The sequence below is a fragment of the Segatella copri genome (genome assembly GCF_002224675.1).
In the GTDB taxonomy this organism is placed as follows: domain Bacteria; phylum Bacteroidota; class Bacteroidia; order Bacteroidales; family Bacteroidaceae; genus Prevotella; species Prevotella copri_U.
On record NZ_NMPZ01000009.1, the window covers coordinates 1 to 57,671 of the forward strand.

Below are 57,671 nucleotides of genomic sequence, written 5' to 3' on the forward strand. Positions count from 1 at the left end.
AGAGAGTCGCCCTGAAAGGGCAAAAGCTTTCAATTTCAAAGCTTTTGCCCTTTCAGGGCGACTCTCTTTGTCTATTACCACTTGTTGATATCAGCTTTTGCCTCTATCTTTTTCTCGATGTTATCAGGAAGTTTGGAGAAGAAATCGTAGCCGGTGATACGCTCCACCTCATCTACCGAGTTGACAAAGTCCTTCTTCTGCAAACCGGTAGCTCCCTGGTTGCGACAGATAAAGCCGATGGCTTGCGGATTCTTGCCGGTGCGGAGGATAACCTTGAAGAAAGCATCAGGCACCACCACCTTGTTCTTACCCAGTTTGCGATGCTGCTTATTCAGGAATATCGGACCGCAGACGATATAGACCTTACCATATTTCTTAGCCCAGGTACGGCATTGCTGTTCTATGCTATTCCAGATTCCCGCATTCAGAGCATGGGTCTGAGGACACATATTGGTCATCAGGAAGCACTCGTCCATAGCCTTCTGATTCCACTTGTTATCACCAGCCGGACAGAGATGACCTCTATCATAACCGCTGTTATAGTAATCAGCCTTCGTTCCCTTAGGTGATGGCATATCCATATCATCCTCAAAGTCGCCACGCTTCAACTTACCCGAAGCATGAGCACGGGTCAAGGTCCATGCCACCCAGTTAGGCTGACGGGTATCATGATTATATGAAACGGTATAGGCAAAACGCTTTCTGATGGTTTGCGATACCTTTTTCTTTGAAACCGGGATTTCCATTCCCGGTGCATCCCCCTGTGCAGCTGGCAACATAGAGGACGACAAGCCCAAAGTAGAGAGCAAAGCGATGGCGCCAGCTATCACCCATCCTCTCATTTTCTTATTGAATTGAATCATCTTTATTCTATATGAAGAGATTATATATATTCAAGTTTCACTTAGTGAGGGTATTGAGACGTATCCTATTCTGCAGGATTGATCTTTTCCAGCATGATTTCTATCAGCCTCGGAACCCCATAGTCTTCTATCTCACTTTCCTTGATCCAGATGTAATCATCTGGGAGTGGAGGACGGTTTTCTGTTTCCAGGAGATAGAAATCGGCAAGAAGGATGCGATGAGTCAGTACGTGCTTGACATCTTTTGCCAGCAAAATCGGATTCTTCACGAAAGAAGGCAGTTCCTTGACATCCGAAACATTATAAGGCTCCCATAATCCCTGCCAGATATCACCTTCTCCACGGCGATGGATGGCAACCATCGGTTCAGGAATTCCTGAATCATCCGCCACCGAAGATTTACACCTTATATATATATAGGAGAGATGGCGAGTCTTCACCTTCACAGTCTTGTTCTTGACGGGCAGTTCCTCCACCCTGCCACAACGCAAAGCCTCGCAGGTTTCTGCAAGCGGACAGAGCAGACACTTCGGAGACTGGGGGGTGCATTGAATCGCACCGAAATCCATCATTCCCTGATTATAGGATGCCGCATCGGAGGCAGGCAAGAGCGATTGAGCCAAAGCAGCAAACTCCTTTTTCCCCTGAGTTGAGTTGATGGGAGTATCGATGCCGAAATATCGGGAAAGCACCCGATAGACATTGCCATCAACCACAGCTGCCGGAATATCGAAAGCGAAAGAGCCGATGGCAGCAGCGGTATAATCACCTACTCCCTTCAGGGATTTGATGCCGTCGAGGGTGTTGGGAAAGTCACCGAGAGCCACAATCTGCTTGGCAGCAGTATGAAGATTGCGGGCACGGGAGTAATACCCCAAGCCCTGCCAGAGTTTCAAGACATCATCCTCGCTGGCTGCTGCCAGATCTTCTACTTTGGGATAGGCCTGCACGAACCGTTCCCAATATTCCCAACCTTGGGCAATGCGGGTTTGCTGAAGGATGATTTCGCTCAGCCAGATAGCATAAGGATCCCTGGTTTCGCGCCAAGGCAGGTCTCTGCCGTTCTCACGAAACCAACGGAGTATTTCTGTTGAAAAAAAAGAGTTATTGATCATTATTATGCTTTTCTTCCCTACTGCTCCGGATATTGCTCGTAAATTTTCAGACCGAATTCATTGGCAAGCGCATAGGCATGCTCCATGATGTCGGCAAGGATATGCTCGTAATTAACCCATACCTTATCCTTGATGAAGAAATAGAACTCGATAGGAAGACCACACTGGGTAGCTTCCATGTGGCGCACCATCAAGGTAAGTTCCGTATTTACCTCAGGGCGTTGACGCAGATATTTCTCCATGAATCTACGATAAAGCTGGAGATTGGTTGGAGCCAAAGCAGCAGGATTCTTCAAGTCCTCAATATCCTTTCCTTCCTGAATATCCTTTTCTATAGCCTTCTGAAGAGATTCCTTCAACTTGAAAGAATCCTCTGTGGCGAAATGCTTGGCAAGCAAGGTCTGCTTCAAGGTCTCATCTACCAATCGGATGCTACGGAAATCAAAATAAACGATTCGCTTCACTCTTCTTCCCCCACTCTTCTGCATGCCAATCCAGTTCTGGAACGAACCGTTCACCAGGGTAGCTGGCGAGATAGTAACGATGGTATTATCAAAATTACGCACCTTTACGGTAGTAAGTGACATATCCTCCACAATACCATTGGCATCTACCGACTTCACGGTAATCCAATCACCCTTGTGCAACATATCATTGCTGGTGAGTCGCACACCGGCAGCCAGACCGAGGATGGTATCCTTGAAAACCAACATCAAGACTGCCGAAGTAGCACCCAAGCCGGCAAACAAGGTCATCGGACTCTTACCCAACAGGATGGCAACCACTACCACTCCAGCCACAAAGAGCATCAATACCCTGAGCACACCGCAGAAGGTATGGAAATACTGCTGAGCCGAAGAGCGGCGCTCTCCGCTATTCTCCAATCCCTTGAAGGAACCGATGAACACCAATACCGTACGTACCGACATCACCACGATATAGATACCCGTAGCACGCTCCAGAATCTCCTTGAATATAGGATATTCCAGATAGATAAGCGGCATGAGCGACCATATTACCACTGCTGGCACGATATGGCAGGCAGAAGTGAGCACCTTCTTATTCAGCAACACATCATCCCAGGAAGCCTCCGTCTTTTCCGTAATCTTCGAGATCAACGGAACTACAATCTTACGACACAGAAAATCGCTCAGCATCGCCAGCAAGATAGCGGTGATGGTGAGCAGGATATGACGAAGCATAGGCACGTAATCGCCGGTGATACCTGCCCATGTTATCATTTCATCTACAAATCTACGAATTTCTTCCATAAACTACAAACAGTAAACTATCAATTCTTAACTATCAACTCCCTATCATGGTTGGCAAAGCAGGTTACAAACCTTGTCTGCAAAATGTCTGGCATTGCTGCCGTGCATGATTCCATTATTGATGATAGAGAAGCAAAGCTCATGTCCATTGGCTGCCGTACAATAGCCAGCCAGCGAGATGATACCGGTCAGGGTACCCGTCTTTGCCTTGACATTGCCGTGGACACTGCCGCTTTTCATACGCTTCTTCAGGGTTCCATCCACACCTGCTATAGGCAAGGAATGAATCAGATGCTGCTTGATGTTGTCGTTGCGGAAAGCATAACGGAGCATCATCACCTCCAGCTCGGCACTGAGATAGTTGTAGAGCGACAAGCCCGAACCATCTGCCAGTCTGTAGCGGGAAGCATCCAGTCCCAGCTTATTGATCAACTGCCGTTCCACGTTGCGGGCACTCTTGGCACTTGCCGGACGGTTGCCCGTAGAAGCCGCAATCTGGTAATACATGCACTCGGCATAGAGATTGTCACTCTCCTTCATCATCTTATGCAGTACCTGGTCCATGGTATGGAAACGGGTACAGATGGTAAAGGCATTGGCAGGACAGGTCTTGGAAGAGGCATACATCTCCTCATATTCGATGCCTGCATCCTTCAACTTAGCCAGGAAACGGTCCATGAAGATGTCCTTGCGGGAAAAAACCAATGGCGAAAGTACCGGATTATCATCATCCCAGCACCAGCCTTCGCCCAGCAATGACGCATCCTTCATCGAACGGTCGGCATATACATTACCCCGAATGGTATCCACACCCATATCCTTGAGACTGTTGACAAATGCCGTCAGGTCATCACTGTTGAAACGGGGATCCATACCTCCCACACAGTAAACATCACCCGTCAGCACACCGTCCTCGATGGTTCCGGTATATTTCAACTGAGTCTTGAACTGATAGGAACCGCCCAACTTGTCAAGTGCGGTGATGGCTGTCAAGAGCTTCATCGTACTTGCCGGGCGCATCAGCTGTCGTTCGTTGTGCTTGTAGATGCAGGAATCAGCATCCATATCCCAGACCATGATCCCCACCTGCGATGTCTCAAACATCTTACTTTCCAAGAGTTTGCCGATACCTACCTGCACCGATTCGGGCCAAGGCAGCTTCAATGTATCAGCAGCCAGGGAATCCAACATTGTGGAGTCGGTCACTTCCGTGTCGTCCTGCGGCTCCACCACTTCTCCTTCAATCACATCCTGAGCCTGCACCGGCATCGCCATGAGCGTAGCCATGATGAAGCTCATCATCATATATATAATCTTTTTCATTGTCTTTTACTAATTTCTTTCTCGAAAGCCTCTTCATTATCGGGCTGCACCGTTACCATATTATGATGTCCGTATTCTATCACCAGACAATGATCCAATCCCAGAAAGGTCTTGGCGGTATGCACGCTGATGATGTCGCATACCGGCACATTTCTGTTGGAAGAGAACCTGCCTTCGTTGATGATGAGATATTCCATCTCGTCATCTCGGTCGATAGGTTTCACCTTCTTGAATGTATAGGTGGTATTCAGAATACGCTCGATCATGCCCACAATGATGATGGCAACGAAAATGCCAATAATCGCCATCTTGACCCAGAAGAAATATCCTGCCAGGAGGGCGAAAACCACCACTCCAACACGAGCCGTCGTATTGAAGCGCTTATGAAAAGTTCTATCTGCCATATCTCGTTCTTTTATCTTTAAAATAGCGTTTTCAGCTACTATTTGATAGTCTAAAAGACTATATTACCTTAAAATTCGCTGCAAAATTACAAAAAATCCCTCTCTTATTACTCTTTTTAAAGAGAAATTAGTACTTTTGCAAACAATTAAGCATTATTAGAATAAACTCACATGGTTTATAAGTATGATTTTCTGATTATCGGCTCAGGAGTTGCCGGTATGAGTTACGCTCTGAAAGTAGCCAGAGCGCATAAAGGTAAAGTGTGTATGATCTGCAAAACCTCACTCGATGAGGCAAACACTTCATTTGCACAAGGTGGTGTGGCGTCAGTTACCAACTTGGAAGTAGATAACTTCGATAAGCACATACAGGATACAATGATCGCTGGTGATTACATCAGCGACTATCAGGCTGTGAAGCAGGTTGTCACCATGGCACCAGAGCAGATCAAGGAGCTCGTGCAGTGGGGTGTCAATTTCGACAAGCAGCAGGATGGCAAGTTCGATCTTCATCGTGAGGGCGGACACAGCGAGTTCCGCATTCTTCATCACGCAGATGATACAGGTGCTGAAATCCAGCGCGGTCTGATGGAAGCTGTGCGTAACTGCCCAGACATCGATATCAAGGAAAATCATTTCGCTGTAGAAATCATCACTCAGCACCACTTGGGTGCTCGTGTTACCCGCCGTACACCTTATATTAACTGTTACGGAGCCTACGTTCTGAATCCTGATACCCAGAAGGTGGATACCTATCTGAGCAAGGTTACCGTGATGTGTACCGGTGGATGTGGTGCCGTTTATCAGACTACCACCAACCCAGTCATCGCTACCGGTGATGGCGAGGCGATGGTTTACCGTGCCAAGGGTACCGTAGCCGATATGGAGTTCGTACAGTTCCACCCTACAGCCCTCTATCATCCTGGAGAGACCCACCCTGCATTCCTCATCACCGAGGCAATGCGTGGATACGGCGGCATCTTGCGTCTGCCTAACGGCGAGAGCTTCATGGAGAAATATGATGAGCGCCTGAGTTTGGCTCCTCGCGACATCGTGGCCCGTGCCATCGATAAGGAGATGAAGATTCACGGATTGGATCATGTCTGCCTGGATGTTACCCATAAGAATCCGGAGGAGACCAAGCGTCACTTCCCTAACATCTATGCCAAGTGTCTCAGCATCGGCATCGATATCACCAAGGATTACATCCCGGTTCGTCCTGCCGCTCACTACATGTGTGGTGGTATCAAGGTAGATTTGAACGGCTGTTCAAGCATCAACCGCCTCTATGCCTTGGGCGAGTGCTCTTGCACCGGTCTGCATGGTGGCAACCGTCTTGCCAGCAACTCTCTCATCGAAGCTGTGGTTTATGCAGAGACAGCTGCCAAGCACAGTCTGGAGCATGTGGATGAATACGATTTCAATGAGAAGGTTCCTGCCTGGAACGACGAGGGTACCTTGACCAACGAGGAGAAGGTATTGATTACCCAGAGCGTCAAGGAGGTGGGCGAATGCATGAGCAACTACGTGGGCATCGTGCGCAGCGACCTTCGCCTGAAGCGTGCCTGGGACCGTCTCGACCTTCTTTACGAAGAGACCGAGAATCTCTTCAAGCGTGTGAAGGTAAGCAAGGAGCTCTGCGAGCTCCGCAACATGATCAATGTAGGTTATCTCATTACCCGTATGGCTATCGAGCGCAAGGAGAGCCGTGGTCTTCACTATACCATCGACTACCCTGTTCACGCTTACGACAAGAAATAAAGTTTTTTTCAAGCTACCATATAAAGTCGCCAGGATATTCTCACACGATATCCTAGCGGCTTTTTCTTTGCTTATATGAAAGCTCAAATACTTAATGACACTAATGACGCGCCCTTATTTGTTAGTTTTTAACAGGAAGCCAACTTTCGGGATTGTTTCTAATTTAATACTCTCATCAACCGATAAGATTTTTCTTAGTTGCGAAATGTAGTTATCTAAACTGGGATCAGAATAGTTGCCATCAGGCCATAGTTGACATTTCAAAGTTTGACGAGTCGTAATCTTCCCTAGATTTTGTGCCAATATACTAAGCACCTCAAACTGTTTCTGTGAAAGATGAATTTGATCGTTATTTTTAGTATATAGAGCATGGAATTGCATATGCAAGTTTAGACAGCCTATTTGGATATCGGTCACTATCCCTAACTTTTCATCAGTTTTTGCAAAACGCTGGATGTATGCGCCAAGTTCATCTATCTCAAATGGTTTCTTCAAGAAATGAAAAGCCCCGTTCTCCAATGCTTTTGAGATGTAATCCATCTGAATATGTGAGGACATAATGATAACAGGTATGTTGATGGCATGAAGCTTCAATTCTTTTAGTATCTCGATGCCATTTCCCATGCCTACCTCAACGTCTAGTACCAATATATTAGGTTGGACCTCAAAAATTTTATCCAAAAGTCCATCCAATGAGTCTAGATAGTAAGGTTTCATACTTAACTCTTCTAAGCCCAGTACCAGTGTAGTGCCTAGCAACTTATCGTCATCCACAATGATTACTTTCAATTTTTCCATTTTTCTTGCCATTTTATTGTGCCTTAGGAAGACTGAAGGTAAAACAGCTTCCCTTTCCTAATTCACTATTTACGCGTATTCTTCCATGATGTGCTTCCACCACATATTTCACCACAGCCAATCCGATACCATATCCCTTAACCTGTTTATGCTGCCGCACACGGTAGAACTGTCTGAAAATCAACTTCTGGTCCTTGGGTGTAATGCCCCATCCATCATCGGTTACGCTAACCTCGATATTTTCGTCTATATTTCTGATTAACACTTGAACATTCACTCCGTCATCAGAATATTTCAGTGCATTCTCCACCAGATTTCTCATCACATTACGGATATATAATTCGTCGGCATATGCCATGTTATCTCCATGCGTCTCATCGGAAATTACGATGTTATGCGGCTTCTTCTTATATAATATGTCCATATCTGTCTTAACGATATTTGTTAATTCTAGAAGACTGACCTTCTTCAAATTGAGTAATATTCTATCATTGCCACCCTTGGCTGCAAGCAATATAGATTCTATATCGCTCTCCAGCAACTTAGCCTTGTCACTTGCTTGTGAAATTACATCCAACAATATCTTATCTTCCTTTACCTTTACTTTTAGCAAACTCAATACAGAGATAACGCTATTGATAGGAGCCTTAAGATCGTGGATGATACCATTAACGCCTAGTTCTCGATTTCTTAGAAGCTGCTCTTTTCTCTTTATCACTAAGAGGTGATAACCGATGCAAACTACAGCTATCAGTACAAATAGTACAGACAGAGCCAATGTCCATATAGAGTGTGCTATAAACTTAGAAGGTGGAACAGGCATAGCAACTCTTACAAATCGGAGATTGGCTAAATTTACTGCTACATCTTTTGAGCAAACCCACGAGGAAGGGACTTTCTTAACTCCTTCTGTCTTTATTATCTTTTTATTTTTGTCGAGTAAGAATATGGAGCGCTCTATCTTGTCTTCCATTCTTCTGCTAACTATTTCATTCAGATTAGCTAAATTTAGAGGCTTTCCTTCTTGCTCCAACATATCTTGTGACAGCAATATGACGGCATCCCCATAATTACTCAATATTCCTTGTTTTTTTAGGGAACCAATATCTAAAGTTTGCAAATCTAAGCCAGGTTCTTTTATTTTTTTCTCTTGAATTTTGTCAGTTGCATTGAATACTTTATATCGAATATGGTGTTCTCCATTTTTATCAGGATTATTTTTGCTTTTTGCTCTATTATGGTATTCCTCGTCAACTGATTGTACCAGCATATCATTAATCTCATCAATACATTTTAACTTGTATTTTTGATACTGCAAGTGTACATTATATCCTTGCAGGCATACTATCATTATGATAGCTAACAATGCTATAGAATATACTTTCTTCATAATCCTTACTATTTAAACACTGCAAAAGTACAAAAAAAAATCGAACTTGGAACAAATAATATCTGCTTATTAGAAAAATATTAGATTTTTGTTAGAATTTATAAGGAAAACATTGATTACCTTTGCAACCGATTAAAATAATTATAAAGACATGGTCACATTAACTAAATTTTTAAAAGAGAAAATTATGAAGAAAAAGATATTATTGCCATTTCTGTGCATAGCAACTATGCCTGCCATGGCTCAACACATCACTGGAAAAATTATCAATGAGCAGGGCGAAGCCTTGCCTTATGCGAATGTATTCTTGCTTAACCAGCAGGACTCCACATTTATAAAAGGCACTGTAAGCGACGAGAATGGTGCATTCTCACTGAATGGATACCAAAATGGCGATATTCTCAAAGTATCTACCATGGGATATAAGACAAACTATCTTATTTGCCATAATGAATCTATTGGTAATATCACCCTGCAGGATGACGCCAAGCTGTTAGGTGAAGTCGTTGTGAAGGGACATCGCAACTACGTGAAGTCTAACAATATGGGATTAACCGTCTCTATGATAGGTAACCCTTTGTCTAAGTTGGGTTCTGCCTTGGATGCCATCAAGCAGATGCCATTAATTGATGGCATAGGCAATAATATTTCGGTATTGGGCAAAGGAACTCCAGAGATTTACATCAACCAGCGAAAGGTAAGAGACAATTCTGAACTGCAACAACTCTCCTCTCAGAATATCGAAAGAGTAGAAATCATCACCAATCCTGGAGCTAAATATGAGGCAGATGTGAAGTCGGTCATTATCATCCATACCAAAAAGCAGGATACAGGATGGGCAGGCTTAGCAAAAGCCGGTGCTACACTTTCTGATGTTTCATACGGGAGAACGGGCCTGGACTTGTCTTGGACTGGCAGCAATAGACTTGGAGTGTATGCCGGAGCCAATTATGCCGGGGACGGAGAAAAGCAAACAGGCTACTATCTGGAAAAGTTTGGCAATAATGAGTATGAAACAAAAACAAATACTACCTATAAGAATCGTGCGCATAAGTTAAACGCCAATATAGGTGCTAGTTACGACTTTGGAGCCAATTCTCTGGGCATCCGTTATGAATTTAGCAGAAAACCTAAGGGAAAATACTCTTCAACAAATGACATCCAGACAAATGTAGAGCCAGAGAATGCACAGCTTGAGTCAACGAGTGAACAGTCAAAGCAAAATACACGCCATTATCTCAACTCTTATGCTATATTGAAATTCGGTGAAAAGAAGAACTATCAGTTGGCGGCAGATGTGGACTATCTTTACAACTACTCCAATGAACTCTCTGATGTCAACGAGCAAGGTGAGAACTATGCGAATCATATTGGTACAGTAAGTCATAGCAACAATCACCTGGTAGCGGGCAAGGCTAATTTCACTGCTTCATGGAAGGCTGTAACTCTAGACTTAGGCACCCAATATTCGTATACCAAGACTCGCCAATCTTTTGTGGGAAGCACCTCTCATGACGAGGCTCTCTTTGATGCTTCTCATGATGAGGAACGCCAGCATCTGACAGCAGGATACATTACGGCAAATTGGCAGCTTAGCCCTTCATGGAGCGCAAGAACAGAACTGCGTGTAGAGAACACCGACTTTGCTTATATACTTAATGGTGAGAAGGTTGCTGAACAATCTAAGAGTTTTACGGATTGGCTTCCATACGTAAGCATTGATTATCAGAACGACAATCTGAGTTTGGGATTATCTTACAGCTCTTCAGTTGACCGTCCTAGCTATAGTATGCTGAGCAATACTTATTCTTATGCCTCGCATACATCATGGATGCTTGGAAATCCTTTGCTGAAATCATCACTAGAAAGAGAGCTAAGTTTGGATGTGAGTTATCTTAAGATGAGCTTGAGCCTCTCTTATGTACATAGCATGAGAGAACTTGCCACAACTTATTCATATATGGAAAACAAGAAGGTAAATATCATCAAAAATGTAAACTTACCTAGCTATGATTATTTTCAGATGGTGGCAGGGCAAAGATTGGACATAGGCATCTGGCATCCTACGCTATACGGTGTGCTGAGATTGCAGAAGTTGGAATATGGTAATCCCGAAAAGTCATACAACAAGCCGTTGTTTAATATGACTATGCGCAACCGCTTTGACTTACCTTGGGGAATCTATGCTTATTTCGATGGAATATGGGTTAGCAAAGGATATTCTGCCACTAACTATACCAAGGGATATGTTCTCCTTGACATGGGACTTAACAAGAGCTTGGGCAATTGGGCATTTACCATCTACTGGAATGATTGCTTCAAGCTTTGGCGTCAAAAGAACTTGATTGAGACCAATGGAGTGTCTTTCTATCAAAACCTCAAGGGCGGTGTTCACAATGTATCTCTCAATGTAACATATTCTTTCAACAAGAAGAAGAGTTATCGAGGCAAGGGCGCAGCTCGGGAGGAAATAAACCGATTGTAAAACAGAAATCAGTTGGAGCTGGGAAGCTAAGCAAAAAGCCGCCAGGATATTCTCACACGATATCCTAGCGGCTTACAGGAAAATTCAAATCCTTAATAACACTAAAGATTTTGGTAAAACGACATATTTTCACTAAAAAGATTTTGGTAAAACGACATATTTTCGCCAAAAAGATTTTGGTAAAACATATTTTTTATGTAACTTTGCACCCATAAGACATTGAAAATATGGAGAATATGATATTTAAGAGAAAAATATATAGCCAAATGGCTAAATGGAAGGAAATTTCCAAGGGAAGTACAGCCCTCCTTGTAGAGGGTGCTCGCCGTATTGGAAAGTCAACTATCGTAGAAGAATTTGCCAAGAATGAATACGAATCATACATTTTGATAGATTTCAATGAGGCTTCCAAGGAAGTGAAAGCACTCTTTGATGATCTTATGAATATAGATTTCATTTTTCTTTTCCTGCAGAATGCTTACAATAAAACATTGCATGAGCGAAAGTCGGTTATCATCTTCGATGAGGTACAACAATGTCCGAAAGCCCGACAAGCCATCAAGTATTTGGTAAAAGACGGTAGATATGACTATATAGAGACTGGCTCACTTATCAGCATACATAAGAGCACTAAGGACATTAGTATCCCTAGCGAAGAACATCGTATCGAGATGTTTCCGATGGATTACGAAGAGTTCAGATGGGCCATGGGGGACACGGCTAGCGTGCCTCTGCTGCGTCAAGTTTTCGATAAGAAAATATCTCTAGGCGAGGGAGTCAACAGATTGAAGATGAGAGAACTACGCCTATATATGTTGGTAGGAGGAATGCCACAAGCTGTCAATGTTTATCTTAACACTAACAATCTACAGCAAGTAGATACCGTTAAGCGACAGATTCTCCAACTATATGCTGATGATTTCAGAAAGATAGACCCATCGGGCAAAATATCCAAACTATTCATGTCTATCCCAGCCCAATTGAGCAAGAACCAGCTCCGCTATCAGCCTACTTCTGCTGTAGGAAGAATGGCAGCTGAGAAAATAGATGAGTTGATACTCAACTTAGAAGACAGCAAGACGGTTAACATTGCGTACCACACGGATGATCCGAATGTAGGTATGCCACTGACAGCCAACATCAACAAGTACAAACTGTACATAGGCGATACGGGACTATTCGTAACTTTGGCTTTCTGGGACAAGGATTATACGGAGAACATCATCTACCAGAAACTGTTGAGCGACAAGCTATCCACCAATATGGGATACGTATTTGAGAATCTGGTTGCCCAAATGCTGAGAGCCTCAGGCAACAGACTCTTTTACTATACTTTTCCAAAGGATGCCACGCATTCTTACGAAATCGACTTCTTGTTGTCACGCGGCAATAAGTTGTGCCCAGTAGAGGTCAAGTCGTCTGGTTACAAAACGCATGCCTCGCTTGATGCTTTCTGTCAAAAATTCTCCGACAGGATAGTACATCCATACTTGGTTTACACCAAAGATCTACAGAAAGATGGGCAAACACTCTTGATTCCGATTTACATGACCCCATTCTTATAAAGTAAGAATGCGCTGGGAGCGCAGGTTTGTTACCTACCCTCCCAGCGACAACCTTGCAAAACACAATGTCTTTTTTTATTGTACCTTTGCACCGCAGTTGGGCGATAAAAAACATCATCTCGTCAGCGAGAACTTGATGCTCAGACCGAAATCCTGCGTGGTCGTCGGATAACTGCTGCTCGACAAGAGCGGGGTATTGGTCTGGCGATCATAGTAGAAACTCATGGTGAGCATCTTGCTCAAGGTATAATCAGCCGTGAAGCTCAGCTTCAGGGCATTGTTGCCGCTACTGGCGCTGCTTGTCATCGTGGCTATATCACGGACGATGGCTGCCTGCTTGCGGAAACTGAAGTCGAGACGCAGGTTCAGGTCGTGATTAGGACCGTAGTTCTGGGTCTGATTCTTGCCCTTGCTTCCGTTTCTGCTGTTCTGCTGGGCACTCGTTCTTCCCTTCACCTTGTGTGCCTTTGGAGCACCGAAGAGATTGAAGTTGTTGATGCGATAGCCCATACCTACCACCCAGTCTTTGCTCAGCGCCTCGTTCACCTGTACACTCGTCATACTGAGGTTCAGCACTCGGGTCTGGCGATACTCACCCTTGATAGTCATATTGTTGTTCAGCGTAACATCCATACCGAGCAATGGCGAAAATGCCTCGTTGATGCTCACCTGAGAAACATTGAACATGCTGCTAGGCGATGGATTGCCCGTAGAGGCATCCGTCACGAAGCCCAGACCATTCATATACTCCTGATAGGTACTGTAGCTGCTATAGCTGCCCACGGCAAAGATGCTCTTGTAGGCGTGGTTGATGTTCACACTCTTGAAATGCTCACGGAACCAAGGCAACTTGCCCAAGCCGCTATAGCGGACGGTCCAGTTTGGCAAGAGTCGGCTCAATGCCGGGAAAATGGAGAGCGAACTGCCGCCCATCGAGGTATAGGCATTGAGGAATGCAGGAATCATCACATCACCACTATACGGATTAACCGGTGTGCGGGAAGCATCATACTTGCCTCCACCCAAGGTAGAACCCACAGGATATACCGTTCCGGCATACTGCGACTCCACCCGCTGGCGGAAACCATCGAGCGAGTTGACAAACTTCTCGAAAGTCCTGCTGCGATAACCACTGTTGGCATTTCCGATGCCCTCGAAAGCCGAACTCAGCGAGATGGTAGTCATCTGGAAAGTTCCGCTCTGGGTGGTCGGTGTACCTTCATACATATATTGTATGCTCTTCTGCGTGGTCATGGTGCGGGTGGCAGAAAGATCTATCTTGAAATCCCTGACAGGTTCCAGGGTGGCACGCAGCTGCAGATTCTCGGTCTTGCTGGTAGTAGCCGGCGTAGCAATCGAGTCGTTGCAGAGCAGCCAGTCGTTGTCTCTTGCCTTTCCGATATAGCTGTCATCCACCAGTCCGAAGGCGAAATCCAGTCCCGGCGCCATCGTTCCCACTTTCTTCTGTCCGAAGGCATCCCCCACATGAGGAGTAAAGCCCGGCAGAAGCATCTGATAGTTGTTGCGGTAGGTGAAGCTCACCTTGCGCAGCATCATTGCCAGTCGGGCTACCGTCTGGGCTGTCCGATACCATCTTTCGTTATCGAGCGGCTCTTTCGGCATCACCGTAATCTTCAGCTTCATCATGCTATCCACCTTCGACTTGATACGAATCTGGTTGTTATCCACCTTTTTATATTTCAGATGATACACCTTTCCATCCTCCGTCTTAGCAGAAATGATGAGTCGCTTGCTGTTCTTGCCATGTCTGATGAGCAGGGTAGTATCCGGCAGGAGGGTGATTTCCTTCTCGAAAGCCTTCCTGTTTTTCGGAAGCGCCTTTGCCAGATCTACCTGATTCTTCTGCATATCGTTCTTCTGCTGGGCATTCTTCTGCAAAGCCTGCTTCCGCCTGGCTTCCTTCTCCTTCTTCTTCCTCTCTATCTCACTCCTGCTTATCGAGCGGTTGAATCGGTCATTCGCCTTCTTGAGGAATGGGATGTGGTTGTAGAGGCGCACCAGGTCGAAGCTTCCGTTAATCGTCAGCTCGCGCTGGGTGTTGATGGTGTTGCCATACGAGTTGCCGTTCTCATCCTCCGTACCTCGCTCCCAAGTATAGTTGGCGTTGTAGGAGGCATCGGTATTCACCCAGTCGAAGACAGGCAGCAGATGGATAGGCAACTTATAGGATGCCGTGAAGTTCTGACTGTAGTCGAGCGGCGTACCCCAGCTCTTCACACTCTGCCATACCGAACTCCGATACACCGAATCCTTCCAGGCATGATACTGGTCGGCATAGAGATCGGCATTCACATCCGGATAAGGCACATCTACCTGTGCATGGGTGGCACTCTGGAAGTTCATGTGCAGGTTCTTGGTCAGATCCCAGCGCAGAGAGAACTCGCGGTTCCAGAGGAACTGGTCGCTCACGGTGAGCGGCAGCTGCGAATTGAGCGTACTCTCCATATCGCGTTCCTGCAGCTCATAGGTCTCGTGCGTCATCTCCGTATTGAAGGCTATGTTCTGAGGCAACCAGTTTAATCCGAATCGCTTCAGAATGTCGAGCCACTTGCTCTTGTTCTTCCACTTCTTGAAAGGTTCCCACGCCTTATAGACCGGTGTCCAGGAATAATCCAGGGCTCCGCGCCAGTTGTCCCGATTCTCGAAGACCGTGGTCTCACCCGTGGTATGCTGATGGGCATGACTGTAGGTAAACGAGAAGTTGGCTGGATCGTAAGGCATCGGATGACGACGGGTGGCGATACCTACCCGGGCATTGGATACCGAGAAGTTGGTCTGGGTGACTTTGGTCACGGCGATGTTCTCGATAGAGTCCCGCTCAGCCTTCGAACCGGCGGCATCCAGCGCATCCTTCAGTTCCATATCCGTATCCAGCGGATTGTATTTCGGAGAGGTCTTCTCCTTCGTCACACTATAATATAAAGGTATGCTTACCTTCGCCTTGTCGGGGAAGAACTTACCCATCTCCAACGAGGTGGTCACGCTATAGGCACCATAATTATCGGTGCTGCGGCTAGCCACGCCGTCTTCCAGACCGCCGAAGCCTTCGCTCATATAGCGTCCGGTGGCATTCACGCTACCCAGATCGGAGAGCTGCACGTTCAGATTGGCATTGGCAGCCCATCCTCCCTTGTTGTTATGCTCCAGAAGCCGGAGCTCGTTGACCCAGACTTCTCCGCTCTTCACCTCATCCGAATTGTTTCTCACACCTATCATCAGCGTCTTTACCTCTCCCAGGCTCGGATTGCCCACAATGGTGATCCGGTTGCCCGGATGTTCAGCATCCATCATCACATAAGGTGCCATATAGGAAGCCATACCAGCAGCCTTCGCCTTGTTGCGCTCCTTCTTGAGACTGGTAAATACACTCAGGTTTACATTGAGCATATTCTCCTCCGGCCAGACCAGCTTTCTGTCGGCAGAACTGTTGCGGTTATAATTGTTGCGAGGTTCGGTCAGCTTGAGCGGAATCTCATACTCATAGTAATTGTTCTTATAGTCGCTGCCCAGACGGATGAAGACCGCCAGCTGGTCGTTCTTCAGATTGGTGGCGTTCTGCTCCAGGGCATTGGCATGGGCAAACATCTGTATGCGCTTGTACTGGCGGAGATCGAGGGTAGAGTTCTTATATACCGCCTTTGCCTCGCCATGGGTCAGATCCTTCACCACCATACTCAGCGCCTGCTCGTTTGCCTCGACAAGCTGTGGCTGCGATGGGTCCTGTTCACGGCTGATACCCGGAGGAAGCACATAGTTGACCGGTGTCTTCTCGGCATTTTCCTCAAGACTGACTGCACTCGCCTCCAAGGTTCCGCCACTGGCTGCACCCAACGGCTGGTCGTAGGTACGCCACTTGCTGTGCACCAGGTCGAGCGTACCGAAACGGAGCACGATAGGCTTCTTGAAGTTGGTGAGGAACATTCGCATGAAGCGGATGCTGGAGAAATCGTTGATGTTTCCCTGGCGCTTCTCAAACTCATCCACAGGAATGCGGAACTGATACCAGGTAACCGTGGATTTCGTGTTGTCTCGCCAAGTCTGGGTGTATTCCCGCTTATCCACGATGAAGTTGCTGCCCACCACGAGATCTTCCGGACGGATGCTGACGTGATACTGGAAATACTTCTCGTATTCGTTCAGCGTATAGTCCTGGTTGATGTCCTCCACATCCGGTGTAGATTTATAGGAGGTATCATAACTCTCGGTACGGCTTTCGCTGTCAGGCGAATTGCCTTGAGGGTTGTTAATGTACTTATATCGTTGAAGGATGGGCGCACGCATCTCATCCCAGTCAGATCCTCTGAAATAGTGATAGTTATCCCGGGCTGGGTCGGCAAAGATACTGTCGAACACCGCCTGGTTCACCTTTCCCTGTATCTGGTCGAGATAGGCACTCTTGTAGAATTCCTGCTCTTCGGCATCGGTCAGACCATTGAATCCCACATCCTGCAGGGCACGGCTTCCGCTGGTGGTGGCAAATGCGTATGTCACGGTGCTCTGCGTAGGAATCTTACCCCACTGCGTATAGGTGAAGCTGTTGCTGCCATCCACCGGCATTCCGCTCTCATAAAACTTCTTGCCATCACGCAGGATATCCTCGCTCACCTCGCCCAGGTTGATGTAGAAGTCGCCACCATAGTCGGCTGCATCCGATTGCTCTCGGGAATAGATGAACGGATCGAGCATCCAGAACTCGATATACTCCACGTTTGCCTGCTCGAAATCGTTGGTATCCAGCTTGCGCATCATTCCACCCCAGTTGCGGGACGGATTGGCAAGGGTACCATCCGACTGCAGATCGGATACATTGAAGTTGTAAGGTCCCGGCTCCGATGGATAGTAAGCCAGATTGAGAACACTCAGGGTGCTGGTGGCTCCCTGATAGGTGCTCTGCTGGCGCAGAGGGAAAAGCTCCTTTACATACACCTCTCTCACGTAGTGGTTGCTCAACTGCTTGAGGTCGCTCTTGATATGGCCCGGAGTGAGCGAACTTCCCCGTCGGGTGAAAAGCGGATCGATGGTGTACCAGGCAAGGCGGGAACGATGGTAACCGCTGGTCAACCCCGTCTTGTCATTGTAATCATCCTTGAAGTTGAGCGACGGCACACTGGAGATAACCCACGAAGTAGGAGTCATCACGTCGATGGTTCCCTTGGTATTCTCGAAGTCATCAATATACGAAGCATTGTCCTGCACTCCTCCTGCCTCGCCCGCCAGAAGCTGGGCAAACTCACTCTTGAAGGAGATGTAGGAAGGTTGGGTGAGATGCAGGAACGGTATCTTGTCGAGCATATTGGTAAGCCATTGGCTCTCCTTCTTCCAGTTCAGGTTGATGCCCCAGAGCGTATTCTTCAGCGGTTCGCTGCCCATCGCCACCTTGTTGGTGAGCGCCTGTTCCGAGAGATGCTGCAAGGTTCCGCTGATCTGGAAATTTTTGGAGAATTCATACTCCCAGTTGAATCCTACCATCGTCTTTCTCATCTGTCCGTAATCGGTATTGCTCTCCAGGGAGACGTTGACCGCCGTACCGGCATCGATGATGCTCTGATTGAGGATGGTCACCTCGCCGGCATTGTAATCCACCGAGTAGTCGGTACCCTCCTTCAGGGTAACGCCACCTGCCGTCACCACCACCGAACCCTGCGGCACATTGTAGGCATCGAGGGAGATGACATTGGCTGCCGAACCCTTGAACTGTCCCACAATGAGATACTTATTCTTTTCGGCTATCTGCCTGGCGATGGTCTTCGTACTGTCATAGAGTTCGGTGAAGGCATACTTCTCAGCCTGCTCCTCAGACACGCCCTTCTTCACGAGATAATCCTGCATATAACTGCCGAACGGTTCCACCTTCGGCATGAACACGCGACCATTCGATACGGTATAGCCCTCTACATAATCGAAGTAGCCATTGCTGCGCGCCTTGTTGTTGTTATCGAGTCGGTCGGCACCCAGCACACGGATGATAGGCTGGTTCTTCACCTGCGTTTCCGGAATATAGTTGACATAGACACCCGTTGTATCACTCTGATATTTCACATCGAGGCGGAACTTTTCCTTTTCCACCTGCGAAGAGAGATAATATACGTTCTTCATCATCAGGTCCCAGTTGCCCTGCTGTGGATTGCAACTGGTATTCTTCAGCGACTTCACGAAGAGAGCCTGCTTGGTATCGGTGATATCCGAGGCAAACTCGCCCACCTGATAGGTCACTCCGCCATAGGTATATTCGTATGCCACGGCAAGAACCTGGTCGGTCTGCAGACCAGACTTCAGCGAAACATATCCCATCGCCTGGTTCACGGTATATTCAGAGGAATTGAGCAGACGGGCACTCTCCAGCTTCTCGAAATCGCTGCCGCCTATCAGTCCGCCACCTTCCAGAACAGAGGCTGTCTGGTTGATATCACGGGCAGCGGCAAACTGACCTGTCATCGATGCATACTCGGTATTGGCATTGTTAGCCGGCACCATCGTTCCTCCTGCCCCCCACATCGGATTGCTCACCTTCTCGTTTTCTCCCAGGTCGGTCAGGGCGATGATGTTTCGGGTATTCGTGGTGGTTCCCGTCTTGTTGGTTACCCAGATTTCCACACGGTTGATGGTGATACCCGTCAGCAGATTCGGCAGTTTCTGCATCCAGGCATCATAATGACTGCGGAAATACTGAGAGAGGAAGAAGTGACGGTTTTCCTCGTAATCTGCCACATTAAGCTCGAAGGGAGTAAGCTGCACGCCACCCCGGCTCGATACACTCTTGGAAGCCGACTTCTTCTGCGAGAACACCGTCTGCAGCTTGAGCTTGCCAAACTGCATATCGGTTCTTACACCGAAAAGACTGCTGGCGCCCTTGATGAGCGAGGAGTTGCTGGGAAAGGATACATTGCCCGCCTCAACCAGCTTGATAATCTCATCTTCCTTGCCATCATACTTCAGCTTCATGTTCTGGGCATCGTAGTCGAAGGTGGCATCGGTGTTGTAATTCAGGTTGAGATCCATCTTATCGCCCACCTTTCCATTCACGTTGAGATTGATCTTCTCATCAAAGTTCATCATCGTGGTCTTTCGGTTGCGGATAGGCAGCGACGGGTTGTCGATATTCTTCTTGTTGATACCAAACTTCAGTTCGGCAGTACCCTGGGTCTTGACACGGATTCCACCGGGACCGAAGATTTTCTCGGCAGGTCCCAGATCGAAGTGCATATCAGAGAAATCGAACTTCTCCTTGCCCTTCGCCTGATAGATTTCATCGTTCTTCTGGCGATAGAAGGCATTGCGCTCGTTCTGTTCCGTCCATTTCATATATTCATCCGGAGTGAGCATGATGGGAGCCGAAAGCCAGGTATTTCCCATGCGGTTGCCGATGACATAACGATTGAGGGTATCATTGTAGATGACCTGATACTGGAGGGCATCAGGACGCTTGAGGTCGAGTGGACTCTGATAGAGATCGTTCAGGGAATAAGGTTGGGTAAGCTGGATTTTCCAACGGGGATGCAGCAGGGAATCAGGAATCGTATCCTCATCTACCTGAATGGGCTGGTGCTTTGGAAGCTTCTTCTCTTGCTGCGGAAAAGGCAAAGCGAGGGCATAGCCGAAGGTTGCCACCATCAGCCAAGCCATCAAAAAATAAAAGATTCTTTGCCCCTTCATAAAGTTACTGGATTTGCTTCAGCCAGAAGTGATATAATTTACTTCTGCCAAAAGTGATTTAATTTGCTTCAGCCAGAAGTTACTTAATTTGCTTCAAGGCAAGCTTTACAACCTGCTCCACCGGCAGGTCTGGCTGCGCCTTCAGGATATCCACTACTACCTTGGCAGAAGGTGCCGGCGAGAAACCGAGCATGGTGAGGGCACTGACAGCCTCATCCTTGATATCATTGTTCACCATCACCACATTACCGCCATTAGCCGGCAGCTCATCGGCGATGCCCAGACTCACAATCTTATCCTTCAGGTCGATGATGATGCGCTGGGCGGTCTTCAATCCGATACCCTTCACGGTCTTCAGCATCTTGTCGTTGCCAGTAGAAATCACATTGCAGAGTTCGCTTGGCGACATCGACGAGAGAATCATTCTCGCCGTATTGCCTCCCACACCCGATACGGTAATGAGCTGGCGATAAAGTTCGCGCTCCTGCTTGGAGGCGAAACCGAAAAGGGTGAAAGAGTCATCTCTTCCACCTGCCACCAAGACCTCATGCACGTAGAGTTTTACTTCCTGCTTGCCCTGAATGGCAGTATAGGTATTGAGCGAAATATTGAGTCCGTACCCCACCCCTGCAGTCTCTACTACTGCCATTGCCGGAGTCAGTTCGGTCAGATCGCCATGAATATATTCTATCATTTTAATTTTCTCCTTACTATTTAAACACTTGGTTATACCTCTTTCATAAATTAATTATAATAATATGAACGCACGGAATAGGGATTTATTGTATCCGGCATTGGATTATATTGCTGACACCCCTATAAGAAAAAGCCTTTATCCCCTATGGAAATTGTTTTTAAGACTAGAAGAAAGTTCCATTCATAAGTTTTGAACGTACATTCAAAGCTTTTGAACGCACATTCAAAACTTTTGAACCGACATTCAAAACTTATGAACGGAGAATTCTATTAGGTACAGGAACAATTTCCTTTAAAGGTAGAAAGTAATTCCTTTAAGGGTAGAAAGTAATTCCTTTAAAGGTAGAAAGTAATTCCTTTAAGGGAATAATTATTTTCCCTTAAGGGTAGAAACAATTTCCCTTAAGGGTAGAAACAATTTCCCTTAAGGGTAGAAACAATTTCCCTTAAGGGTAGAAACTAATTCGACCTGTACGGTTGAAATTACCCAATACGCCCTGAAAGGGCAGAAGCTCTTAGCCCAGGGCATCGCCCTGGGTAATTATGAACGCACCCCCGACGCCCTGTAAGGGCAAAAGCTTTAAAGAAGCAAGGCTATCTCTTAAATCCTTGAAATCACGAAACTGTAAGGAATCTCTTCCAGAACCCTTACAATTCCCCCTTCATTCTACCTAGAAACTATGATTTTATTACCTTTTGCAAGTTTTATGAGTTAAAAATCTATTAAAACGTCACGTATTTCAAGAAAAAGCTATACTTTTGCAACCGGAAATAGATATCTAGAAGGAATTATCCAAAATAAACAACAATATAAAAGAAATAAATACATCAAATGAAAAAGTTTAGAGCAGCCGTAGTAGGTTACGGCAACATCGGTAAGTTTACAGTAGAAGCTCTCGAAGCAGCTCCTGATTTCGAGATCGCAGGTATCGTTCGTCGCCAGGGTGCTAAGGACAAACCAGCTGAGTTGGCTAACTATGAGGTAGTAGATGACATCACCAAGTTGAAGGATGTAGATGTTGCTATCCTCGCTACTCCTACCCGTTCTTGCCCTGAGTATGCAGAGAAGATCGTTGCACTCGGCATCAACACCGTAGATAGCTTCGATATCCACACCAGCATCCTTGACTATCGCACCAAGCAGATGGAGAACTGCAAGAAGGCTGGCAAGGTGAGCGTTATCTCTGCCGGTTGGGATCCAGGTTCAGACTCTATCGTACGTGTATTGATGGAAAGTCTGGCTCCAAAGGGATTGACCTATACCAACTTCGGTCCTGGTATGAGCATGGGTCACTCAGTTTGCGTTCGTAGCAAGAAGGGCGTCAAGGAAGCGCTCTCTGTTACAATCCCATTAGGCGAGGGTATCCACCGCCGTATGGTTTATGTAGAGTTGGAGGAAGGTGCCAAGCTTGAGGATGTTACCGCAGAGATCAAGGCTGACCCATACTTCGCTCACGATGAGACCCACGTATTCGCCGTAGCATCTGTAGATGATGTAAAGGATATGGGTCATGGTGTGAACCTCGTTCGCAAGGGTGTATCTGGCAAGACTCAGAACCAGCGTTTCGAGTTCAACATGAGCATCAACAACCCTGCCCTCACAGCTCAGGTATTGGTTAACGTGGCTCGCGCTTCATTCCGTCTCCAGCCAGGTTGCTACACCATGCCAGAGATTCCAGTGATCGACATGCTCCCAGGCACTCGTGAGGAAGTCGTTGCAACACTCGTATAAGACTTTGAACTTTGAGGTTTGAACATTGAACTTTATGATTAGTTTAACTGGTTCAGATTCAAAGTTAAGCAAATAATAAAGGCTCGCAAGAAATTTCGATTTCCTGCGAGCCTTTTCCATTCAACTAAAACCACTTATAATAACCCTGTCATATACAATGGCAAATAAGTAATCCCCTCCTCTACTTTCAAATCAGCCGTATGCAAAACATACGGAGTGGCCAGATAACTATCATATTTAGCGATGCACTTTTTAAGAGAAGTGAGCGTGTATCTATTAGTTGACTTCACTTCTATCGGTGAAATATTATGCTTTGACGTTATTGTATCTTTGGCTATCAGGAAATCCAGTTCCATCCTTTCTTTGGCATCATCCTTACTATATTTGGAAAAGAAATACAGCTTATGCCCTGCCGAACGTAACATCTGAGCAACAATATTCTCAACTATCATTCCGCCATTGAACTCCAGTTTATCTACCAGAAGCTTGTTATATAAGTTTTCAGATACTATCGTATTTTCATTGAAAGCATGACTGATGAGCAAACCCGTATCAGCCATATAGCATTTCAATGTCGTATCATCGGTATTCATTCCAAGACCGATGCTTGGCTCTGTCGTATTATAGGCCATATTGACTATCATGGCATCTGCCAGCCAAAAGAAAGCCGTTTCATAATCCCGCATTCTCGCCCCTTCTGTAAGTGCTTTCAACATAAATTTCTTCTCATGTTTTTGAAGTTGAGAAGGAATTGTATCAAAAATCTGGGTAACTTTAAATACATAAGTTGAAGCATACTTTTGAATATCATTACGATATAAGGTAAGAATTTGTCGCTTCACACGATCCACCTTATTGAAATCTCGAGTTTCTACAAATTTAGCTACAGCCTGTGGCATTCCTCCAACAATAAGATACTGTCTGAAATAGTCCATTGCCATACGATGCATCATCTGTCCCATCTCATGCTTTTTCTGAAAGTTCATTCGTATAAGCGGCATCAGGGTTTCATTGTTCAATGCCCACAAGAACTCCTCGAAATCCATAGGATACATCAATATTTCTTCCTCCTCAGAAGGAATCATAATATCCTCAACGTTCTTTTTGATAGAAACAAGCGAACCAGTCTCGATATAATCGTAGCGTCCATCTTCAACCAGATACTTAATAGCAGTACGAACCCGAGGATACAATTGCACTTCATCAAAGATAATAACCGATTCTCTTGGATATAGAGGTGTATTGGTGAAACTGCTCAAATACATAAAGAATGTATCCAAGTCATCTAGATAGGTTTCGAACAAGGATTTTATGTTCTTTCCTATCTTATTGAAGTCAAGCAAAATATAACTCTTGTATTCTTCTTGAGCGAATTCCTTTACGATATAGCTCTTTCCTACTCGGCGGGCACCATTGATGAGAACAGCACTTTCTCCGTTCTGTTCTTCCTTCCATTTCTTGAGTTGATCATATACTTTTCTTCTCATAATTTACACCTATCCTAGATTAATTATATCGGATAAATACACCTATCCGTGATTAATATTTTCCGTTTCTTACACCTATCCGCGATTATCGGATAGCACAAATACACACCTATCCGCGATTATCGGATGGTGCAAATATACACATATCCGCGATTATCTCCAAGGAAAAGCCAGTTTTTTAATATTTCTTAATCTTAAAAGGCTCGCAAGAAATCGAAACTTCTTGCGAGCCTTTTTAGTATCTTATGCCTTAATCTCTTTATTTCAAGACATAAGCTGAATGAATATGTTCACACGCTTTACTCTACTGCAGTTGCACCCTGTCCGGCAACCAATGGCCAACCTGGGTTCTGGTAAACTACAGATGTGGTAAGATCGGTCTGGTCACCCGCTGCTGTCTGACGGAATACGCTCTGTGCGATAGGAGACAGATAGTGAGCAGGAGTAAAGTGATAACCATCAAATACCTGGTTGTTAATCTTAGAAATCTGGTATGGACGGATATAGTCGCCACTAATGGTCTTATCACTCATATTACCCTTACCTCCTTCAACATCTACGATAGCGAGGTTGGTTGTACCATCGAGCCATTTGCCCTCGTAAACAGTACCCCAGTACTTCATACCTTCAATCTGGTAACCGTTTACCTGGTCGCAAGCACGCCAGCGGATCAAGTCCTCCCAGCGGGAAGCCTCACCAATGAACTCATCACGACGCTCACGACGGATGTTGTAAGTAGTAGCATCAACCAACTGACCGTGAGAGTAAGCACCGAAGTCCCACTTAGCCTCCTCCTGCATGTTGGTAGCTGCGATAGTCTTGTTGTAATCAGGATCTACCTTGGCACGGATGCGGAGAGCACGCCAGTACTTATCGGCTGTAGCGTCGATAGTATGGTTCTTCAACCAGGAAGCCTCCATGTAGTTGAGGAGAGCCTCTGTGCCACGGAATACGATGCTACCACTTTCGCCGTAGTCGTGATTGAGTCCCTGCTGGGAATCATAGTTTTTACCCTTCTTTACTGCGAAACCTGTCACCATACGAGTCTCGTTGTTGCCCTTTACTGTCCATGAGAGGTCGGTTGGAACAGCACCCTCACTGGTGTAGTTCTCGATAGATCCATCCATCTTGGTGAAGAGCTGGATGCGAGAATCGCGATTCTGCAAGGTAGCCTTCACACCCTGTTTTTCCCAAGTTGGGTCGTAGCCTGAGCCGGCAGCGTAGATAGGCAAACCATTGCGCATGAGGAATGAGTTGACGAGACCACGTGTCCAACCAGTACCACCGCCGTTGCGCTGCAACTGCATCTGCACGTTGTGGGTAACGTTAGCCTTTGCCTTATCGAAAGCACGGTACATTAAAACCTCGCTATAGCCGCTCATATCCTTATCACAGAACATGGTGAAGTAAGGATTGAGACTTTTCAAACTTGCATCCTGTCCCTCTGGAGCATCCGTATTCTCTACAAGGTTGCCAACGAGCTTATCACCCAATTCCTTAGAAGACTTCATAGCCTCATCGAGGAAGTGATTGATGGAAGAATCGATGTCAAAGCCCTTGATATCCTCAGCCTTGCCTGGCCAACCTGGACCACCTGGCACAAACGCAGTACCCTTGTGATACTTCTCCCATGTAGCCTCGAAGAGGGCTGCACGTGAACGGAGCAGAAGGGCTGCATCGCGAGAGATGCGGTTCTTGCCACCAGGAGCTGATTCCTGCAGAAGACCGAGTGCCTTGTCAAGGTCGTCGAGAATCTGCTGAGCTACCTTATAACGTGGCTGGCGCTTGGAAGACGCAACGAGAGTTTCCTTGTCATCAGGAAGCGCATTGAGCACGATAGGGAAATCACCCAAAGACTGCAACTTGTCCAAATAAAGGTAAGCACGGAGGAAGTATGCCTCACCAATGTAGTGGCGTACCTGAGCCTCAGCACCACTAATCTGCTTAGCCTCGAATTTTGGCAGTACCTGATCCAGGAAATAGTTCACCGAGCGGATATTACCGAAATCCCAAGCACCACCACTCTGACCTACTTTCCAGTTTCCAGGAACCCAACGGCTAGAATAACCGGTTCCCGCCTGGTTATCGGTATCGTTATCATAAGCAAAGGTACTCATACCATAGCTACCAGGACCAATACTTGTCAATACACCATAGAGATTCACGGTGTAGGCAGCCAGGTCGTCGGCGCTAGTAAAGAAAGACGCAGGTGTCACGTTGCTTTCAGGCTCCTTGTCAAGATAGTCATTGCAACTTGTCAGACCGAGCGTCGCGCCCAATAAGAGCATTGAAATATATTTAATTTTCATAAATTGTTTCCTTTCTATAATCTAAATGATAAGTTAGAATGTTACACTAAGACCGAATGAGAATGTCTTTGACAATGGATATGTCTTACCAATCTCACCGCCATAACCTGCTCCAATCAGCTCTGGATCACCAGCCTCTGTGAAGTTAGTGATGGTGAAGAGGTTCTCTCCAGATACGAAGAAGCGAAGATTCTCAATATAAGCTTTGCTTGTGATAGACTTTGGCAAGGTGTAACCGATGGTGAGGTTCTTCAGACGGCCATAAGCAGCATTCTGCAAATAGCGGGTCTGAGTCTGGGTATTACGACCACCACCCCAGTCTGCACGTGGGTAGTATGCACCCTTGTTGTCCTCACGCCAGTAATCCTCGTGGAACTTGAAGCCGGTAGCCTGCCACTTACCAGTACCGATAGCACCCCAGAATACGGCACCACCTGCTGCGTAATCACGCTTGAGGGTTCCCTGGAAGAACACCTTGATATCAAAGCCCTTCCAAGCTGCATCGAGGTTCAAACCGAAGTTATAGCGAGGAGTAGAGTTACCGATGATGCGGCGGTCGCCAGATTTGTCGGCTGTACCCTCACCACCATTGATCTTGCCGTCGCCATCGAGGTCTTTATACATGATGTCACCAGCAGTCCAGCCACTTCCGAGTGCGCTCTGGTCAACCTTTGCGAGGTGCTTGTCCATCTCATCCTGGCTCTGTGCGATACCGATTGTGGTATAACCCCAGATGTCTCCGAGCTTAGCACCAGCATAGTATGAACCGAGCTTCTTAGATGGGTTAGGATACTTGTCGATGACCACCTGGTTATCACTCAATACGAGAGATGCACCATAGCTTACCTCACCGATTACGTCACGCCAGCCAATCTGGAGATCCCATCCCTTAGATGTCATATCAAGGTTGTTCACCTTTGGAGGATTGGCACCGAGGATAACAGGCAACTCAGGAGCAGGACCTACCATGTCGAATGTCTTGCGCTGATAGTAGCCGAACGATCCGGTGAGGCGGTTATTGAAAGCACCCCAGTCGAGACCGATTTCCCATGTACGGCTCTTCTCCCATGTAAGAGTAGAAGATACGAGACCTGGCTGTGAAGCGGTATTTGGCTTAGCGCCATTGATCAACCAGTTGCCACCCTGAGAAGAGAAGCCGATGGTTGGATAGAAAGGATACCAGTTGTCAGTATTCTGGTTACCCAACTGACCCCAAGAAGCACGGAGCTTCAATGTGTTTACGTAATCAGTCAATGGCTCCCAGAACTTCTCACGGGCAATGTTCCAACCTGCAGAGAATGATGGGAAGAAGTTCCAGCGGTTCTCGCGGAGGAAACGTGATGATCCATCATAACGGAGGTTAGCCTCGAAGAGGTAACGGCCTGCGAAGTCGTAGTTGATACGGCCGAAGAAGCCGGCTGTTGTCCATGAGTTATAAGCACCACCTACACTTGGCTTGGTGGTTGTTGTATCGAGAGTAGGAAGACCAGACATGATACCGTTCTGCTGTGCTTTCATATTGCGCTGGCGGAACCACTCACTCTGGAAACCACCCATTACCTTCATATTATGCTCGCCAAATGAACGGCTGTACTCAGCAAAGAGGTTAGGGTTGAAATAGTTCGACTTGAATGAATACTCATACACGCTTGATGTTGCGTTGGTATCTACATAAGGATTGTTGTCGCAGTCGTAAGCGTATGTGGTCTGCCAGTCACGGTGGTTGAACTCTGTAACAATACGGTAGTTCAACTCAGCATTCAGAGTCAGACCCTTTACAGGTGTAGCAACAAATGAAAGCTGCTGAGAGAGACGGTCTGCCTGATTCTTGGCACGGCCACCATTCTGAAGACGTCCGATGTAAGACTCTGGCAACCAGTTGCCATTAGGATCGGTAGTTGGTATAATAGGCCAGTAACGGCACATGTTGTGGAAGAACACATCTGTACCATTGATCAAATCACCAGGAGAATCGAAGTCCTGACGTGAGAAACGGGTATTATAGGTCATGCGCAACCAGTTGGTTATCTGTGCGTTGATCTTACCAGTCATGGTATAGCGCTGCATGCTATCATCACCATGACGGAGGAGACCACCACGGTTGAGATAGTTGCCTGATACATAGTACTGCAAACGATCATCACCACCATTGATACTCAAGGTATGCTCCTGAGAGAAGCTGGTACCAAACTGCTCCTTGAGCCAGTCAGTATTACCAAGAGGCAAGAGTGGCGTATTATCCCAAACCTCCCAACGGTTGTTGCTGTTCTTGAACATCTTCTGCATGGTAGGATCGCTCTGAGCCTTCTTGATCTGCTCAAGCTTCTCATCTGTAAACCAGACACCTGCACCGCTACCTACAGATGCATCGTTCATGTACTTAGCCCATGTATAAGAGTCCATCATCTCCGGCATATTGAGTGGAGAATCAAAACGGAATGAGTTGTTGTAGTTAATAGAAGTCTTACCCTTCTTACCACTCTTGGTAGTAATAAGGATTACGCCACCGGCAGCACGTGAACCGTAGATGGAAGAAGCAGAAGCATCCTTCAATACAGAAATGTTCTCGATGTCCTGTGGGTTGAGTGCGTTCATATCGCCCTCCATGCCGTCGATGAGCACGAGTGGAGATACAGAAGAACCGGCACCGATAGTACCTGTACCACGGATATTAAAATTCTTGGTTGAATTAAGAGTACCACCACTGCTTGGTGTAGAGAAGTTCATACCGGCTACTGCACCCTGAAGAGCGTCAACAACAGAGTTGACTGGGCGAGCACCGAGGGTCTTGGAATCAACGGTAGAAACGGCACCAGTGAGGTTTACCTTCTTCTGAGTACCGAAACCGACAACAACGACCTCATTCAGAGTCTTGTTGTCTTCCTGCATGGTTACATTGATGGCACCACCCTTCCATACCATCTCCACTGGCTCGAAGCCAATGTAGCTGATACAAACGGTTGCACCATGCTGAACATCAGAAAGCACGAACTTACCATCCAAGTCTGTGATGGTTCCACCCTGCTTTCCCTTAACTGTAACTGTAGCACCAATTACTGGCTCACCTGTAGGGTCAATAATGGTACCAGTGCATTGTCCGTTCTTGGACTGATTAGTTTCCTGGATACGAGTCACCCCCCCATATGCGTGAGTAGGAGTCATACCAAGAGCCATAATCATAGTACTTACTGTGAATAGTTGTCTAATCATAAGATATAGTTTAAAAAATGTTATTTGGTCCAATCATTTAATTCAGCCGATGTTATTCGGCTTACTTATTTAAGTTAGCCAATGTTATTTAATTCATTTATTTAAGTTTGACGCTGCAAAGATATACTATTTTTTAATACGAACCGGTTTTTAATGAAACAAAATTCATTATTTTAATACTTTTTAAGTAAAAAGTAAGAAAACATTCTAAAAAAAGGCTCACAAGAGTAATTCTTGCGAGCCTTTTTTATCTTCTAGTTATAAATGATGTAAAATCTACACTTCTATTTATTTATGCGTCATGATACCTATTTATTTATGCGTCATGATATCAAGCACCATATCATCGGTGGTCTTCATCGCATCGGCACCGATAGAGGTGAGGTTGTGGATACACTTATCCACATCATCATCCACGATACCCTCGGCAGAAGTTACGCACTTACCCTCCATGGAAAGAAGAGCAGAAAGCAAGGCTGTACTCACACCCGATGAAATCTTCAGGGCACAGCTTGGCTTAGCTCCGTCGCAGATCATACCGGTAAGGTTTGCCACCATATTCTTGACAGAGTTGCAGATACGGGTAAAATCACCACCCATCAGATAGGTGATACCGCAACTGCTACCCGTGCTGGCTACCACGCAACCGCAGAGAGCTGAGAGTTTACCCAGGCTCTGCTTGATATAGATAGCCGTTAAATGACTGAGCATCAGGGCACGAATCAGCTCCTCCTCTGTATTCTCGTTTTCCAAGGCATAAACCACCACAGGATTGGTGGCACAGATACCCTGGTTACCACTGCCACTGTTACTCATCACCGGAATCATGGCTCCACCCATTCGGGCATCACAGGCAGAAGCGGTGCGGGAGAGGATATGCGAGAAGATGTTGTTGCCGAAGATACCACGACTCAAAGGACGATCCATCGTCTTACCCAGACAGTGACCATAGTTGCCCTTGATAGATTCCTCGGCAGCCTTCATATTATATTCCTTGGTCTTGAGGATGAAGCGAATCTCATCAAGCGGAGCGGTGGTTGCGAATTCGTAAACCAAGCGGAGATTCAACTGGATATCGTCATCCTCCACATCAGCCGCAGCTCCATCACGCTTGTCGAAAACCACCTCACCATTGCGCTCTACATACACAAAGTTGGTATGAGAACCGGCAATGATAGCTGTAGCTCTGCCGTTGCCGGCATAGCAGATTACCTCGATATAGAGTTTATCTACATCGCCCTGCTTCAGCTTGATGTTGATGTCTGCATTCTGAATATACTGTTTGCCCAGCTCCAGGGTATCAGGAGTAAGATCCTTGAGAACCTCGAGTTCATACTCAGGCTTTCCGATGAGGGCACCGAGCGAAACTGCGATAGGCAGACCGATCATACCGGTTCCTGGAATACCCACACCCATCGCATTCTTGAGCATATTAGGACTCAAGCGTACCTCGATGCGCTCCGGACGCTTACCCAGAGTGGTAGCAGCCTTAGCTGTACAGAGAGCCACAGCCATCGGTTCGGTACAGCCGATGGCAGGCACAACTTCCTTGTTGACGAGCGCAATGATGCGCTCCCGCTTATTTTTCTCTAACATAATAAGATAGGTATTAATCCTCCAACTGGAACAAAGGATCATCAGGAGTCAACATGGTTGGCTTCTGGTCGAATTCCTTCAGAAGCTGCTCAGAAGCATACTTCTTGTTTACTACCAGGCGGAACATGTACTCGTTGAACCAATCGTTGGTCATGATGAAGCATCCACCAAAACCATTGTCAGCACCCCAGCTGTTCTCCACCTTCCACTTCACAGGCTTGCCGGCAGCATCGAGATCTACCGCAGTCAGAGTCATGGCATGGGTAGAACCGCTCTCGAAAGTAGCGATGCGGTCTGCCTTGTTCATTGGGAATGAAGTGTTGAAGAGGCTGGCATAATCGAAGTTGTCGAGTGCCAGATAGCCACGCTTTCTGTCGAGCTGCTTGCCCACATCGTAGCTGGAATACATCTTATGACCATCCTTCAGGGAAGCGATGGCGAGCTGCGCAATCTCCTCCATAGGCAGGTTCAGGTACTTCCAGTTATGACCATCGTAGGTGTGGCGGTCGTACTCTACCTCGTATGTCTTGTGATAAGGACGGCGTGGGTCGTTCATCACCATCAGGAAGGTACCGTTGAGGTCCTTGCCAACAGTCTCCTCATAGAAACTCTTAGGAGTATATTTCTTAGCCTCGCCTACCTGCTTGCCATCCTTGTCGCGGAATGCATAGGTAAACTCCTTCACAGGCTCACCCAGAGTAAGGCTGAGCATGTGATAAACCTGGGCCAGCATCTCGGTCTTACGAGCCTGGATAGCAGCAGGTTTCTTGCCCTGGGCTACCATCTTGCGGAGCTCGAGACCATACTCACGGAGCTTGCTGCTGATGAGACGGCTCATCTTGGAAGTATTGTTGCTGGAATAAGTCTCTGGCTGAGCGCTCATTGGTACGAGACCGTACTTGCTAGCCAGGTCAGCAACACCGCAGAAAGTACCACCGTCATTGAGCGGATTCTTGAAGAAGAACTGCACCTGAGGATCCTCCAGGCTCTTCTTGCCGAGGTCGATGACACCCTGGAGCATCAGGTTAGCCTTCTCCAGCTGATCGTAGAAGAAGAGATAATCCTGAGAGAACTCTACTACTCTACCCTGCTTGTCGTTGACAGCAAAGTTGGAACGGAGTACATTGAAGCCGCTGAACATCCAGCAGCGACCGGAACTCTTCTGGTTATGGATGCTCTGAGAAGGAGTCTCGATACTGAAATGAGTATCTACCGGAGCCTCATTCGCATGATTCTTCACGAGATCATCGATGTTGTTGCCAGCGATAGCGTTAAACAAAGCCTTGTTGGTCACACCGCCAGTCTGGCTTTTCTCCATCTGCTGGAGCATAGTCTGATTGATGCCGCCATTCTTGGTCTGCGCCATCATCGAGAGGGAAGCCATCATCAAGGCTCCCACAAAGAACAGGTTCTTTTTCATTTATTTAATCTTTATGTTTAGTTACTTAATTTACTGGAAAAGCGCAACCGGATAGAACGAAAGGTTCCTCTCCTTTTACTGATTCCTTCCTAATTTTTTGCAAAAATACAAAGAATTATCGAAAAAAGCGAAATTCTCCCCATAAAAATGTTATTTTATGAAAAAAAGCATTACCTTTGCACTTATAAAATTATTAAATTATGGACAAAAGTAAGTTTAGTCTGTTAAGCAACATCAAATATCCTAATGATTTGCGCAAACTGAGCATTAATCAGTTGCCAGAGGTATGCAAAGAATTGAGAGAAGACATCATCGACGAAGTGGCTGTAAATCCAGGTCATTTTGCTTCCTCTTTGGGTGTTGTGGAAATCACCGTAGCTTTACACTACGTGTACAATACTCCTGAAGACCGCATCGTCTGGGATGTAGGCCATCAGGCATACGGACATAAGATTCTGACAGGAAGACGTGAGGCATTCTGCACCAACAGAAAGCTCCATGGCATCCGTCCATTCCCAACACCGCTTGAAAGTGAATACGACACCTTCACCTGCGGACATGCCAGCAACTCTATCTCGGCAGCTCTGGGTATGGCGGTGGCAGCACGCGAAACAGGCAACAAAGACCGCCACATAGTAGCCGTTATCGGCGATGGTGCGATGAGCGGTGGTTTAGCTTTCGAAGGACTCAACAATGTATCAAGTACTCCAAACGATATGCTCATCATCCTCAACGATAATGATATGAGCATCGACCGTGCCGTGGGTGGCATGGAGAAGTATCTCCTCCAGCTTGACACCAACGAGACCTACAACAAGATTCGCTTCAAGGCTTCGCAGTGGCTCCACTCCAAGGGTATTCTCAATAATAACCGCAAGAACGGCATCATCCGGCTGAACAATGCCTTCAAGTCGGTATTAAGCCATCAGCAGAATATCTTCGAGGGAATGAACATCCGATACTTCGGACCATTCGACGGTCATGATGTAAAGGAAGTGGTAAGAATCCTGAAGCAGCTCAGAAGCATGAAAGGCCCTAAGCTGCTCCACCTGCATACCACCAAGGGCAAGGGATACGAACCAGCCGAGAAGTGTGCTACCATCTGGCATGCACCAGGTAAGTTTGACCCGGAAACCGGCGAGAGAATCATTGCCGACAACAGCAACAAGCCTCCTAAGTTTCAGGATGTCTTCGGAAAGACCCTGCTGGAACTTGCCGAACAGAACCCTAAGATCGTAGGCGTGACACCAGCCATGCCTACCGGATGCTCTATGAACATCATGATGAAGGCGATGCCAAACCGCACCTTCGACGTAGGTATCGCCGAGGGACATGCAGTCACCTTCTCGGGTGGTATGGCAAAGGATGGTCTGATTCCTTTCTGCAACATCTACAGTTCGTTTGCACAGCGTGCCTACGACAATATCATTCACGATATGGCACTCCTCAACCTGCCTGTAGTGCTCTGCCTCGACCGTGCCGGACTGGTAGGAGAAGATGGTCCTACCCATCATGGTGCCTTCGACCTGGCAGCCCTGCGCCCTATCCCGCATCTCACCATCGCTTCGCCGATGGATGAGCACGAACTGCGCAACCTGATGTATTCAGCCCAGCTGCCAGACCACGGAAGCTACGTGATCCGTTATCCTCGTGGCTGCGGTGTGCTTGTAGATTGGCGCAACAAGATGGAGGAAATCAAGACCGGTACCGGCAGAAAGCTGAAAGACGGAGAAGATGTAGCCGTGCTCACCATCGGTCCTATCGGAAACGATGCCATCCAGGCAATCGAAGAGGTAGAGAAGGAAACGAAGATGAGCGTTGCGCACTACGATATGCGATTCGTGAAGCCGCTGGATGAAAACATCCTCACCGAGGTGGGCAAGAAGTTCAAGCGCATCGTGACCATAGAAGATGGCGCAAGAATGGGCGGAATGGGATCTGCCGTACTCGAATGGATGAGCGACCACGGCTATCAGCCACAGATAACCCGCCTGGGATTGCCAGACGAATTTGTGGAGCATGGCACCGTAGAACAGCTGCGCGAGATTGTACATCTCGACCACGAGAGCATCAAGAACGCCATTATCGGAAAATAGAGCATCGAAATTTAAATATTCATCAATATGAAAATCATCATAGCTGGCGCCTATGCCATCGGTACCCACCTGGCGCGACTCCTATCGCGCAGCAAGGAGGAGATTACACTCATCGATGAAAGCGAAGAGCGCCTGGCAAGCATCGGCTCCGACTGCGATCTGCTCACCATGATAGGAAAGCCTACCAGTCTGCAGACCCTGAGGGATGCCGGTGTTCAGGATACGGATCTCTTCATCGCGGTCACCCCGGTGGAGAGTACCAACATCACCTCCAGCATCCTTGCCAAGAATCTCGGTGCCAAGCGCACCGTGGCACGTGTGGATAATCCGGAATACATGGAACCGCAGGCACAGGAATTTTTCAAGGAACTCGGTATCAGCAAGCTCATCTATCCGGAGATGCTCGCTGCCGTAGATATCAACAACGGACTCAAGATGAGTTGGGTGCGCCAGCGCTGGGATGTGCACGACGGCGCCCTCGTGATGCTCGGCATCAAGCTGCGTGAGGGATGCGAAATCCTCAACGAGCCGCTCAAGAACATCAGTGGTCCCAACGATCCTTACCACGTGGTAGCCATCAAGCGAGGCAGCGATACCATCATCCCGGGTGGTAACGATGAGCTGAAGCTCTACGACCTCGCCTACTTCATGACCACCCGCAACTACATTCCCTACATCCGCAAGATTGTGGGAAAGGAGCATTATGTGGATGTGAAGAACGTGATGGTGATGGGTGGCGGACGCACTGCCGTAAGAGCCGTGAAGAAGATGCCGGAATACATGGAGTGCAAGATTATCGAGAAGGATGAGAATCGCTGCGAATATCTCAACGATATCCTCGACGACAATCATATCCTTATCATCCACGGCGATGGCCGCGACATTCCTCTCCTCACAGAGGAAGGAATCAGAAGCACCCAGGCTTTCGTGGCGCTGACGGGAAATGCGGAAACCAATATCCTCGCCTGCCTCACCGCCAAGAGAATGGGTGTGCGCAAGACCGTGGCTGCCGTAGAAAACGTGGATTACGTGAGCATGGCAGAAAGTCTGGATATCGGTACCATCATCAACAAGAAGATGATTGCTGCCAGCTACATCTACCAGATGATGCTCGATGCCGACGTGATGAACGTCAGATTCCTGATGAGTGCCAACGCCGATGTGGCTGAATTCATCGCCAAGGAAGATTCCAAGGTTACCCAAAAACCGGTGAAAGACCTGGGTATGCCTATCGGTGTTACCATCGGTGGTCTGGTGAGAAACGGCGAAGGAATGCTGGTTTCGGGTAACACCCAGATAGAACCGGGCGACTCGGTAATGGTATTCTGCCACAACATCAATATGAAGAAAATTGAGAAATATTTCATTTAGTCTCTATATAAAGGTATATTCTATATATATAATAAGGTATAAAGACAGATATGATATATATAATAAGGTATAAAGACAAGAGGGAATGATAAACAGTAAGTTGATATACAAGATACTGGGACAGTTGCTTTTCATCGAGGCATTCCTGCTCTTCGTCAGTCTGCTGGTGGCATACTATTACCAGCAGGACGACATCTTCGCTTTCGTGGTAGCCACACTGACCACCATCGGCGGCGGACTCATCCTGAAATGGAAAGGACACGGAGCAGACAATTCGATGTCGCGCCGTGACGCCTACCTCGTGGTATCGCTCTCATGGATCATCTTCAGTCTCTTCGGCACCCTGCCCTTCATGGTCAGCGGTTACATCAATAACTTTACGGATGCCTACTTCGAGACGATGTCGGGATTCACCACCACGGGAGCCACCATTCTGGATGATGTGGAATGCTTCCCGCACGGATTGCTGTTCTGGCGATCGCTCACCCAGTGGATAGGCGGTTTGGGAATCGTATTCTTCACCATCGCCCTGCTGCCATCACTTGTAGGAGGACAGACCAAGGTGTTTGCCGCCGAGGCTACGGGTCCTATCAAGACCAAGCTGCATCCCCGACTCTCCACTTCGGCAAAATGGATCTGGAGTATCTATCTGATGCTCACCATCGCCTGCATCGTATCCTACTATGTGGCAGGAATGAATCTCTTCGACAGTTTCAACTATGCGATGACCACTACGGCTACGGGTGGTTTCTCCACCCACAACAGCAGTACCGAGTTCTTCCATTCGCCGGCGCTGGAATACATCTGTGCATTCTTCTGCTTCCTCTCGGGAGTGAACTTCACCCTGCTCTATGCAGCAGTCATCAAGTTTAAGATCAAGGATCTGTTCAAGAACTCGGAGTTCAAGTTCTATATGTTCCTCGTCACCGCCTTTACGGCTTTCATCATGGTAGAGCTGATAGCGATGCGCAACTACGATATGGAGCATGCCTTCCGCAGCGCCGTCTTCCAGGTGGTTTCATTCATCACCACCACAGGCTTGTTTAATGATGATGCAGCCCTCTGGCCTCATGTCACCTGGGTGATATTGGCAGCCTGCATGTTCTTCGGAGCCTGCTCGGGCAGTACGAGTGGAGGTTTGAAATGTATCCGCGCCGTGATGCTGGTAAGAATGGTGAAGAATGAATTCCGCCAGATTCTGCATCCTAATGCGGTACTGCCTCTGAAGATTGACGGTGTGAACGTGCCGATGCAGAAGCGGGTTACGCTACTCGCCTTCCTCACCACGTATCTCATCATCTGCCTGGTCATCTCCTTCACGATGATAGCCATGGGCATCGACAACACCAATGCCATCACCATCACCCTGAGCTGTGTGGGCAACGTAGGTCCTACGCTGGGTATGGAGATTGGTCCGACGATGTCGTGGAGCGAACTGCCGGATGTGGCAAAATGGTTCTGCTCGCTGATGATGCTCATCGGACGTCTGGAGATATTCAGCGTACTGGTAATCTTCACACCTGCCTTCTGGAGAGAGAACTAGTTTCCGCAGGAGGCAGGTACTGGAAATCCTAGACAATAAACATTTTATCAACTAATTCAATAAAATTATGAAACCATTAAAATTTGAACCGCTATTGAAGTCCACCATCTGGGGTGGAAACAAGATCATCGCCTTCAAGCATCTTGACATCAAGCAGGAGAAAGTTGGCGAGAGTTGGGAAATCTCTGGTGTTCCAGGCAATGAGAGCATCGTAGCCGACGGCGAGATGAAGGGCAAGAAGCTCAATGAGGTTGTTGCTGAATTGAAGGAGAATTTCCTCGGTGCAGATAACTATAAGCGTTTTGGAAACGAGTTTCCACTGCTCATCAAGTTTATCGATGCCAATACCGACCTTTCTATCCAGGTACATCCTAATGACGAGATTGCCAAGAAGCAGGGTAAGGAGCGCGGCAAGACCGAGATGTGGTATGCGCTGCCAAGCGAGCCGGATGCCAAGCTTTACAATGGCTTGAAGATGCAGATTACTCCTGAGCAGTACAAGGAGATGGTGGAGAATGATACCATCACCGATGCCCTGGCTCAGTATAACGTGAAGGAGGACGACTGCTTCTTTATCCCAGCCGGCAGAATCCACGCCATCGGAACAGGCTGTTTCGTTGCCGAGATTCAGCAGACCAGCGATGTTACCTATCGCATCTACGATTTCAAGCGCAAGGACAAGGATGGCAACTATCGCCAGCTCCACACCAAAGAGGCTGCCGAGTGCATCGACTACACCGTATTGCCTGACTATCGCCAGAACTACACTCCTGCCAAGAACCAGGGTGTTAGCATGGTACAATGTCCTTTCTTCACCACGGCCGTTTATGATCTCGATGAGCCAATGACGCTGGATTATTCAGAGTTGGACAGCTTCGTGATTCTGATTGGCTTGAAGGGTGAGGCTAAGATTACCGACAACGAGGGTAACGAGATTACGCTCCAGGGCGGCGAGAGCATCGTAGTTCCTGCCAGCACCCAGACATTGAAGGTAGAAGGAACCTTGAAGTTCCTGGAGACATACGTATAAGAATAAGATATCAAAATAAAAAATGCGGGCCATTTCCGGCTCGCATTTTTTATTTCGATATAAAGAGTTTATTTCTGCAATTTCATTTCAGGATGATTGTTCCAGATACTTCGCCACATCCGCCTGAATTTTCTGGAATTCCGGAGAGAACTGGTAGAAGGTGTTCTTCTTCATCATCATTTTCACCTTGCCCAGACTGTTCTCATAGCATGCCATCTCGGTGCGTGCCTGCTCGGAATGAACCGCCCTATCACGGATTTCATTCTCCCTGACATTGCGCAGGGTATCGCAGACCGTCTGCACCAAAGGGCAAACCACCAGATCGAAAAGATGATGACCCTGTATATATAAATAGGTGTTATGCTCGTTTACCCCCAGATTATTCAGATACTGGATCATATCCGGCAACTCATCCTTGAACGTCTTGAAGCGGCGCTCCAGCTGGAAAAGCTTCGCCCTCACCTTCTTGGCAAGATAATTGATAGCCTGCTGAGGGTCCTGGATTCTGACAGATGGCAATACGATGACCTTGTCGAACTCTGCCATATCAAAATGCATCGACATCTTGCGATGACGGATATAGAAGAGAAGATGCCACACGAAGAGCGGCCATATCGTACGGGAATACGCCTCCATGAATCTTTCGAAATCGAAGATATGGGTATCGTTCAGCGTCACCATCACGCAGGTTTCATGCAAACCCTTGGAATAACACTGGAAATTCTCAATGGCATAAGCGTAGGTATGGAAGATATAAGGATTCTCCAGCATCAGCTGCGAAGCCTCGGTAGTACCCTGCCGCAGAAAATCGTAGTCAGCATCCACACAGGCTATCATATCCTTGCCCACCCCCTTGAGCATATTTCCGATAGCTGCCTTCTTGCCGCGGTCGAGATGGTTGTTACGGGTAGGAAGCAGGATTTCGAAATAGCGTGTCTCATCCTCATACTTTCCCAGCACCGACCGCCAGAAGAAGACATCATCGTAGCTCTCGACGTAAGCCACTATCTTGCGTCGAGCCTTCTTCGAAGTCATCTTGTTGGCGGCCTCGAAGTAGAGGGAGTTGATATTATCGGTTAAACGTTTAGCCATAATACTTCTTTTTCACTTATATCGTGATGTCGCTCACATCCGTCACCCTATCGGTCCATCCGTCCATCACCACGGCAGGACTGTGGGTGGTCATGATGATCTGAATGTTCGGATTGAGTTTCAGCACCAGACCGATGAGCTGCTTCTGCCATTCGAAGTGAAGGCTGATTTCAGGCTCATCCATAAAGAGGACATAAGATTGGTTGTCCTCCACCAGCACGGTAAGGAGGATGGCGAGAATCTGCTTCTCACCAGCCGAGAGCTGATAAGGCGAGAGCTGCTCACCTATCTGGTTGAAGCGGATTTCGTTGGCAGTACGGATGATGGTCTTGCCGGTATCCTTGAAAAGACCATCTACGATATCCTGGAACATCTTCTTCGGTTCGCTCAGCTGCTGAGCCTTGAAGGCGGCATCCGGTTCGCCACTCTGAAGCACAGCGATGATGCGGTTGCCGATGTTTACCTGATAATCCAGATACTTGCGCTGCAGCTGGAAGAGCTGCCAGTCGAGTTCGGTAACCAGGGTAAGGTCTATCTTATTGATCATCTCGGCATTCATCAATGGTCTATCCACCGATCGGATTACATCATATCTAATCCACTTTGCCTCCTCCGGCTCCACCTTCAGATGCACGCCCTTGATCATGTGACTAGGGAATTCACCGCCAGCCGCCAGACCCTTTACCACCTTATTCAATATAGTACTCTTGCCCACGCCGTTTACACCACTCAGGATATTGACACGGCGGTCGAGGTTCCAAAGAATATGTTTGGTACCGCTCCAGAGAGATTCTATCTCTATCTGTTTGATATAATCAGCATATTTCTGCATAAGATATTCTCCTATCTTTAATCGTCAAGAACAGAAAAAGACGATAGTCTTAACTTCTTAACTTCTTTAACTTCTAAAAAATATACCGCAAATATAGCAAATTTCCTCGAATTTTTGTACCTTTGCACTCGATTTTATTCAAAATAAAGAAGATTTAAATAGAAATAAGGAAAAATGGATAACAAACGACCTCTTATCGCTCACCTGTGCCTCTTCTGTTCCGGCGCATTCTGGGGACTGATGGCTCCCGTAGGCAAGGATGCCATGCTTCACGGCATCGACGGCATCGACCTGGTGAGCTTCCGCGTATTGGGTGGCGCCATTCTCTTCTGGCTCACCTCGCTCTTCACCAAGAAAGAGCATGTTCCAGTAAAAGATATCTTCAAATTTGCTGCAGCAGGACTATTTGCCCTCGTGTTCAACCAGTGTTCTTACACCATCGGTCTGAACATGACCTCGCCTAGCAATTCCAGCATTATGACCACCTCGATGCCTATCTTCGCCATGGTTCTCTCCTTCCTGATATTGAAGGAGCCTATCACCTGGAAGAAGGCGCTCGGTGTACTGATGGGATGTGCTGGTGCCGTCATCATCATCATGACAAGTGCCACGGCTGGCAATGCCAAGGTGGGAAACATCTGGGGCGACCTGCTCTGTATGTCGGCTCAGCTTTCCTTCGCCCTCTACCTGTCGCTCTTCAAGAACCTGCTGTCCAAGTATTCGCTCTTCACCATCAACAAGTGGATGTTCCTCTGGGCAACGGTCCTGATATGGCCTTTCACCATCAGTCACGTAATGAGCATCGACTTTGCCCATGTTCCGATGAGCACCTGGTGGGAAACGGGCTACGTGGTTCTATTCGGCACTTATCTGGGCTACATCTGCATGATGATAGGTCAGAAAACTCTGCGCCCTACCGTGGTAAGTGTATATAACTATGTACAGCCGCTGGTATCAGTCACGGTGAGTGTCATCGTGGGTCTCGCCGTGTTCAAGGGTATGCAGGCCATCGCCGCCATCCTCGTATTCTCTGGCGTATGGCTCGTGGTAAAGAGTAAGTCGAAGCATGATATCGACAAGCACGACCACAGTCTGGCTTACGAGAAAAGACATGCTTAGATAGCTTTAATGTCGATTTATAAAACTGAAACTGTCCCCATCTGAGATAACAGATGAGGACAGTTTTTGTTATATAAGAAAAGAAGATCAGCAACCGAAGTAAACCATCAGTCCGCCCAATACGATATACAGCAGGGCGTATGGGATAGCCGAGCGGAGAATCTCTCCATCCTTTCCCTCCATATCGCAGGCTGCAGTAGCGATGGCGATGCTCTGCGGACTGATCATCTTGCCACCCGTGGCTCCCGTGGTATTGGCAGCAACCAGCCAGTTCTCCTGACCGCCCTCCATACCAAAGAATGTGCTTTGTCCCGTCATGCCCAACTGGTTGGCAACATGAGCCTGGAGCTTGGCAAAAAGAATATTCGAAGAGGTATCAGAACCCGTAACGAAGGTTCCGATGGCACCAATCATCGGCGCTACCAAAGGATAGAAGTCGCCCGTCACAGCCACCAGACCTGAGGCGATGGAAGTAATCATTCCCGAATAGTTCATCACACTTGCCAGGGCTATCAGCGAACAGATGGTCACCACCGTCTTGCGCAGATTCACCGTGGTACGGGCAAGAATCACCATCAATCTCTTGAGGCTCAATCCCTGAACCAATCCACCAATCGTAGCACCCAGGAAGAGCATCAATCCTGCATTGGAAATCCAGCCAAACTTAAAAGTGCTGTCGAGCACAGGCAGATGAACCGCACTCACCAGATGACTCTTGAGGAAAGCATTGACCGGAGGACAGAGTGCGCCGGAAACCAGGATGAATATCAATATAAAGAGGTAAACGCTCCATGCCTTCAGGCTCTCGGCAAGCGTAAAGGTTTCCTTATCCTGCACCTTGCTCTTTCTGGCAAACACCTTGGCGTATGCGATGATGGCAATAATGGCTGCCAGCGAACCGATGATAGCCGGAGTCTCCGAACCGAGATAATAGCCGCATACAAACTGCACTACCACGGAAATCACTCCCACCCAGAGGGCGATGATGAGATTCTTGATAAGATTATGCTTATCGGTAAGCGTCAGGATGATGAAAGGCAGGATGATAAAGAGAGGTGCCAGCTGGATGATGGCAAAGGCCGAAGTCTCGCAAATCTGTGCCGCCGAAGCCGATCCGCTTTCCGCCACCTCATTGCAGAGCGTAGTAACCGGCACGCCCACAGCACCAAATCCCGTAGCCACGGTATTACCGATCAAGGAAACCAGAGCCGAGAACATCGGCTTGAAGCCGAGTCCGATGAGGATAGCAGCAGGTATCGCCACCGCTGTTCCGAAGCCCGCCATACCTTCGAGCAGTCCGCCGAATCCCCATACGAGGAGCAGCACGAGCAGTCCCTTATCATCGGTAATCGATGTAAACTGCCTCTTGATTACCTCAATCTGCTTGCTTTCCACGAGGATATTATAGCTGTAGATAGCCATCAGGATGATGATGAGAATCGGGAATACCGCCTTCAGGATGCCTTCCACCACCGCCCATCCCGTCAGGGCGATCACGCTATCCTCCGCATGTTCCGGGGCAATCATGCCTAGCGGCGAAGCAGCGAAGAGAGCGAGCAAAACGGTAATTACGAGCGTCAGCAAGGCGCTTTTATGACCTGCCATCTTGAAGCCGAGCATCAGGATGAACAGCAACACGATGGGAATAATAGAAACTATTGATGCCATAAGCCATTCAGTTTTTTATTGTTTTCGATTGAAAAATTTTATGTTTTCGATTGCTAAATTTTATGTTTCACTTGCAAAAATACTATTTTTCTTTGAAAAAAGAAAGCATTTTTTGAAAAAAATCTTTTTTAAGATGTCCGATTTTTCAATTTCATACGTCTATAGAGTGTTAAGGTTATGAGAACAGAAGAATTCAACCATATCATCCTACCGATGCGCAGCAACTTGAAAGCGTATGCGCTAAGGTTGACTGAGAGTGACGACAATGCCGAAGACCTCGTGCAGGAAGTCATGCTCAGGCTGTGGGACATGCGCCAGAATATCCAGGCAGAAGATAACCTCAAGGCGCTCGCCATCACCATCATGCGCAACAAGTTTTATGACCAGTGCCGACATGAGGAGCGGAACTTCACCACCGACAAGGTGATGGAAGTACCCATAGAAGACCGGCGGGCAGAGCAACGGGACGAGGTAAATCTCATCAAACAGATAGTGGCACAGCTCCCGCCCTTGCAGCAGCAGATATTCCGCATGAAGGAGATAGAAGGCTATACTGCCGATGAAATCATGCAGATAACGGGATGCACAGCTGATAATCTCCGAAAGAATCTCTCCCGAGCCCGACTCAAAATCAGAGAGACCTATATGAATATCGTGAAACAGAACAGAACAAAATAAAGAAGGAGGAAAGAAGATGAACGATAAAATAAAAAGAATCGATGAATTCAAGAATACCAATGAATTCAAGACGATACAGAACTTGCTCGACAAGTATATGGATGGAGCCACTTCCAATGAGGAAGAGGCAACGCTCAGAAAATATTTCGAAGAGCATGGCAATGATATTCCGGAAGAATGGGAATCCTATCGAGCCCTCTTCAGCTATATCGGATTCGAACAGATGAATCTTTCTCAAATTCTAAAAGAAGAAGAGAAGGAGATAGAAAAGGAGGATATTCTAGAAGATGAAGAAAAGAATATCCCAAAGAAAAAAGGAAAGGAAGAGGAAACTTCTCCAAAGAAGGAAACTTTTACAAAGAAGGAAGCTTCTCGCAGCAGATGGCTCAAATATTTCGGCACTTCTGTGGCAGCCGCCGCTATCATCGCATTCCTGATTGTGTGCATCCAGAAGATAGCCCAGCCTCAGCCTGAATGTTATGCGGTTATCGATGGAAAGGTTTATACCGACCAGGAGTTCGTTCATAACGAAGCCCTGGATGCCCTGGAAGATGTTTCGGCAGATTCCGAAGATCCATTCAGTGCCCTGGATATGATGAAACAATAAATTCATCTTTTAGATGAAACAATCAATCAAACTATAAAGTATAATATATATAATAAGGTATAGAATATGAAACGATGCAACTTGATAAAACGCTTCTTCATCGGACTGCTTCTTATCGTGGTAGCCTCGATTTCGGCTAATGCCCAGGAGGGGCTGTACGTAAAAAGTATATTCCAACGCTTCGGACACGCCAAGGGATGCAAGATGGTTACGATGCAGAATACGCAACTCAAAGGTTACAAACTCAAGATATACAAGAGCCTGGTATATAAGTACCATGCCACGGAAATAGCCCACTATCTGAAGGCCGACCGCAAGGCTGCAAAGAAAATCAGAGAGGTGGTGGAGAATGGCAAGATGGTGAGCGGCTATTACATGATGGCCCCCTTGAGCAATGGAGACAACCGCTTTATCCTCTTCAGCAATCCGAGTGAAAGCAAGGGAACCGTGATTTATATCGAAGGCGACCTGTCGCCCAAAGATATCATGCAACTCTGCTATTCCAGAAGATAGAAACAGCATCTTCCTACAGGAATCCTCTCAATAAGAATAAGAAACAACATAAAATAAAGTATTATGAATATCAAAAACGTAATGATGATGGCTGCCATGATGCCAGCCTTCGCCCTTGCTGAAACCAACAGCAACAGTGCACCAGCCTCGGTAGAGGCTAACGACACCACAATCAGAGTGAACGACCAGAACATCGTCATCAGGCAGGATGGCGAACAGACTTCTGTGAAGATATATAAGATGAACGGCAACGAGATGAACGAGATGACCAAGATTTCAGAAACCCAATTCGTAGATGGTCAGGAAGTAGAAAAGGTATTTGTCACCTCACCATTCATCCCTCAGACCTTGAGCAAGCGCAAGCGCAGTCTGGAGAGTCATTATCCAACCTTCTTCTTCGGCTGCAGCCAGTTGCCAGGCAGCAGGGGAAGCATGGGAGGCAACAACGAGATGCACAGTCGCGACTCCAAGTCGTGGGAATGGGGCATCACCCTCACCAGTCTCTGCTTCCGCCTTTCCAACGAAATGGCGCTCACCTCCTCTCTCTCCATCGGACAGGTACACCACCATTTCAAGGACAATTATGTATTAAGCACCGAAAACGGGGTATCGGCAATGACTCCGATAGAAGGCGAAACGCTGAAGAAAAGCTATATCAGCTACAATGTGCTCCGCCTGCCTATCATGCTGGAGTGGCAGAAGCGCATAGGATGCCATGATGCATTCCTGGCGTTAGGTCCATCGGTAGAATACCGCTGGCATGAGCATTCCCGCTACTTCATCGGAAAGCACAAGCATACCGAAACGGGCGATATCAACCTCAACCCTATCGGCCTGAACCTGGAAGCCCGTGCCGGCTACTCAGGAGTGATGCTCTACGCCCGTGCCGGAGTAACCCCGCTGCTCAAGAAGACCAAGGCTCCCGAGTGCTACCCGATGACCATCGGCTTAGGATTCAGATTGTAACATAGCTGCAATGTAGCAGAAATATAGCTGTAATGTAGCAAAACATAACTGAAACTGTCCCCATCTGAAACACCCATTCAGATGAGGACAGTTTTTTATTCTGCCAAATTCGGGAATTAAAAACGGCCAAATTCGGGAAAAATATTCGGCCAAATTCGGGAATTTTGCCCATTTTTCTGCTAAAAAATGCCCGAATACCACAAACGTGGTAGCAGGAATACTACTCATATGCTATTTCAGAATCCAAAAAATCGCCGTACCTTTGCAGCGTCAATCAGAACAAACAGTCTATCTGATTTCTGGGCGGCAATTTATATAAATGAATAAGATTGAATATTAACGTAAAATTAAAGAAAGGACATAGATTATGAGTACAGAAAAGAAACTTCGCTTTGAGACACTTCAGTTGCATGTAGGTCAGGAAAATCCAGATCCAGCTACCGACGCACGTGCGGTGCCTATCTACCAGACCACAAGTTACGTGTTCCGCAACTCTCAGCACGCTGCCGATCGCTTCGGACTCCGTGACGCAGGTAACATCTATGGTCGCTTGACCAACTCTACTCAGGGTGTATTCGAAGACCGTGTAGCTGCCCTCGAAGGTGGTGTAGCCGGTTTGGCTGTCGCTTCTGGTGCTGCCGCCGTTACCTACGCTCTGCAGAACATCCTTCAGAATGGCGACCACATCGTAGCTGCCGACAACATCTATGGTGGTACTTATAACCTCATCACTCATACATTATCCACACAGGGTGTAAGCTACACCATCGTGGATCCTCGCAACTTCGAGCAGGTAGAGGCTGCCATCCAGGACAATACCAAGGCACTCTATGCAGAGACCTTCGGAAACCCTAACTCTGATGTAACCGATATCGATAAGTTGGCAGAGATTGCTCATCGCCACAACATCCCATTGATTATCGATAATACCTTCGGCACCCCATACCTCATCCGTCCTATCGAGCACGGAGCAGATATCGTGGTTCACTCTGCAACCAAGTTCATCGGCGGTCACGGTTCATCTCTCGGTGGTGTCATCGTAGATGGCGGTAAGTTCGACTGGAAGGCAAATGCCGACAAGTTCCCTACTCTCGCTAAGCCAGACCCATCTTATCATGGTGCCGTATTCGCAGATGTAGCCGGAGCAGCAGCCTTCGTAACCAGAATCCGTGCGGTCATCCTTCGTGATACCGGTGCAACCATCTCTCCATTCAATGCCTGGATTCTTCTTCAGGGCTTGGAGACATTGAGCCTCCGTGTAGAGCGTCACGTTCAGAATGCATTGAAGGTGGTAGAGTATCTGGAGAATAACCCTAAGGTGGCTAAGGTTAATCACCCAGCCGTTCCTTCTCATCCAGACCACGAACTTTACAAGAAGCTCTTCCCTAACGGCGGTGGTTCTATCTTCACCTTCGATATCAAGGGCGGCGAGAAAGAGGCATGGGAGTTCATCGACCACCTGCGCATCTTCTCTTTGCTGGCTAACGTAGCCGACGTGAAGTCACTGGTTATCCACCCAGCAACAACCACTCACTCTCAGTTGAGCCCAGAGGAATTGGAGGAGCAGCACATCTATCCTTCTACCGTTCGATTGAGCATCGGTATCGAGAACATCGACGACCTGATTGAGGCACTCGATGAGGCATTTACCTACGTAAAGTAAATATTATTAATGATTTAAATTAGAGTACAGTTATGGCAAAGATATATAAGCAGATTACTGATTTAATCGGTAAGACCCCATTGGTAGAATTGGGTAAGTATTCAGCATCCAAGGGTTTGGAGACTCCTGTAATTGCCAAGGTAGAATTCTTCAATCCTGGCGGAAGCGTAAAGGATCGTGTCGCACTTGCGATGATCGAAGACGCTGAGCAGAAGGGCATCCTGAAACCAGGTGCCACCATCATCGAACCAACCAGCGGTAACACGGGTGTAGGTTTGGCTCTGGTATCAGCCGTAAAGGGCTACCACCTCATCCTCACCATGCCTGAAACCATGAGCGTGGAGCGCAGAAACCTGGTGAAGGCTTACGGTGCTGAAGTGAGATTGACCAGCGGTAAGGACGGAATGCCTGGCGCCATCAAGGCTGCCGAGGAACTCCGTGATTCCATTCCGGGTTCCGTGATTCTGGGACAGTTTACCAACCCAGCCAATCCTGCCAAGCACTATGCCACAACTGGACCAGAAATCTGGGCTGATACCGATGGCGAGATTGATATCTTCGTAGCCGGTGTAGGAACAGGCGGAACCATTTCGGGTATCGCCAAGTACCTGAAGGAGCAGAATCCTAACGTGAAGGTGATTGCCGTAGAGCCTGCCACATCGCCTGTATTGAACGGCGGACAGAGCGGTCCTCACAAGATTCAGGGCATCGGTGCCGGTTTCATTCCAGAGACCTACTCTTCAGAATTCATCGATGAGGTATTGGATATTCAGAACGATGATGCCATCAAGGCAGGTCGTGATTTGGCTCAGACCGAGGGCCTCTTGGTAGGAATCTCATCAGGTGCCGCCGCCTTTGCAGCCACCGAGATTGCGAAGCGTCCAGAGAACAAGGGCAAGAAGATTGTTGCCCTCTTGCCAGATACTGGCGAGCGTTATTTAAGCACTGTACTCTATGCTTTCGAGGAGTATCCACTCTAATTCACATTCGGATATTTTCTGACGGAAGCGAAATCTATCATAATTTCCCCAACCCGCTTTTCTTAGCGGGTTGGGGATTTGCATTTCCCAAAACTTCATATAAAAAAGAGGGGCAGCTTCAGTTGAATGTCTGAAAAAACAACTGAAACTGCCCCTATCTGAGAGCATCTTATTCTACTTTTCGACTATGCTTTTCCGAAAGCACTCTTGCGGAAAAGCGTCTTTCTGCTCACCACATCATATTCCAGATACCCCCGCTTCATCCAGCTCTTCAGCATCTCCCGGGTACCGCCAGGCTTCAGGTTGGCCTCGTCACGAAGCTTTTCCAATGCCTCCCAGGTAAAATCATCAGGCAATTGCTGGAGAAGATTCTGCGGACCGCGGGAGGTGAAACGCTGATGTCTCTCATCATCTATCAGATCCCAAAAGAAGCGCATCTTGCACCACAGATCATAATGCAGCGACCAGCGGATGAAATCATCTATCTCATCCTCCCACTTGCAACCGTTTGCCACATAGAGCACACAAGCCTTGAGATAAGCTATCACGAGAGCACGGAATGAGAAATTCTCGTAGATGCGGTCCTGACTGCAGATAGAGAAATCACGACATTCCTCCATGAGTTCGTTGATGAGACGGACGGCCTGAGGACAGTCTATCTTGCCGCGCACCTTGCACAGGCGATTGATGTAAGGACGAAGCTCCTCATCGAATGCCTCATCATAATCGCCATACACCGGCATATCAGAACCGATTTCACGGGGCGGAATGGTACAGAAATTGATGCGGGAGAGCGGACCATCTGATACCACCTTCTTGAAGAACTGACGACCGTGACCGATGGTGGTACAGGCATTCCAGTTATAGAGGATGTGTACCCTTTCGTTCACAGAACCGGGCATAGCGCGGGTCTGCCCGAAGGAGTTACCGGGGTCAAAGGCGAGGCACATGATAGTCCATTTTCTGCCTCTCTGCTTGCCCTTTCCGCCATCCTCGATGGCATCCCACTGATCAATCTCGTTCATGTTGGAGTAGAGGAAATGGCCCTTGGCATCATACATTCGCTGCACGAAGGCTGCCGAAGTCATGTCCGGATCCACTTCCTGCACCATCAGGTCGGTAGGACGCTTCGGCTTATACTTGTGCGTACCCATCGTATTCACCTCCAGCTTCCACTCTTTCTCTCGCTGCAGGTTCACCTCATCCCGCTTGCGGATATCGGCCATGATGTGATTAATCGGAGCATTCACGCAGCTCTTTCCTGCACCTGTGGGGGCCATGAGCACGTTCATCAGTGTTGCTTCGTGTTCTACACCATCTACATACTCGAAGCTTACCTGATAGAGGTGGGCGGCGAGAGATGGGAATACGGCATGAGCCACGGCTGGCTTGTAGATGTCAGGGGTACGACTCACTAGGAGCTTGATAAGCGATGGCAGTTTTTCCGGCATCGCAGGGGGAAGTTCCTCTTCCTCCTCTTCGTCTTCAAACAAAAGATCTTTCTGATTCTCTTTGTTTTCTTCCATTTTGTTTAGTATTTATTAGTTGACGGTTGAAGTTATTTTCAACACACCACAAAATTACGAAAAATATCCAAGACCACCAAACGTTTCCGCAAGTTTCTACTCATATCAGGAATCTTTCTACTCCCATTGAGATTTTTCCTACTCACATAGGGACAGTATCACTTATTTCAAGATACATCAATCTATCATTCTTCATAACATAAGCTATATTATATATAGATAATATTATTTATAATATATATTATATAGTATATATATAGATATCTATATATTAATATATTATATACTTATAAGAATATAATATATCCTATATATGAAAGAGAAGCGCAAAGAAGATTAATATCTTTACATTTTAACAACCTTAATAAATCTTACCTATCTCTACCCTATGGTTTAATGTCCATTTGAAAAACTGAAACTGCCCCCATGTGATTCCATCATTTAAACGAAGAGTTATTGATAAGAAAACATTGAGTGATGCGGCACAAAACATTGAGTTGTCACCCAAGAAATTACGAGTTAGGATTATTAACATAAAGCTCTAAAGCAGCCAAAGGAGAATAAGAGAGGTTGGAACGTAAACAGTTGGGAATGAGTAGATTTGCACAAAGTTGCCAAATCGACATAAAGCAAGCGAGTGAGGAATATTGAAGTAGTTCAGTTACTAAATCGTGAGCCACAGTTACCTATGCAAAGCAGGTAACAATGCGGAAAGGCAACTTTGTGCATCAACGGATTTTATTGCACTGATTCTCAATGTTTTGCGTATCAAGGAACGCTTACAAAATGATTATATTTGCACACTCAAAATGTAAGCGTTATGAAAATCGAAAAATTCAAGGTGTTGCTCTACCTAAAAAAGAGCGGAATGGACAAGAATGGAAAAGCTCCCATCATGGGACGCATCACGGTGAACAGGACTATGGCGCAGTTCTCCTGCAAGTTGTCTTGCACTCCATCGCTTTGGAATCCTCGTGCCAGCCGATTGGAGGGCAAGAGCAAGGAAGCCGTGGAGACCAACAAGGACATCGAGCAGTTGTTGCTTTCCATCCAAAAGGCTTTCGATGTGCTTGTGGAAAAGAGAACGGACTTCGAGGCTAAGGATGTCAAGGAGGCTTTGCAGGGCAGCGTCAAGACACAGACCACCCTTCTCTCCTTCGTGGACGAGCATATCAGTGAACTCAGCACCCATGAGGGCATCGATATGTCGAAGAGCAGTGTCTGGACTTACAGAAAGATTCGCAAGAATCTCGCTGAGTTCATCGGGGAGAAGTATAGGTTGACAGACTTGGCTTTCGGACAGCTGACCGAGCCTTTCATCAGTGACTTTCACCATTACTTGCTTGACGAGAAAGGCTTTTCATCAGGAACCATCACCATCTATGTGTCGCTCTTCAAGAAGATGTGCCGCATCGCCTTTGAGCGAGGTTTGTGCAAGAACCTGCTGTTCGCCCATTATCGGGTTGGCACTCCAAAGGTTACGACACCCAAGGCTCTCAGCATGTCTGATTTCATAAAAATCCGTGATGCGGAACTGCCCGAAGACAAGCCGAGACTATCCGTTAGCCGTGACATGTTTCTTTTCGCCTGCTATGCAGGAACAGCCTTCATAGACACCGTTTCCATCACGAAAGCCAATGTCAAGGTGTTGGAGGATGGCGACAAATGGCTCATCTATAACCGCAAGAAGACCGGAACACTTGCCAGGGTGAAACTCCTGCCCGAGGCGTTGGAGCTGATGGCGAAATACGAGGACGGGGCAAGAGATACCCTTTTCCCATTGCTGAACACGAATCGTGTTCGTATCGATCTCATCACCATCTGCAAGTTGGCGGAAACGAGCAAGACCTATTCCTACCATTCGGGACGACACTCGTTCGCCAGCCTCATTACGCTGGAGGCTGGTGTGCCGATGGAGACCATCTGCAAGATGCTCGGTCACAAGGATGTGAAGATGACGCAGCGGTATGCGAGAGTAACCCAAAAGAAGCTGTTTGAGGACATGGACAAGTTCATCGCTGCAACCGAGAAGGACTTCGTTCTCGCATTATGAACAAGGCTTTCAACTTTTCTTTTTACAGTTTCAACTACATTATTATAAGGACAACAACTATGAGCAGAAGTACATTTTCAATTTTGCCTTACATCAACAGACAGAAGGTGAAGGCAGACGGAACAGCCAACATACTTTGCCGCATCACCGTTGACGGCAAAAGTGCAGCCATTTCCACAGGCATATCCTGTACCCCACAGGAGTGGAACGCCAAGAAGGGAGAGGTACGGAACGCAAGGGACAACGGACGATTGGCAAGTTTCCTTGCTGAGGTCAAGGATAAATACAACTCACTTCTTACCGCCAATGGCATCATCACCGTGGAAATGCTGAAGGCTGTGTTGAAGGACAAGGACACGACAGGAAGGTTCTTGCTGAACTTTGGTGATACCATCGTGGAATGGTATCGAACCTCAAAAGCCAGACAAACCTTTCTGCACAAGCGAACATGGCAGAAGAACCTGAGAGCCTTTGTCCATTCGTTGGATAAGGACGACATCGCCTTTGAGGACATAGACGAGAATTTCGGGGAGGAATACAAGCTATTTCTGAAACGAGACCAGGGACGCATCGACAGCTACGTGAACCATTGCCTTCTCTGGCTGAACATGTTGATGTACAAGGCAGTGGACAGGAGCATTATCCGCTTCAATCCCATAGCCAAGATAGGGTATGAGAAGAAGGCAGCCCCGAAGATGACCCATATCAGCAAGGCAGACTTCATCAAGATGCTCTCTACCCCGATGGCTGACGAGCGAACGGAGCTTGCACGCAGATGTTTCATTTTTGCCTCGCTCACCTCCTTATCCTATATAGATGTAAAGAAACTGTACCCTCACCATATCAGTGAGAACTCCGAGGGTAGGAAGTTCATCCGCAAGGAAAGAGAGAAGACAGGCGTGGAGTTCTTCGTGCCACTCCATCCGATAGCCGAGAAGATTCTTTCGCTCTACAATACCACGGACGACAGCAAGCCTGTTTTTCCACTGGGTGAGAAGAAAGACATCTATCTTGATGTGCATACCCTTGGAATGGTGCTTGGCATAAGTAATAAGTTGGGATTCCACGCCAGCCGCCATACATTCGGAGTCTTGATGCTCAACGAGGACATTCCCATCGGCAGCATAGCCAAGATGATGGGACACGCAGACATCACAAGCACACAGGTCTATGCGCAGGTGACGGAGCAGAAGATTTCAAATGACATGGATAAGCTTATTGCCAAGCGAGAAAGGAACAGATTATCGAACGAAAAAACTATTGGAAAATGAACAGAGGAGTTATAACTATCAGCGAGAGCGGAACGGTATCCATGCCGACCGATACTGTATGGATGACCATGCAGGAGATTGCCGACATGTATAATGTGTTCGGCTGCTATGTGCGCAAGGCTGTCAAGGCTGTATTCGAAGACGGCATTCTGAAAGAGCAGGGTGTGCGTCGTCATGTCAGGAAGAACGACCGCATCAGCTATGATGTGTATAGCCTAGAACTCGTCATTGCGGTAGCCTTCCGTATTGACAGCATTGAGAGCAGAGCCTTTCGGGAGTTCATCATGCAAGCCATCATCAAAAAGCAGACCAACCGCCCGAAGTTGGTCTGCCTGTGGTCGAAGAATATAATGGTGTAGCAATTACATTTTTCATCAATGACCTCTATTCTTTGAAAACTAATGTGTTAAAATTTTATAAAGGTTTTAAATTCATTTGCTTTATTCAATTTATTTCTCTAAAATTGCAGTGTCAAACAAATAATGAACTAAAATGAGACTTTTGGATTTTTATATAATATGGAGAGGAGATATGCTATTTGCAACAGTTGTTCCTATAGCATATTTCCTATTGTACCTAAAAAACAAACAAGTGACATTTGTCTTTTTGAAATTTGTAATGGCATTTGTGATATGTTTGTACTGGGCAACATACGCTTGTACTTTTTTTATTCATATTATGATGTTATAGGATGGTTTAAAATACTTATAATACCTGTTTTTTCCATTTATAGTGGATTTGTACTTCACCTTTTAAAATCGAAGAAGAAAAAGGTGTTTTTTCTTATCTCCATAGTCTATATAATATTTTGGTGCATGTTAATATTTTGGCATTGCATGAGTAGTATGTAATGCAAAAGAATGAAGAGAGATGATTCCTAATTGTATAGGAATCCTTCAAGCAACGTTCCTTGGAGGCTTTGCGCCTCCAGCCACTTGGGCGAACCTCCGCAGTGTGTTTTAGCATGGTATTAGATTTTATACAGACCATACGGAGAACACCCGGCAAACACGACCAACTCGGTATAGCCAATAAAATGAGGCTACAACCTATAACAACCACGCTCGGTAAGTTATACGTTGTCGCCTTGTTCATTTCACCCCACTCATCAAGGACATGTATTTCTCCTACAAGCCCTTCATTCTGTACGCCTCACGATAGTTAGCCATCAGAATCTTCTGAATGTCGGACTCGCGGTAGAGTATCTTTCCGCCAAGCTGGATATACGGGATGACACCGTTGTTTCGGTAGTCCTGCAGGGTTCTTCGGCTCAGTTGCAGTCTGGCACAAAGCTCCTTGTCCGTCATGAAGCGCTCACCGTCAAGCATGGGGCGGTAGTTCATCACGACACGTTCAAAATTGTCAACCATTCGGTTGAGGTGGTTCACGATGTGGTTCATCCACTCGCTGTTTCTTGTCATTACTTCATTGTTCATAGTTGTCTCGTTTTATTGTTAATACTTACGTTACTCGGTTTACTTGCTGCATTGGATAAAGTGGCTGTTGTATATTGACAGCCTCCTAACCTGTGCGCTTGCGAAAGCGCATGTCCTTTTTCCTGTCCTCCACTACAGCTACGATAGCCATCACGTCCTCCGGCTTGTAGTAGGTCTTGTGGCTGATTTGCGTATAAGCCAATGTTCCGTTGTCCCGAAGCGTCTGCACTGTCCGTGGGCAGATGTTGAGCGTCTGACACACGTCCTGCGTGTCGAGCCACTTGTTCATGGTCTTGTCCTCACTGCGTTCACGGATTCTGTCCATGCGCTTCACGAAGTTCTTCAACTGGGCATCAAGATAGTTGAATGCCTCTTCCTCGAATACGATGAATCCCATACTTTTCTTTTTTTTAAGTTGATACTATTTTGTATGTCGCAAAGCTCCACGCATATGCAGTGCTCTACGTTTGTGAGTGCAAAGATAAGGCACGGCAATCTAAAAACAAGCGTTTTCAATTTCTGTGGCAGTATGTTGCCGGGGTTTGCCGACTTCAACGCCAAAAACAACAAGAAAAACTTGCACGACTGCAACGAATACATGAACAATGATGAGTTGAGAAATACGTTGAAGTTCTCACAACTATCTCGGTATGCAGATAAGCAAGCCACAACTAAATTGCCACGTTACACCCAATCAGTTGCATGGCTGCACTCAGTACACTTACTTTGCACCCGACAATCGGTCAATGGTGCAAACCGTGACCACTATACTAACAAATAAAACAGCATAAGCTATGGCAAGAACAAAAGATGTAGTATTGGCTCCTGATCAAAAGGAGCTGATGGAAAAAGAGTATTTGGATTTTGTTAAACCATCTACGTATGGCAACAAAGCCAATCCAAGTAGTTGTGATTCTCTCTATGATGATGTAGAGAACCCAGAGTTGAGAGCAATTGTAGAGAAAGTTGCTGCAACAACTCCCTATAGAGAGGAAACATCAACGAACGAGGCTCAATCGCCACCGAATCCGCAGAAGCGCATCAGTGGCAAGCAGCGCAAGGCGACATTGGAGGAGTATCAGCAGACCTTCCTCCAAGTTCCAAGGATTGACGACCGCAAGCCAGTCTTCGTCAGTTCCGATGTACGAGACCGTCTTGATCGTGTCGTCCGCATCCTCGGAGGGAGACGCATGAGCGTATCGGGCATCATCGAGAACATCGTGCGCCACCACCTAAGCCTTTATGAAGAGGACTTCGAGGCTTGGCGCAAATTGTGAGAATTAAGGTCTGCGACCTTGGACGTGGATAGCTGAAAGGCTGTAGTTCCAACTAACGTGTTCTGAGAGGGAGCAAGGTTATGTTTTGGGAACCCAAAAACGCCTCGCTCCACCATGAGGGCGGAGGAATTTTGCTCCCGACGGTCGCAGAAAGTGAGTGTACCAACTGTAAACAGTATATCGAATGACAAACATACAGGAACAGAATAGGAAAAAGGGCGGAAGACCGTCTACGGGCAGGGTTCGCAAGCTGTCGAAGTCTGTCACGGTGAAGTTCTCGAAGCCAAGCTACGAGGCTTTGAGACTGAGGGCAAGAAAAGCCAACCGCAAATTGGCGGAGTACATTCGTGAGTCCGCCTTGAATGGCGAGGTGGTCAGCGGACACAACGCAGAGACGGTAGCCATCGCTAAGAGTCTCATAGGCATGGCGAACAACCTCAACCAACTTACCAAGCTGTCGCATCAGAGAGGTTTCCATGAAACCCATGTATATGTGGTGGACTTGTTGAGAAGATTGAAAGCAATCCTTGGCGAGTATCGCCAAGCAAGTTCTAAACCGAAGCCAAGCGGAATGAACAGAAAGGAGGATACCACATGATAGGAAAGCTAAAGAAAGGCGCATCATTTGGTGGTTGCATCCGCTACGTGATAGGCAAGGACGAGGCGAAAATCCTTGCTTCCGATGGTGTTCTGCTCGGCACGAATGCCGAGATAACGCAAAGTTTTGAGCTGCAAAGACAGCTAAATCCAAGGATAAAGAAGCCTGTGGGACACATTGCTTTGAGCTTCAAACCAGAGGACAAGCCACGTTTGACGGATGAGTTCATGGCTAAGATAGCCCTTGAATACAT

The 57,671-nt window shown here is 47.1% G+C and carries 41 protein-coding genes (1 of these 41 running past the window's edge); 21 read left to right on the forward strand and 20 right to left on the reverse strand.

The features are described from left to right. Nucleotides 1-74 precede the first annotated feature (74 nt). From CFT61_RS06960 to CFT61_RS06980, 5 genes are all read right to left on the reverse strand, one after another. Nucleotides 75-863: a DNA/RNA non-specific endonuclease gene (locus CFT61_RS06960; RefSeq protein ID WP_089543745.1), complete on the reverse strand. Its 789-nt coding sequence runs from the start codon at nucleotides 861-863 to the stop codon at nucleotides 75-77. Nucleotides 864-928: 65 nt separating this feature from the next. Further along, the gene (gene mutY / locus CFT61_RS06965; protein WP_176425531.1) at nucleotides 929-1,978 is read right to left on the reverse strand and encodes an A/G-specific adenine glycosylase; all 1,050 of its coding nucleotides are present in this window, start codon (nucleotides 1,976-1,978) and stop codon (nucleotides 929-931) included. Between the two features lie 17 nt (nucleotides 1,979-1,995). Further along, nucleotides 1,996-3,249, reverse strand: a complete 1,254-nt coding sequence (locus tag CFT61_RS06970) for a mechanosensitive ion channel family protein (protein ID WP_089543747.1) — start codon at nucleotides 3,247-3,249, stop codon at nucleotides 1,996-1,998. Between the two features lie 45 nt (nucleotides 3,250-3,294). Continuing rightward, nucleotides 3,295-4,572: a D-alanyl-D-alanine carboxypeptidase/D-alanyl-D-alanine endopeptidase gene (gene dacB, locus CFT61_RS06975; protein ID WP_089543748.1), complete on the reverse strand. Its 1,278-nt coding sequence runs from the start codon at nucleotides 4,570-4,572 to the stop codon at nucleotides 3,295-3,297. After that, nucleotides 4,569-4,976 carry a PH domain-containing protein gene (locus CFT61_RS06980; protein WP_089543749.1) on the reverse strand — a complete coding sequence of 136 codons (408 nt, stop codon included), beginning with the start codon at nucleotides 4,974-4,976 and terminating at the stop codon, nucleotides 4,569-4,571. Before CFT61_RS06980 ends, dacB begins: the two co-directional genes overlap by 4 nt. Nucleotides 4,977-5,147: 171 nt before the next feature. On the opposite strand from CFT61_RS06980, the gene nadB reads away from it, so the two are divergent. Continuing rightward, nucleotides 5,148-6,737 (forward strand): L-aspartate oxidase, encoded by a 1,590-nt coding sequence (gene nadB / locus CFT61_RS06985; protein WP_089543750.1) that lies wholly within the window; start codon nucleotides 5,148-5,150, stop codon nucleotides 6,735-6,737. A 114-nt stretch (nucleotides 6,738-6,851) separates the two neighbouring features. Here nadB and CFT61_RS06990 read toward each other — a convergent pair whose 3' ends face one another. Both CFT61_RS06990 and CFT61_RS06995 read right to left on the reverse strand, forming a co-directional pair. Then, on the reverse strand, nucleotides 6,852-7,547 hold the full coding sequence (locus CFT61_RS06990) for a response regulator transcription factor (protein WP_089543751.1): 696 nt from the start codon (nucleotides 7,545-7,547) through the stop codon (nucleotides 6,852-6,854). Between the two features lies 1 nt (nucleotide 7,548). After that, nucleotides 7,549-8,925 carry a sensor histidine kinase gene (locus tag CFT61_RS06995; protein WP_089543752.1) on the reverse strand — a complete coding sequence of 459 codons (1,377 nt, stop codon included), beginning with the start codon at nucleotides 8,923-8,925 and terminating at the stop codon, nucleotides 7,549-7,551. A gap of 187 nt (nucleotides 8,926-9,112) precedes the next feature. On the opposite strand from CFT61_RS06995, the gene CFT61_RS07000 reads away from it, so the two are divergent. Next, entirely contained in the window at nucleotides 9,113-11,410 is a 2,298-nt protein-coding gene (locus CFT61_RS07000) for an outer membrane beta-barrel protein (protein WP_176425532.1), read from the forward strand. A gap of 236 nt (nucleotides 11,411-11,646) precedes the next feature. Next, a complete protein-coding gene (locus CFT61_RS07005; protein WP_089543845.1) occupies nucleotides 11,647-12,975 on the forward strand; it encodes an ATP-binding protein in 1,329 nt (442 codons plus the stop codon). Nucleotides 12,976-13,089: 114 nt separating this feature from the next. Here CFT61_RS07005 and sprA read toward each other — a convergent pair whose 3' ends face one another. Together sprA and ruvA are read right to left on the reverse strand one after the other, a co-directional pair. Next, nucleotides 13,090-20,619 (reverse strand): cell surface protein SprA, encoded by a 7,530-nt coding sequence (gene sprA, locus CFT61_RS07010; protein ID WP_176425533.1) that lies wholly within the window; start codon nucleotides 20,617-20,619, stop codon nucleotides 13,090-13,092. Nucleotides 20,620-20,728: 109 nt separating this feature from the next. After that, nucleotides 20,729-21,343 (reverse strand): Holliday junction branch migration protein RuvA, encoded by a 615-nt coding sequence (ruvA, locus tag CFT61_RS07015; protein WP_089543755.1) that lies wholly within the window; start codon nucleotides 21,341-21,343, stop codon nucleotides 20,729-20,731. An 834-nt stretch (nucleotides 21,344-22,177) separates the two neighbouring features. Between ruvA and CFT61_RS07020 the strand changes: the two genes are divergently transcribed. Further along, a complete protein-coding gene (locus CFT61_RS07020; RefSeq protein WP_089543756.1) occupies nucleotides 22,178-23,077 on the forward strand; it encodes a diaminopimelate dehydrogenase in 900 nt (299 codons plus the stop codon). A gap of 134 nt (nucleotides 23,078-23,211) precedes the next feature. Here CFT61_RS07020 and CFT61_RS07025 read toward each other — a convergent pair whose 3' ends face one another. The 5 genes from CFT61_RS07025 to CFT61_RS07045 form a co-directional block, all read right to left on the reverse strand. After that, a complete protein-coding gene (locus CFT61_RS07025) occupies nucleotides 23,212-24,564 on the reverse strand; it encodes an ATP-binding protein (protein WP_089543757.1) in 1,353 nt (450 codons plus the stop codon). 299 nt (nucleotides 24,565-24,863) lie between these two features. Next, nucleotides 24,864-26,873 carry a RagB/SusD family nutrient uptake outer membrane protein gene (locus CFT61_RS07030; protein ID WP_089543758.1) on the reverse strand — a complete coding sequence of 670 codons (2,010 nt, stop codon included), beginning with the start codon at nucleotides 26,871-26,873 and terminating at the stop codon, nucleotides 24,864-24,866. A 33-nt stretch (nucleotides 26,874-26,906) separates the two neighbouring features. After that, a complete protein-coding gene (locus CFT61_RS07035) occupies nucleotides 26,907-30,083 on the reverse strand; it encodes a SusC/RagA family TonB-linked outer membrane protein (protein ID WP_089543759.1) in 3,177 nt (1,058 codons plus the stop codon). A 312-nt stretch (nucleotides 30,084-30,395) separates the two neighbouring features. After that, nucleotides 30,396-31,679, reverse strand: a complete 1,284-nt coding sequence (locus CFT61_RS07040; protein ID WP_089543760.1) for an L-cysteine desulfidase family protein — start codon at nucleotides 31,677-31,679, stop codon at nucleotides 30,396-30,398. Between the two features lie 13 nt (nucleotides 31,680-31,692). Next, nucleotides 31,693-33,099, reverse strand: coding sequence for an aminopeptidase C (locus tag CFT61_RS07045; RefSeq protein WP_089543761.1), 1,407 nt, complete (start codon nucleotides 33,097-33,099; stop codon nucleotides 31,693-31,695). A gap of 200 nt (nucleotides 33,100-33,299) precedes the next feature. On the opposite strand from CFT61_RS07045, the gene dxs reads away from it, so the two are divergent. The 4 genes from dxs (at nucleotide 33,300) to CFT61_RS07065 (ending at nucleotide 39,139) form a co-directional block, all read left to right on the forward strand. Further along, the gene (gene dxs / locus CFT61_RS07050) at nucleotides 33,300-35,195 is read left to right on the forward strand and encodes a 1-deoxy-D-xylulose-5-phosphate synthase (protein ID WP_089543762.1); all 1,896 of its coding nucleotides are present in this window, start codon (nucleotides 33,300-33,302) and stop codon (nucleotides 35,193-35,195) included. Between the two features lie 27 nt (nucleotides 35,196-35,222). Continuing rightward, nucleotides 35,223-36,566: a Trk system potassium transporter TrkA gene (gene trkA / locus CFT61_RS07055; RefSeq protein ID WP_089543763.1), complete on the forward strand. Its 1,344-nt coding sequence runs from the start codon at nucleotides 35,223-35,225 to the stop codon at nucleotides 36,564-36,566. Between the two features lie 85 nt (nucleotides 36,567-36,651). Next, nucleotides 36,652-38,109, forward strand: a complete 1,458-nt coding sequence (locus tag CFT61_RS07060; protein WP_089543764.1) for a TrkH family potassium uptake protein — start codon at nucleotides 36,652-36,654, stop codon at nucleotides 38,107-38,109. Between the two features lie 67 nt (nucleotides 38,110-38,176). Continuing rightward, on the forward strand, nucleotides 38,177-39,139 hold the full coding sequence (locus CFT61_RS07065; RefSeq protein ID WP_089543765.1) for a type I phosphomannose isomerase catalytic subunit: 963 nt from the start codon (nucleotides 38,177-38,179) through the stop codon (nucleotides 39,137-39,139). Between the two features lie 87 nt (nucleotides 39,140-39,226). Here CFT61_RS07065 and CFT61_RS07070 read toward each other — a convergent pair whose 3' ends face one another. Beyond that, on the reverse strand, nucleotides 39,227-40,231 hold the full coding sequence (locus tag CFT61_RS07070; protein ID WP_089543766.1) for a DUF4435 domain-containing protein: 1,005 nt from the start codon (nucleotides 40,229-40,231) through the stop codon (nucleotides 39,227-39,229). 16 nt (nucleotides 40,232-40,247) lie between these two features. Further along, nucleotides 40,248-41,063 (reverse strand): AAA family ATPase, encoded by an 816-nt coding sequence (locus tag CFT61_RS07075; protein WP_089543767.1) that lies wholly within the window; start codon nucleotides 41,061-41,063, stop codon nucleotides 40,248-40,250. A 174-nt stretch (nucleotides 41,064-41,237) separates the two neighbouring features. Between CFT61_RS07075 and CFT61_RS07080 the strand changes: the two genes are divergently transcribed. Further along, nucleotides 41,238-42,182 (forward strand): DMT family transporter, encoded by a 945-nt coding sequence (locus CFT61_RS07080; protein WP_089543768.1) that lies wholly within the window; start codon nucleotides 41,238-41,240, stop codon nucleotides 42,180-42,182. Nucleotides 42,183-42,269: 87 nt separating this feature from the next. On the opposite strand, the gene CFT61_RS07085 is transcribed toward CFT61_RS07080, so the two are convergent. Further along, nucleotides 42,270-43,850, reverse strand: a complete 1,581-nt coding sequence (locus tag CFT61_RS07085) for an L-lactate permease (protein ID WP_089543769.1) — start codon at nucleotides 43,848-43,850, stop codon at nucleotides 42,270-42,272. A gap of 177 nt (nucleotides 43,851-44,027) precedes the next feature. Here CFT61_RS07085 and CFT61_RS07090 point away from each other — a divergent pair, with 177 nt between their 5' ends. The 6 genes from CFT61_RS07090 (at nucleotide 44,028) to cysK (ending at nucleotide 49,257) form a co-directional block, all read left to right on the forward strand. Beyond that, nucleotides 44,028-44,528, forward strand: a complete 501-nt coding sequence (locus CFT61_RS07090; RefSeq protein WP_089543770.1) for an RNA polymerase sigma factor — start codon at nucleotides 44,028-44,030, stop codon at nucleotides 44,526-44,528. A gap of 16 nt (nucleotides 44,529-44,544) precedes the next feature. Then, entirely contained in the window at nucleotides 44,545-45,135 is a 591-nt protein-coding gene (locus CFT61_RS07095) for a hypothetical protein (protein WP_089543771.1), read from the forward strand. 66 nt (nucleotides 45,136-45,201) lie between these two features. Continuing rightward, nucleotides 45,202-45,648 (forward strand): DUF6108 family protein, encoded by a 447-nt coding sequence (locus tag CFT61_RS07100; RefSeq protein ID WP_089543772.1) that lies wholly within the window; start codon nucleotides 45,202-45,204, stop codon nucleotides 45,646-45,648. A gap of 63 nt (nucleotides 45,649-45,711) precedes the next feature. Beyond that, complete coding sequence (locus CFT61_RS07105) at nucleotides 45,712-46,614, forward strand: hypothetical protein (protein WP_089543773.1); 903 nt, start codon at nucleotides 45,712-45,714, stop codon at nucleotides 46,612-46,614. A gap of 367 nt (nucleotides 46,615-46,981) precedes the next feature. After that, the gene (locus CFT61_RS07110; protein ID WP_006849406.1) at nucleotides 46,982-48,277 is read left to right on the forward strand and encodes an O-acetylhomoserine aminocarboxypropyltransferase/cysteine synthase family protein; all 1,296 of its coding nucleotides are present in this window, start codon (nucleotides 46,982-46,984) and stop codon (nucleotides 48,275-48,277) included. A 32-nt stretch (nucleotides 48,278-48,309) separates the two neighbouring features. Next, on the forward strand, nucleotides 48,310-49,257 hold the full coding sequence (gene cysK / locus CFT61_RS07115; protein WP_089543774.1) for a cysteine synthase A: 948 nt from the start codon (nucleotides 48,310-48,312) through the stop codon (nucleotides 49,255-49,257). A gap of 185 nt (nucleotides 49,258-49,442) precedes the next feature. On the opposite strand, the gene CFT61_RS07120 is transcribed toward cysK, so the two are convergent. Continuing rightward, nucleotides 49,443-50,783 carry a hypothetical protein gene (locus CFT61_RS07120; protein ID WP_089543775.1) on the reverse strand — a complete coding sequence of 447 codons (1,341 nt, stop codon included), beginning with the start codon at nucleotides 50,781-50,783 and terminating at the stop codon, nucleotides 49,443-49,445. A gap of 820 nt (nucleotides 50,784-51,603) precedes the next feature. Between CFT61_RS07120 and CFT61_RS07125 the strand changes: the two genes are divergently transcribed. From CFT61_RS07125 to CFT61_RS07135, 3 genes are read left to right on the forward strand one after another with little or no spacing between them, the layout of a single operon-like run. Beyond that, nucleotides 51,604-52,836 (forward strand): site-specific integrase, encoded by a 1,233-nt coding sequence (locus CFT61_RS07125; protein ID WP_089543776.1) that lies wholly within the window; start codon nucleotides 51,604-51,606, stop codon nucleotides 52,834-52,836. Nucleotides 52,837-52,895: 59 nt separating this feature from the next. Further along, nucleotides 52,896-54,107, forward strand: coding sequence for a site-specific integrase (locus CFT61_RS07130; protein ID WP_089543846.1), 1,212 nt, complete (start codon nucleotides 52,896-52,898; stop codon nucleotides 54,105-54,107). Further along, a complete protein-coding gene (locus tag CFT61_RS07135) occupies nucleotides 54,104-54,466 on the forward strand; it encodes a hypothetical protein (protein WP_089543777.1) in 363 nt (120 codons plus the stop codon). The genes CFT61_RS07130 and CFT61_RS07135 overlap by 4 nt, the downstream gene beginning before the upstream one ends. 768 nt (nucleotides 54,467-55,234) lie before the next feature. On the opposite strand, the gene CFT61_RS07145 is transcribed toward CFT61_RS07135, so the two are convergent. Next, entirely contained in the window at nucleotides 55,235-55,543 is a 309-nt protein-coding gene (locus tag CFT61_RS07145; protein ID WP_089543778.1) for a helix-turn-helix domain-containing protein, read from the reverse strand. An 85-nt stretch (nucleotides 55,544-55,628) separates the two neighbouring features. Beyond that, nucleotides 55,629-55,940 carry a helix-turn-helix domain-containing protein gene (locus CFT61_RS07150; protein WP_089543779.1) on the reverse strand — a complete coding sequence of 104 codons (312 nt, stop codon included), beginning with the start codon at nucleotides 55,938-55,940 and terminating at the stop codon, nucleotides 55,629-55,631. A 397-nt stretch (nucleotides 55,941-56,337) separates the two neighbouring features. Here CFT61_RS07150 and CFT61_RS07160 point away from each other — a divergent pair, with 397 nt between their 5' ends. The 3 genes from CFT61_RS07160 to CFT61_RS07170 form a co-directional block, all read left to right on the forward strand. Then, nucleotides 56,338-56,820 carry a DUF3408 domain-containing protein gene (locus CFT61_RS07160; RefSeq protein WP_089543781.1) on the forward strand — a complete coding sequence of 161 codons (483 nt, stop codon included), beginning with the start codon at nucleotides 56,338-56,340 and terminating at the stop codon, nucleotides 56,818-56,820. Nucleotides 56,821-57,004: 184 nt separating this feature from the next. Then, a complete protein-coding gene (locus tag CFT61_RS07165) occupies nucleotides 57,005-57,418 on the forward strand; it encodes a plasmid mobilization protein (protein WP_089543782.1) in 414 nt (137 codons plus the stop codon). Then, nucleotides 57,415-57,671, forward strand: the start of a protein-coding gene (locus CFT61_RS07170; protein WP_089543783.1) for a relaxase/mobilization nuclease domain-containing protein. The gene runs 694 nt beyond the window's last position; only the first 257 of its 951 coding nucleotides appear in the window; the start codon lies at nucleotides 57,415-57,417; its stop codon lies beyond the right edge, outside the window. Before CFT61_RS07165 ends, CFT61_RS07170 begins: the two co-directional genes overlap by 4 nt.

Coding starts and splice junctions, on each gene's coding strand:
- CFT61_RS07080 (WP_089543768.1), top strand. CDS start 41,238: ATGGATAACAAACGACCTCTTATCGCTCACCTGTGCCTCTTCTGTTCC.
- CFT61_RS07130 (WP_089543846.1), top strand. CDS start 52,896: ATGAGCAGAAGTACATTTTCAATTTTGCCTTACATCAACAGACAGAAG.
- CFT61_RS07040 (WP_089543760.1), bottom strand. CDS start 31,679: ATGTTAGAGAAAAATAAGCGGGAGCGCATCATTGCGCTCGTCAACAAG.
- CFT61_RS07070 (WP_089543766.1), bottom strand. CDS start 40,231: ATGGCTAAACGTTTAACCGATAATATCAACTCCCTCTACTTCGAGGCC.
- CFT61_RS07030 (WP_089543758.1), bottom strand. CDS start 26,873: ATGAAAATTAAATATATTTCAATGCTCTTATTGGGCGCGACGCTCGGT.
- CFT61_RS06980 (WP_089543749.1), bottom strand. CDS start 4,976: ATGGCAGATAGAACTTTTCATAAGCGCTTCAATACGACGGCTCGTGTT.
- CFT61_RS06995 (WP_089543752.1), bottom strand. CDS start 8,925: ATGAAGAAAGTATATTCTATAGCATTGTTAGCTATCATAATGATAGTA.
- CFT61_RS07035 (WP_089543759.1), bottom strand. CDS start 30,083: ATGATTAGACAACTATTCACAGTAAGTACTATGATTATGGCTCTTGGT.
- CFT61_RS07110 (WP_006849406.1), top strand. CDS start 46,982: ATGAGTACAGAAAAGAAACTTCGCTTTGAGACACTTCAGTTGCATGTA.
- CFT61_RS07150 (WP_089543779.1), bottom strand. CDS start 55,940: ATGGGATTCATCGTATTCGAGGAAGAGGCATTCAACTATCTTGATGCC.
- CFT61_RS07020 (WP_089543756.1), top strand. CDS start 22,178: ATGAAAAAGTTTAGAGCAGCCGTAGTAGGTTACGGCAACATCGGTAAG.
- CFT61_RS07100 (WP_089543772.1), top strand. CDS start 45,202: ATGAAACGATGCAACTTGATAAAACGCTTCTTCATCGGACTGCTTCTT.
- mutY (WP_176425531.1), bottom strand. CDS start 1,978: ATGATCAATAACTCTTTTTTTTCAACAGAAATACTCCGTTGGTTTCGT.
- CFT61_RS06970 (WP_089543747.1), bottom strand. CDS start 3,249: ATGGAAGAAATTCGTAGATTTGTAGATGAAATGATAACATGGGCAGGT.
- CFT61_RS07120 (WP_089543775.1), bottom strand. CDS start 50,783: ATGGAAGAAAACAAAGAGAATCAGAAAGATCTTTTGTTTGAAGACGAA.
- CFT61_RS07060 (WP_089543764.1), top strand. CDS start 36,652: ATGATAAACAGTAAGTTGATATACAAGATACTGGGACAGTTGCTTTTC.
- CFT61_RS07165 (WP_089543782.1), top strand. CDS start 57,005: ATGACAAACATACAGGAACAGAATAGGAAAAAGGGCGGAAGACCGTCT.
- dacB (WP_089543748.1), bottom strand. CDS start 4,572: ATGAAAAAGATTATATATATGATGATGAGCTTCATCATGGCTACGCTC.
- CFT61_RS07160 (WP_089543781.1), top strand. CDS start 56,338: ATGGCAAGAACAAAAGATGTAGTATTGGCTCCTGATCAAAAGGAGCTG.
- CFT61_RS07145 (WP_089543778.1), bottom strand. CDS start 55,543: ATGAACAATGAAGTAATGACAAGAAACAGCGAGTGGATGAACCACATC.
- CFT61_RS07135 (WP_089543777.1), top strand. CDS start 54,104: ATGAACAGAGGAGTTATAACTATCAGCGAGAGCGGAACGGTATCCATG.
- sprA (WP_176425533.1), bottom strand. CDS start 20,619: ATGGCTTGGCTGATGGTGGCAACCTTCGGCTATGCCCTCGCTTTGCCT.
- CFT61_RS07095 (WP_089543771.1), top strand. CDS start 44,545: ATGAACGATAAAATAAAAAGAATCGATGAATTCAAGAATACCAATGAA.
- CFT61_RS07105 (WP_089543773.1), top strand. CDS start 45,712: ATGAATATCAAAAACGTAATGATGATGGCTGCCATGATGCCAGCCTTC.
- CFT61_RS06990 (WP_089543751.1), bottom strand. CDS start 7,547: ATGGCAAGAAAAATGGAAAAATTGAAAGTAATCATTGTGGATGACGAT.
- CFT61_RS07085 (WP_089543769.1), bottom strand. CDS start 43,850: ATGGCATCAATAGTTTCTATTATTCCCATCGTGTTGCTGTTCATCCTG.
- CFT61_RS07090 (WP_089543770.1), top strand. CDS start 44,028: ATGAGAACAGAAGAATTCAACCATATCATCCTACCGATGCGCAGCAAC.
- CFT61_RS07125 (WP_089543776.1), top strand. CDS start 51,604: ATGAAAATCGAAAAATTCAAGGTGTTGCTCTACCTAAAAAAGAGCGGA.
- dxs (WP_089543762.1), top strand. CDS start 33,300: ATGGACAAAAGTAAGTTTAGTCTGTTAAGCAACATCAAATATCCTAAT.
- CFT61_RS06960 (WP_089543745.1), bottom strand. CDS start 863: ATGATTCAATTCAATAAGAAAATGAGAGGATGGGTGATAGCTGGCGCC.
- CFT61_RS07000 (WP_176425532.1), top strand. CDS start 9,113: ATGAAGAAAAAGATATTATTGCCATTTCTGTGCATAGCAACTATGCCT.
- nadB (WP_089543750.1), top strand. CDS start 5,148: ATGGTTTATAAGTATGATTTTCTGATTATCGGCTCAGGAGTTGCCGGT.
- CFT61_RS07065 (WP_089543765.1), top strand. CDS start 38,177: ATGAAACCATTAAAATTTGAACCGCTATTGAAGTCCACCATCTGGGGT.
- CFT61_RS07005 (WP_089543845.1), top strand. CDS start 11,647: ATGATATTTAAGAGAAAAATATATAGCCAAATGGCTAAATGGAAGGAA.
- CFT61_RS07075 (WP_089543767.1), bottom strand. CDS start 41,063: ATGCAGAAATATGCTGATTATATCAAACAGATAGAGATAGAATCTCTC.
- CFT61_RS07045 (WP_089543761.1), bottom strand. CDS start 33,099: ATGAAAAAGAACCTGTTCTTTGTGGGAGCCTTGATGATGGCTTCCCTC.
- ruvA (WP_089543755.1), bottom strand. CDS start 21,343: ATGATAGAATATATTCATGGCGATCTGACCGAACTGACTCCGGCAATG.
- CFT61_RS07025 (WP_089543757.1), bottom strand. CDS start 24,564: ATGAGAAGAAAAGTATATGATCAACTCAAGAAATGGAAGGAAGAACAG.
- trkA (WP_089543763.1), top strand. CDS start 35,223: ATGAAAATCATCATAGCTGGCGCCTATGCCATCGGTACCCACCTGGCG.
- cysK (WP_089543774.1), top strand. CDS start 48,310: ATGGCAAAGATATATAAGCAGATTACTGATTTAATCGGTAAGACCCCA.